We start from the raw sequence: 57,671 nt of genomic DNA, 5'->3' as shown, positions 1-57,671 counted from the left end.
AAGACGGTACGTTCCGCGCGTTCAGTGATTACAACGGCAAGTCTCGTGAAGAGATCTACATTCTTGATTATGTGCCGGGTAAAACCTTTGTCGGCCACTTCGATAACTTCATGTCTTACACTGAGTTCAACCTGAACCTAAATCCAAATGGATTCTCAGAGGGCAGCTACCAATTGATTGGTAACGTGCGCTGGCCAACCACAGGTGAAGTGATTGCGAGTAGCGATATCGAAGGCAGTGTAATCCCTGAGCCTAATGGTGGTTATCCTGCAGAGCTTACCGACAAAGAAAAAGAGTTGATTCTGGGTGGTGAGATTACGATATGGCTTGAGAATAAAGACAGTCTTACGGTAGAAAACTACCTATGGCCTCGTAGCTACGCGATCGCGGAACGTTTCTGGTCGGAGGCTGAACTGACTGACGAACGCAGCATGTATAAGCGTATGAAAGCGATGGACACATGGTCTGAAGTTTCGGTTGGTCTGCGTCACCATGCGGATGCAGACATGTTGCTAAAGCGTATTGCTAGAGGTCAAGATATCCAAGATCTTCGTATCCTTTCAAAGTACACCGAGCCAGCACAATACTATGCTCGTAACTGGGAGAAGTGGAACTCTACTGAGCCTAAAGGCACTTTGTACAGTCAATACGAGCGCTTAAACCGCTTTGTTGATGCGTTGCCAGTAGAAAGCTACGCGGTGTATGAGATGCAAGATTTAGTTAACGAAGTCGCGACAGGTAATCAACAGGCATTGGAGCAACTTACAGATCATTATCAGCAAGCGAAATCGGCAGCTCTCGCCGCAGAGACTGTCTTCGCTGGTAACGTATCTTCGGTCGAGACGGTGGTTGTTGCAGAGAAAACGGCGGAAGTTGCAGACTTGGCGCTCACCTTGATTGCTAAAGCGAAAGCGGGTGAGCAAGTTCGAGAAGCAGACGCGAATGCCTATCAAGCTATCCTATCTGATGCTGCGAAGATCTACGACGAATCGATCATTGCGATTGTTCGTCCAACGGAGTTACTGCTTAAGCAGTTGAGTAAGTAAGCATGAGATAACAAGTCGCACGCCAATAAATTCTTCAAACCGCCCTCTATGGGCGGTTTTTTTGTTCCTGAATTCAAATAGAGTATGTGTCTAAAGCATGATGTAAGCAATTACTCACTATCGGCACTCTTAAGCGTTAGCGTGAAGGTCATTCCTTGTTCTGGGTTGTTCTTGGCAATCAAATAGCCTTGCATATCGCGTACATTGTTGGCGGTGATGGCGAGCCCGAGTCCGAGGCCTTCACCCATTTTTTTGTTGGTGTGGAAGGGTTCGAAAATGGTTTCTAGCTGGTCTTCGGATACGCCACAACCGTTATCTTGAACTTTGATGATGACACGCTCTTGCTCGGTATGAGCACTGATAACAATGGTTGCTGGTTTTTGATTTTGTGTAGCATCGATGGCATTGCTTAAGAGATTACCAAGTACTTGTCTAAGTCGTGCTTCTTCTCCCATCACCATTGAAATATTAGAGGCGACACGAACACGAATATCGATACGTTCTAACTCGGCTTGGTGAATGCGTAGGGTTTCTTGAAGTGCGTCTGTCAGTGACACCGGATAAGGTTTTTCCAATCTTTGAAAGGCGAAGGACTTCAGTTGGCTAGTCATGTTGGCCATTCTGTCGATGAGACTCATCACCAGGTCCATGTTCGCTTTCAACATCTTAGTCTCGCCTCTTTCCATCAGTAACTGGTTACTTGAAAGCAGGGTTTTTAGGCCAGTAAGCGGTTGATTGAGCTCATGAGTAATCGCACTCGACATACGGCCCAATGCGGCTAGCTTGCTTGATTCGACTAACTCTTGCTGCGCATCTTTTAGATCTTGAGTTCGCTCTTCGACGCGCAGTTGAAGTGTTTTATTGGCTTCCTGTACCGCGATCTCTGCTTTCTTACGTTTACTGATATCAATAACAGTACACAGGTAATAGGTTGTGGCATGCCAAGGAAAAGGACTAATGGAGAACAACACCGGGAAGTAGCTGCCGTCGCTGCGTCTTGCCATAGTTTCTACGCTGGTGATCTCGGCCAGCTCTTGGTGTTGCTCTAGATTTTTTAATAGCTGTAGCGTAGTTGAGTTCGGGTTACCGGCTTCAAAAAGTTGCCACGCTTTTATATTGCTGATCATCGAATCGGATAGGCAGAAGTAGTTTTTCGCCATCAGATTAATGTCGTGGATGTGACCGTGTTTATCGATCAGCACAAGTCCTACGTGTGTCTTGTTGATCATTCCAGACAATCGTTTTTCAGACTCTTCAATCAGCTTTTGGATTCGTAGGTTGCTGAGTTTTTTCTGGCGTCTTTGGTAGAGAATTATCAGCAATAGCATGATGAAAAGACAGCCCACCGCGACGCTCCAACTTATCCAATTAGTGGTTTGATAGAGGCTAGTTAAGGGGGTGAGGTAGGTTAAACGCCAATTAAGATCATCTAATTTGATTGACTGAATCAGGTAATCCTTGCCTTGCAGTCGCCAAACGCGAATATGGGTTTGGTCGTATAATTCGCGTTTGGTGGCAGTAGGCTGAGAATTGAAGGTGTCGTTAAACCAATCCGCACTGAGCTTGTGGTCGCTTGAGAGAAAAAATTGTTCGCGAGGATTCTGAAACAGGACTGCTTCTCCATCGGCAAACCATTGATCGGTCAGCAGTGATAGGTCTATTTGAACCGCAACAATGCCAACCACATCAGAGGCTCGATAAACTGGCGCGGCAATAAAGTAGTCTGGGGTGACGCCTTTGTTTTTGGTTACCACCGAAATCGCCCCTCCTTGCTGGTGGATCTTAGACACAATCGTGTTGGCGTTCTTTTTACTCAGCTTGCTCCTCTCAACACTAGAAACCAGTAAATCGCCCGTATCGGAGAGTAAATACCAGCCTTTGGTATTCGCCGCTTTGTCCAATTGAATGAGCTGCTTTTTGATGCGTTTTTCAAGGCGGCCTTCACCATCGATAAAGCGAACCGTGGTTTCGTCGTTGGTGACTAGGTAGGGCAGATAATAGAAACGTTTTAGTGTTCGCCTTGCTTCAGCGATGTAGCCAAGGAAGCGCTGCTCAGCATAACGTTGCGCTTGTTCAAGTTTCCACTGGCTGATTCCGTTTTTGGTCGTGACCTGCACTAAGCCAATAATTAAACAGGCAAATAGAAATAACCAATATCGATTTTTATTCATTATTCTTGATTAAATCCCTTTAAATTAGTGGTTTAAGGCTGTGTTGTGTTTGCTTTTTGAGCAGGTGGTGAATGAAACAAGTTGAAGCTAACAAACATCATAAAACTGTTAAAGAGGTGTTACTCAAAGTGGGAGCTAGCTCCTTTTCGTCTGCTCGGTTTTTGAATACCGTGGGCGGCATATTTGGTTCAAGTGTTAGGAACAGACCATGCAACGTATAGCTTTGATTGAAGATGATGCGATTGTGCGTCAAGCAACCAGCCAATGGTTACAGTTAGCCGGCTTTGATGTCACTGCGTTTGAGGTTGGGCAAGATGCGTTAAGTGCAGTAAAACAAGGCGATTTTCACACCATCATTAGTGATGTGCGTTTACCCGATATAGATGGGGTAGAGCTGCTTGGACGTTTTAAAAGTTTGGTGCCAGAAGTCCCTGTTATTTTGATCACCGGGCATGGTGATGTTGATATGGCGGTAAAGGCTTTACATCAAGGCGCCTATGATTTCATCGAGAAGCCATTTGATCCTGAACGCCTTTCCCAAACTGTCTCTGAAGCGGTCGAGAAGTATCAAAGCAGCCAAGACAGAGTTAACCGCCAAAGCTACTTAAATAACCTAAAAGGCATTGAGCAGGTTCTGATTGGTCGCAGCAAGGTGATGTGCGAACTGCGCGAACAGATACAGAAGGTGGCTTCTATAGATACTAATGTGATCATCTACGGTGAAACTGGCTGTGGCAAAGAGTTGGTCGCTTCTTGCTTGCATGAGTTTAGTGAGCGTAAAAGATACCCTTTTGTGCCGCTCAATTGTGGTGCCATTCCAGAGAACTTGTTTGAAAGCGAACTATTTGGGCATGAGGCTGGAGCGTTTACCGGGGCTGCCAAGCGGCGCATTGGTAAGCTTGAATTTGCTGATAAAGGCACGGTATTTCTTGATGAAATCGAGAGCATGCCCCTGTCTATGCAGGTCAAAGTGTTACGCACCTTACAAGATAATGTGGTTGAGCGTGTGGGTGGCAACCAGCAGCAACACGTTGATTTGAGGGTAGTATCTGCCTCTAAATGTGACTTATTGAACCACCCTGACTTTCGCCAAGATCTGTTCTATCGCTTGAACGTTGCCCAGCTGCACTTGCCACCGCTTAGTGAGCGTGAAGATGACGCACTCATTCTTTTTGAACACTTTACCCAAGAAGCGAACAGCGAAACTCGAGTGGCCAGTGAAGCGGATCGCCATGCGTTATTGTCGTATGCGTGGCCGGGTAATGTGCGTGAGCTGCGCAATGTTGCGATTCGTTTTGCGCTGGATGAAAGTTTAACGGTGGGAGACATATTGGCGTGTCGTCCTAACTCAGTAACGGAATCTGCGACAGCGGGTATTCCTCTGGCGGTTCAGGTGCAGAGCTTTGAGCGAAAAGTCATTCATGATGCGTTAGTGCGTTATCAAGGGCGCATTAATGACGTGATGCAAGATTTGGATTTACCTCGTCGAACACTGAACCAAAAAATGGTGCGCTATGGGCTGAATCGAAGTGATTATGTCGATTCTTAGTGATCAATCTGACTGTAATGCTTATTGAAGATTAGTAAGCAATAAATGGCTCACTCTGTATTTGTGATTTTATGAATACCGGTCACATTTGATAACTAAAGTGTGATGTGACTGGCTTTATATAGATGTTAATGCCCATTTTGAATGAGCAAAAAATGGCTCATGATATCTGCATCGAATAAGCAATAATCCGCCTATTATTATTGTTATTTTTATTTAAATTTAATTAAATCAATAACTTAATTTTTGGCATTGTGCTTGCTATCTAGCAGTTGTTGTTAACAAAACTATAACGTGAATAACTCTACATGGAGAGTAACAATGAAATACAACAAGCTAGTTAAAACTTTAGCAATCGCAATGGCATCTATTGGCCTTATCAGCAACGCCTCCGCTCAAGAAGAGCGCAGCTACATCTTAGCAACAGCTTCAACTGGGGGGACTTACTACCCAGTAGGCGTAGCGTTGGCGACATTGAGTAAAGTTAAGCTTGCGCCGAAGCAGCACTTTTCTTTGGCGGCTATCAGCTCTGCCGGGTCGGGTGAGAACGTCAAACTATTGAATGAGAACGAAGCCCAGTTTGCTATCTTGCAAGGTTTGTACGGTGCATGGGCTTGGCAAGGTTTAGGGCCATACGAGAAGTCGGGCAGTCAAACCCAACTGCGTTCAGTCTCTATGCTGTGGCAAAACGTAGAGCACTTTATTGTTCGCTCAGACTTGACTGAAACAGGCACCATGAGCGATTTAGAAAACCTCAACGGCAAGAAGTTTTCGATTGGTAAGAAAAACTCAGGTACAGAAAATTCAGGTCGTCAGATCATGCAGGGCCTGTCGGTGAACCCAGAACAATTTAAACTTGCCTTTATGGGTTACGGCGGTAGCGCGAGTGCATTACAAAACGGCACCATTGACGGCATGAACACCCCAGCGGGTGTGCCTGTGGGCGCGGTAACTCAAGCGTTTGCAGCGCTGGGTGAAGACATTCAAATTCTGTCGTTTACCGATGAACAGATCAAACAAGCGAATGGCGATTACAACATCTGGACCAAGTACGAGATCCCTGCCAACACCTACCCAGGTGTTGATAAGCCGATCACCACAATCGCTCAACCTAACTTCCTAGCGGTTCGTGAAGATATCTCAGAAGAAGATGTCTACCAGCTAACCAAAGCTATCTATGAAAACCTACCTTTCTTACAAGGTATCCACAAAGCAACCAAAGCCATGGCGCTTGAGAAAGGGATTGCAGGTCTTCCTGTTCCACTTCATCCGGGCGCAGCACGTTATTACAAAGAAGTGGGCATCGAGCTTCCTTCTGAGCTGATCGTCAACTAATAGCTTTCGTCGGCTAACTGTTTTAGTCGACCCCCCATCTTTAATGGCTTAACCGCTAGGTGCACGTTCACGTTGTGAATGGGTTCGTGCACCTGCTTATTTTATGGATTTTCTCTGCGCATTTTGTTGTGGAGAGCAGGAGTTTTCTATGAGCGATTCGCTGCAGCAGGAACTGAAAAAATTTGAATTGCCGACCCGAACGGATTTTCCTTGGGTGGGTAAAGCGATAACAACTATGGGAGTGATCCTCTCCCTATTACATATTTGGTTTAATACCTTATCTACCTTGCCTGAGCTTTGGATTTCAGCGACTCACTTTGCTGGTTTCGCGATCATTTGTGCGCTTTGGTATCCCGCTCATATCTCGCTGAAAAAGAGTAAAGTAGCTCTTGCTGTCGATATCGGGATTGCATTGGCAGCATTGGCTTGCCTTATCTACATTCCCTTTGCAGAAGATGCCCTTTATGAACGAGGCGTGAAGTTCATCGCCAGTGACTGGTTCTTCTCTATCTTGGCGATTGCCATCGTTATTGAGCTGATTCGCCGTACCATGGGTTGGTTTATTCCAGTACTCATTCTAGTGTGTTTGAGCTACGTGGTGCTTTGGGGGCAATGGACCAGTGGTATCTTCCACTTTCCTGGTTTGAGCCTTGAGACACTGCTTTACCGAAGCTTTTATTCATCGGAAGGGATGTTCGGTTCTATCTCTAGAATCAGCTGGACCTTCGTGTTCATGTTTATCCTATTTGGTGCTTTCTTAGTACGCTCGGGCGTCGGTGACTACATTATTGATGTGTCTCGTGCGGCGGCGGGCAAAGTGATTGGTGGCCCAGGCTTTATTGCGGTGATTGGTTCTGGTTTGATGGGCTCGGTGTCTGGTTCTAGCGTAGCCAATACGGTGTCGACGGGCGTTATCAGTATTCCTCTGATGCAAAAAGCGGGTTTCCCTTCACGCTTTGCTGCTGGTGTGGAAGCGGCTGCATCAACGGGCGGTCAGTTGATGCCACCAGTGATGGGTGCAGGTGCTTTTATCATGGCGTCTTACACGCAGATCCCTTATGTCGACATCATTGCGGTTTCTTTCTTGCCAGCGCTTATCTACTTCTTATCAGTGGCGTTTTTCGTGCGTATTGAAGCGAAGCGTAGCGGTGTACAAAAAGTCTCTTCGGGTTGTGAGCCTCTATTAAAAGTACTCTTGTCCGGTTGGCATAACCTTATCCCACTGGCGGTTCTGGTGACTCTTTTGGTACAAGGCTTTACGCCAACATACGCTGCGGGTATCTCAATCATCTCAGTCGTTGTCGCTTCGTGGTTCTCTAAAAATCATAAAATGGGACCAAAGGCGATCATCGAAGCGCTTTCTCAAGGCGCAAAAAACATGGCGACCACTGCGGTATTGTTAGTGGGCATTGGCCTCGTTATCAACGTGATCAGCACCACGGGCATTGGTAACACCTTCTCATTGATGATCAACAGCTGGGCCAATGGCGACTTGTTGGTGATGATAGCCTTAATCGCACTGGCATCTTTGATTCTCGGTATGGGCCTGCCAGTAACCGCGGCTTACATTGTGTTGGGTACTCTGTCCGCTCCAGCCTTGTACAAGTTGATTGCTGAAAGTCAGTTGCTTGACCTGTTGGTTTCGGGTCAGTTACCTGAACAGGCGAAAGCGATTTTCATGTTGGCAGCGCCAGAAAAACTGGAACTACTGAATGCGCCAATGGCTCTTGAAACAGCCAAAGAGCTAATAGCGTTAGTGCCGGCTGATTTTGTGGAAACGCTGCTTGAGCAAAGCTTAGGCTTGGAAGCGATCAGCCTTGCTCTGCTCTCTGCACACTTGATTATTTTCTGGCTATCGCAAGACAGCAACGTGACGCCACCGGTTTGTTTAACCGCATTTGCAGCCGCGACCATTGCTAAAACGCCGCCAATGAGAACGGGCTTAATGGCATGGAAGATCGCTAAAGGCCTGTACTTGGTGCCACTACTTATCGCTTACACCAACTTGGTAAGTTGGGATGTGACCTCGGTTTTAGTGACTGGCGGCTTTGCTATTATTGGCACTTATGCGTTTGTTGCAGCGATTGAAGGTTATCTAGAGAGCGAAATCAATCTTGTGCTGCGCGCGGTATTGATTGCCTTAGGTGTGGCTTTGGTTTGGCCTGATGTGTCAATCGTGATTCGTTTGGTAGGTGTGGCACTGTTTGTTGTTATCTTCATCTACAGCGGTCGTAAGTACGATATCAATCAAGTGAAAAAGCAGTCGGATGAAGAGCAAAAGTCTTTGTCTCAAACCGAGCCTGACACTGTCGCTTCTTCCCTATAATTTAAAGGACTGAATGTAGGAACATTATGAACTCAATATACGACTATATTATCGTTGGTGGTGGCATTGTTGGCGTGTCGACAGCATGGCAATTGCAACAAGCTCACCCTGATAAAAGTATCCTTTTAGTCGAAAAGGAGCATGGCTTTGCGCAGCATCAAACGGGTCACAACAGTGGCGTGATTCACGCTGGTGTTTACTATGCTCCGGGTAGTTTAAAGGCGGATTTCTGTAAGCGTGGCGTTGAGCGCACTATCGCCTTTTGTCGCCAACATGATATCCCCGTTGAAAATTGTGGCAAGTTATTGGTTGCGACCAATGAACAAGAAGTCGAGCGCATGAACGCGCTCTATCAGCGTTGCCACGATAACTATATTGATGTCGATTTGTTGGACCAAGCGCAGCTCAAACTTGCCGAGCCAAACATCACAGGTTTAGGGGCGATTTACGTCAAAACCACCAGTATCGTCGACTATAAAAAAGTCACCGAAGTGATGGCTCAAGAGTTTGTGGAGGCTGGTGGTAAGCTCAGCTTAGGCACAGAAGTGATCATGGCGGATGAGCAAGAGGATGAGGTGCAATTGACCTGTAAAGTAGACGGTCAGACCTTGCAACTCAACAGTCGATTCTTGATCACTTGTTCGGGTTTGATGGCTGATAGAATGACCAAGATGCTTGGTATTGAAACCGACTTCCAAATCGTCCCTTATCGCGGTGAATACTATCAGCTTGATCCTAAACATAACCAAGTGGTGAACCACCTGATCTATCCGATCCCTGACCCTGAACTGCCTTTCCTCGGCGTCCATTTAACACGCATGATTGATGGCTCGGTAACGGTAGGACCTAACGCGGTTCAAGGGTGGAAGCGAGAAGGTTACGGTAAGCTTAATTTTAGCGTTAAGGATACCTTGCAGATGCTGAGCTTTACTGGTTTTTGGAAGGTGACGGCTAAGCACCTAAAAACCGGTTTGGTTGAGTTTAAAAACTCGTGGTGGAAGCCGGGGTATCTAAAGTTGGTTAATAAGTACTGCCCAAGTATCACTGTGTCTGACTTCAAGCCATACCCTGCAGGTATTCGTGCTCAAGCGGTACTCAAAGATGGTACCTTGGTTCATGACTTCCTGTTTGCGGAGAGCCCAAGAAGCTTGCATGTGTGCAATGCACCATCGCCAGCGGCGACCTCAGCGATGCCTATTGGCGAATACATTTGTGGCAAGATAATGCGTAAAACAGCCAGTTAAATAGCCCTAGCCTCAGTAATAAAAAAAGACCATCTTGATGATGGTCTTTTTTATCAGCCGCCTACAAAATCGTGCGCACGATACACTACAGGCAATAGAGTGAGCTACGACTTCGAAGTGCTACTTCTTCACCGCTGTAACTGTCATAGATGTGGATATCAGGCTCCGCTTTTAGGTATCGAGCAGGGTTCTTTACTTCTCGCATCTTGATGTAGTTTTTGTTTGGTGAGACTCGCTCAATCGCTTCGACTCGAAAGTAGGTGTTTGGCTTCGCGAGTATTTCTGCTTCATCTGGTTTGAACGTATACGCGTTAATGGCGCGACCTGCCGACTTGAGTTCAATTTTGAATTGAGCAGCAGAAGCACCTTCATAAACACCGGCTGAAGAAAAGTTCTTGGCGACACTTGGTAGAGTCGATGTCGACAAAAATGCTTTCTCATGCAGAATATCACCCACGTTGAGTTTATCGAGTAGGGCGTTCTTGATGGATGAGCCACGATAAACCGTACCTTTGTAGTTAGGCAGTTTATTCATGACATTTCGCATGTGGAATACGCGTGATTTCAATGTACGGCCAAACATTTCGGATAAGTAGCCTTCAGGCTCTCCCGCTCTCATGTATTCATTCACCACATCATGGTCAACTCGGCCGTAATTCTTAATGGCAGAGTACTCTTCACTGATCATCTTTTTTTCAGCTTTTACATGGTGTGTCGTTGCCCAATCCATCAGGTCATCCGCAATTTGTTGTTGCGCCTGATAGGAGAGTGAACGCCCTTTAAACTCTGGAAACTCCTCACTTTGTGCCGAAAAACTTGTCAATAAAGAGAGGCAAAGCCCCCAAATAAATTTTTTCATTGCTTGATCCTTAGCTTATGTACAAACGAGAGAGTGCCAAAATGACGCTTCTACCTCTTCGCCTGAATAGAGGTTATATTTCTGAGTATTTTTGACGGCAGGTGCCTTCACCGTTTCCACGCCGATGTAGGTATGGGTAGAGGTTCGCTCTATCTGGGTGATTCGAAAGTGTGCATTTGGCGCAAACAGAACCTCTGCTTCTTTGCTGTATTCCGAAAGCCCTGCAATGGTGTGACCCCCTTGATTGATCTTGACTTCAAACAGGACTCGCTTGAGCCTTTGCGGGGAGTTGGGATGCACTACCGAAAAGCGCTTAGCGACTTCTGGGAGAGTAGAAGTTGAGGTAAACGCTGGCTCGACCAACACGTCCCCTTCTTCGAGCTTATTAAGTAAAGATTGTTTTACCCAAGTCCCTCTATAGGCGGTCCCTTTGTATTTTGGCAGCTTGTTGAGGGCTGATTTAACCGTGCGAATGTAATGCCTCGCATCTGCTCCCGCGACACCCCATGTTGAGGTGTCAGTCGCCCTTAGGTAGTCATTAGCGGTCTGATAGCCAGAAATTGAAAAGTCTTCCACCGCTTCCTTTTCATTGGCAGTTATGAAGGAGTAGCGCCAACCATTGGAAGCCTTTGACCAGTCTTTGAAGTCTTCTGCTAGCTGGGTCACCTCTTCCTCTGAACGGTTTGGCTGTTTGAGCACATCAAACGGTTGAGAGAAGGCAGTAAAACTCAGACAACAGAGCAGTAATAAAAAATGAGAATTCATAGTGTCCGCCCTTTATTGGTATTGATAGCTGTTAGGGCTTAAATCACATGGAATGCCGAAAGTGTTCTGATTGATGACGGCATACTTCAGAGCCCCAAACATATTGAGCTGTTGGCGAGTGACGGCGTCGTACCATTCTGAGATAGGCGAAATCCAATACAGGTCATCATCAGCCGCAACATCAAGCAGTGCGCTCTTAAGGTATGGGTAGTAAATCATGCAGCTACGGCCCGGTTTATCGGTAAAGTTTTCGTTTGTATTGCTTAACTTATCGAGCTTTTGATTGAGTTCAGACGTTGGGTTAAAGATGGCATCGATAGAGCGCTCAATACGCGCATCGTAGCTATCAGGGATGATGTCTGAAATCAGGTAGCGCATAAGGTGAGCAGGCAGCATCTCTGAAAACAGAGCGGTGACTTCACCTTCCCCAGAGGCGTAGTGCCCAGTAGAGATATGCTGAGAATGGATGATCGATGTATAGCGCTGGAATTGGCCCACTTGTGAATGTAGCCACTCAACTCCGTTGCTGTCGGAGACACTGATCGCTTCAGCAAGACGAGTTTTTACGATCCCTTTCGCGAGTTGCAGCGTGTTGCCTTCCAGATGAGCAAGATCCAGTGAGGACGATTTCAGTGCGGAATAAATCAGTGGTGCATTTTTTTGAAGATCAATGCTTCCTGGGTAAGTGAAGCTATAAAATTCGACAGCTCTCTTAGCTTGCCACTCGCTCTCTAGCGCAGCAGTAATCAAGCCACCAAGCTTTTGATAGCGCTTCGAGTGCACATAGGCGCCTTTGCCTGAGTAGTTTGCGTGCCAATTGTTGATGTAATGCAGCGACGCTTGTCGTGAAAGGTTCTCTCTTTGAAGGTAAGACAAGCTCCACCCAGCACATGCGCTACCGCCACCACATTCACCTTCAAGCATTGCGCTTGAGTCCAGTAACCAGTGATAAACCTGTTGTTTGTCGAATTCGGCTTGCTGTTTTAGACGTTGCTGCGTAGAAAAGTCCAACAGCTGTTGCTCCAACCAACGCTCCTCAGCTTCGGCATTCCAGCCATGATCAATTAGGTTACTGAGTGAATCGAAAAGCACGCGTTTTACTGCTTCTTTGCTTGGCACGGAGATCTGAGCAATCACGGTATCTTCAGATGGAATAAATGGGCGAGTTTCTGCCGGCACCCAAGCGTACTCAACACACCCCCTAAAGTTTGGATCGCCTCCTAGAATGCCAATACGAACGCATTTCTCGTAGCCACTTTGAAGGACGATCTCTTTGTTGCGTATTTCTTGTGTTGTTGCTGGGCGCCCCAGAATACTGCGTGTCATCTCGTCAATGGCGCTGCGCTCTGCTTGTCCCTTGAAGAAATTATGCATGGTGTCGACCGAGCCTGAACGGAATAGTCGCTCTATGGCGATATCACCTTGTGTGAACATATCTCTTTGCAGCTTACTCATCAGCAGATTGGTATGGTTATCTGCCGTTTCAATGATCTGTGTTTTGGCTGCAAGTGTGCGAGCATACAGCTGTTGAACTGCAGCTTGATCAAGCCCTTCAATTTGACCTGTTCGTAACTCATTCAGTTTGGCAATGGCTTGATCTAGCAGGTTCTGCTGACAGTGCTGAAGTTTGGCCAGAGCGCGGTTTGCTTGGCGTTTGGAAGGTAATGCTGGTGGCAGGGAATTACTCTCTTCAATATCATGATCAGGATAAAGGTCTGCCAGTACTCGAGTTTCCTCGTTACAGCTAGCGGCAATGTCCGATGCAAACAGTCGAGAGTCTTTATGGTCGAGAACCAGTTGGCTAAAGACGGCCTTGCGGAGCTCGTGATCGACCGCGGTGATCAGCTCTTCCGCCATAATGGTCTGAGCCTTTACCACTTCTTGATAATGTTGTTGGTATTTGAGGGCAAGATCGGTGGCAAAGCCGCGTGCAACGGCGTTCAACATCGCTTGCTGATCTGAGGCGAGTTCTGCCCAATAAATTTTGTCTCTTAAATCTTGCTGGGTGACGAGATCCTCATGAACGTGATAACTGTAATGGTTACCTGCTGCAATTCTATCCCAGCGACTACTCAAAATTTGGCGGTCGATCTCTCTCGCGGGCAGCTTTAAAACGCCAAACCAATCGACGAGTCCCATTACAGTGGCAAATCGATCGTAAGAGGTACGTGATTCATCTTGGAAGCTAGTTGCGACCTCATTTGCCCAAAGTCCAACGGCAACCGCGTCGCCAATCGGTCCCAGAGCTTCTAATGCACCTTGCGCTAGCCCTGTCGTTGAACGGCCCAAGGTGTCCATCAGCCTTGCTGCTTCCTCCGGTGCTAGCGTAACAGCTGAGGCGGGTCCTGTTTCTAGCAAGGTAGCAGTTTCAGGGAAAACATCACTGGCTTCAGAGAGAGAGGGTTTTAAGTCGACAATGTGCTCTGGCGCTGATGGAAAAAGGTTTTCAGGCGTAATACCTTCACCGAAGGCATCATAGTTTTTCTGTCGGATCTGATGAAAGCTTTCGCTGTCCAAGACGTTATATTCGTCGCCGATGTTACAGACCTGAAAGGCATTAACGTTGGATGAAATCATAGCAGTAATAAGTGCTAATCTTTTTAACTTCATAGGTTTATCCTTATTGTTAGTGAAGTTATATGCTTAATTTAGAAAGCAAAAAGCCTCTCCTTGCCGAGATGGAAAAGAGACAGCTAGAGGTTGTGTGTAGGGGTACTTCGAGAAATCGTTTACTCAAATCACCCGGGCAGTGAGATGAGGTTTTCGCTTTGGCGTTGTGATTAGGGGAATTGCCTCCCCCTAATCAGTTTTTATCAAATGCTGTTGAGGTTAACGGTTTAGCTTAAAGGTACTGACTGCTTGCGTGAGCTTTTCAGACAGCGCTATCAGTTCCGAGGCTTTCTCTTGGTTTGATGCCGACAAGTTGTGTGTTTCGCGGGCTTTGTCATTGACGTCAACGATACTCTGATTGATTTCGCCAGCGACAAGAGTTTGCTCTTCAGTCGCTGTGGCTATCTGTGTATTCATGTCTTCAATGACGGTAATAGAGCTCGAGATTTCATTGAGTGAAGCCTGCGCTCTTTTCGCATTTTCCATGGTGACATTTGATGCTTCTCGGTTCGTCTGCATCATGTCCATAGAGCTATTGGCTTCATGTTGAAGTGAAGTAATCACCTCTTGGATCTCGTTGGTGCTCTGTTGAGTTCGGTTAGCTAGGTTACGAACCTCGTCAGCAACAACTGCGAAACCTCGGCCTTGCTCACCTGCTCGCGCAGCTTCAATGGCAGCGTTAAGAGCAAGCAGGTTGGTTTGATCTGCAATGTCCTTGATCACGTCCAGCACGGTGCCAATGCTTGAGGTTTTCTCACCCACGGTATTGATCACATCAGACACTTCCTGAATACCTTGAGAGAGGCTCACAATACTGTGATTCACGGTATCAAATGTTTGATTGCCAGACTGTGCTTCTTGCGCTGCTTGCATCGCTGCTTCTGAAGCTCGGTGGGCGTTTTGCGCAACCTCATCTACAGCGACCGACATTTCGTTCATTGCCGTCGAAGTCTGCTCTAACTGTTCCATTTGCGAAGCGGAACTTGCGTTTACACTATCGGCTGCGTTGGTTATGCCTTCGGCAAAGGTAAACAGGTCGTTCGATGAGTTACGGATGGTCTCAATTGTGGTGCTCAGCTCATTGACCATATCGTTAACCGCAGCATTGATACCAATCGCTTTGCCCTGTTGTTGTTTGATTGCGGTAAAGTCACCAGAGGCCACTTTAGCTACGGTTGCTTCTATTTCGCTTGGCTCTCCACCGAGTGGGCGGTAAACCAAAACTTCAACAACGTAGTACACGCAACCCGCGCAAATAAGCAGTAGCGTCAAAGAGGTGATCAGAGTTTGAGTCAGGTTATCTTTTGAGTCCTGATTAACATTGGTCTCTTTATCCCACGCCCATACACTCCAACCAAGATCGTTGATTTTAGCGCCTGCTGCCAAGAACTCTGTATTCTGATAAACGTACTCGAAGCTCTCTTCTCGCGTGGTGTCTCTGTTCGCAAAAGCTGGGATCTCGTTGAAGATATTTCTACCTATCAAAGACGCGTTTTGTGCGGCTAAGATAAAGCCATCTTCACGAGTGACGAAGATTTTATTATTTGTGGTGAGTTGCTCGGTGAATCTGGTCAGGTCTTCAACCAGGATGTTTAGAGCAACAACGCCGACAATCTTGCCTTGTTTGTAGATAGGCGTTGCTAGAGACATTACTTGGTCACCGGTTGACGCCAGGTAAGGACGAGTAATGATTTTGTCCTCGCCACTCATTGCTTTCAAAAACCATTCGCGTTGTTTGGTTTTGGCATTAAAGTTTTCGATGATGCCATTGGTTTTTGACGAGTAGGAAGTGCCATCCGCTAGAGAAAAGTAGATGTTAGTAACCTTGGTTGAGCTCATGGCACTATGGAGCGTTGTGATTGCCCGTGATGTGTCGACTTGACCACGCTCATCGAAAGACAGCCCATTGCTCACTACTTTCAAAATATCAAAGTAGCGATTAATTTTTTGTCCGATAGTATCTGCGATAAGTTGAGATTTATATCCCAACTGTTTTTTATAACTTACGGTCGACGAAGTCTCGAAATTCTTCCAGCTTAAAAAGCTTGTCGTCATGATTAACATGACTGTTAGCCCCATAATAGAAAGCATTATTTTTAGTTTAGCACTCATAACTTGTTCCAATATAAGCAGTGTTGATTATTTTTAAGATTTCTTATAATTCAGACGAATGTCCGAACTTTAAATAATATAACACTTATAAAATTCACGTATAAGCTTGGTTTATTTGTGAATAATATACATCTAATTAATATATGCAATATTTATTAAATGCATTGATTACTTATTTATTTGGTGTATCGAGTGTTTGTTTTTATTGAACCAATATCCCAGAATCAAACTGGTCTTACTTGCTGATTTTATTGGTTATGCCTTGGTGTGTATGGGGTTGCTCGTTGATTGTTGCCCTTAATTAAAATAAGGTTATGGCATTTGTTTACTTTAAATAAATCATAAAATGAAAGTTTGTTTAATTTTATTTAAACTTTCTTACTGGTCTGAGTTGTTGATTCCCATAATAGAGAGGAGAGAATAGAATTAATAAAGGATTATCTAATTAAGATTTTTCTATTTTAGCTTTTCTTTAAGTTAATATGTGAGAGTGGTTTTCACTGATTCAAATAAGCGTAATATATTTATGCTCATTATTAGGTGAAACGAATTTCTCTATTTACACTTAAATTAACTCATTTTCGTAAAATAGTATTGGCTCTCAAGTTCCTCAGTCTCTCTAACAAAAAACGCAGCCAGGTCGGCTGCGTTTGTTTTGGTTATTTTGGCAGTAAGCCGTGTCATGCTTGAGTTTAGCTAGTCAGCCCTAGAGAAGTTCAGGAATAAAGTTAGCGATGATAGACACATCGCTGAAGTTGCGATAGCCGCGCACCATGATGCTGAATTCGCCCGCAGGTTTGTTTAATACACATTGTTCGTTGCTGCTGTTCTGGTATGGGCGGCAGTCAAAGTTTGATTTTGATGCCACACCGTTATATTTGACGTATAAGTCGGCATCGCCACTGCGAGGGCCAGTCAAAGTTACCGTTAACTGACCAGCTTGCTGAGTTGTAAAGTTGAAGAATTGCTCTTCACCATAGCCAGCAGATAGGTCGCCAACAGGGACACCAGGCTCTAGCTCTGTTGGCCCAGTAACGGGTGAATCAAGGCTGGTTTCAACGAGGTAAGCAATCGCCAGTTTCGCGAACTTCGAGGCGTGGGTTGCCGTCGGATCTGAGTTTTCTATCGTATCATGCTGCGTGTGGATGCTCGGGTTGTAATCGTTGAACATGCTCTCGAACGGCATAGCTGCAGGGTAGCCAACGTTGTGCCATGAGGCGTGATCGGAACAGGCATAACCACAACGGTCAAAACTGTAACTGATGTCGCTAGCGTAGGTATCAATCAACTCGCTCAGGTAAGCCGTTAGGTTGCTGTCGGTGTAGTCGGTGATGAAGGTAATATCGTGCGCGGAACCGTTGTAGTTAGTCATGTCCAACTGAAGTACAGAGATAACATTCGCTTGTTCGTCTCTCAGAGCATTAGCAACATCTTGTGAACCACGCAGTCCCACTTCTTCAGCCGCATAGCCATAGAACTTGATGGTTTTGTCTGGCTGAATACCACTAGCTATCATCAAACGCAGCGATTCTGTGACGGTAGCAATACCAGAAGCATCGTCATCAGCCCCCGGAGAAATAGTGCCTTCACTTGTCCAAGACCCTACGGTTGAATCAAGGTGTCCGCCAACGACAACGATCTCTTCTGGATACTTCGCACCAAGTAAGGTGACTTCTACGGATTTTTGCGGATACTCTGCGTGCGTGATTTGGCGTGCTGAGGCGTATGGCACATCTTTGATTTCCCTTTTCCAACGCTCTAGCAGCCAATCTGAAGCAGCAACACCCGTAGAAGTGGTATAAAAACGGTTGGTGAAGTTGGTTAGATTTTCGATGGTCGTAACCATATTGCTTGGCTCAACCTGAGCGAGTAAATCATTCACTGTATCTTGGTGGCTGATCGTCGGCTTTTCGAAGGTGCTCATTGTCAGCGGCATTGCGGCAGCTTTTAATGCGCTAGCCTTGTTTTCATGCACCATGTAGCCACCACAGCGGTGGGTTTCTTCGTGCATGTGGCTAGAAAGTTTAGCCAACTGTTTTGCGTTGATTTTTGCAACGATGGAGTGTTTGTTTCCATTCACAGCTGGGTATACCGTTGCGCCGTGTTCCACTATCAGGTGCTGAGCGTCAGCATCGGTGGTGATCCAAACTTCTGAGCTTGTTGGCGGTGTGATTCCTAAAGATGCATAAGCCGTAGCGCTGCCAAACAGAGCCATAGCGAGGATACTTTTTTGAATAGCCATTTGATGTCCTTTTTATCGTTATGTTTTTGTTTTTTTTTTTATTGTTTTAGCTATGAGGATTTTCGTTACCCACATAGTCAAAGGGCCCCTTTCGGAGCCCTGAATTAACTATCGATTATTGTGTTTTGATGAAACGGTAGTGCTTGGTTTCTGAACAAACATCACTTGAGGTACATACTTGGTACTCCACATCTACTGTACCGTTGTGACGGAACTTATCGACGTATGAGTTGAAGTCTGTTGCACCAACACTCTTGCCGTTACGTTTAATCACAAAGTAGTCGTTTGTGTCGTAATCCCATGCGAGTTTAACGCGAGCTTTGCCATTCGGATTCTTATTACCGAACTTCAGTTTTAGTGGGAAACCTTCCGCAGAGTCGCCTTCAATCGTGAGCGATTTACTTGTTGATGTTGCAACGCCAGCATCGTCAGTGACGGTCAGTGTTACCACGTAGTCACCCGCTTCAGCGTAGGTGTAGCGAGTTACTTCACCCGTTTGCGTGTTGCCATCGCCGAGGTTCCATTGGTAAGAGACGATCTGGCCGTCGCTATCTGAGCTTGTGCTGCGAAGTTCGACTTCTTTGCCAACCACAGTGTGTTCGAACGAAGATACCGGTGGTACGTTAGTGCTGCCAGCTTCGTATGACGCTTTCAGGTTGGCACCTGTGTAATCTGAGTAGCCCAGAATGTTAACGGTGTAGCGACCAGCTGTTGGGTTATCGATAACACAGACTTCATCGGTCACGCTTTCACTTTTACAGATGTTCTCTTGTGGGCTTGGTGCATAATCGAGACCGACATACATATCTGGATCACCTGTAGAGACAGCCAGATCAATCGTCAGTTTGTTTTGGCCTTCTGGTACTTCGATATCAAAGTAAGTCTTGGAACCTGTTTCACCAGCCACTGGTGCTTCAACACCATTTTCTAGGCGCTGATATTCAGGCTCTGGCGGTAGTGGTGGCTCATCACATGGTGTTACACCAACCAGTGCGAACGCGGAAACCACATCTTCGGTACTGTAACCAAGGTCAGTGGCTGAGTTTTTCACGCCACACGCACCCTGCCAAAAATCACTGTTTTCCTGCCAGTAGATTTGGTTTGCTAAAACGAAAAGTTCGAACGCTTTCTTGGTATCCCAACCTTGTGTCGTTGCTAGGTGGTAAAACGCCTTATTGAACACGCCTGAGCTGTAGTGCACGTTTAAGCCGTCGTAGTATTCCGATGCGTTGTTGATGGAAGAACCGTCACGCGATGGGTCATCCATGTAACGCAAAGCGCCGTCACCTTTAAAGATGTTACGACCCACCATCCAGTCGTTGGTGCCTTTCATGTAGTATTCTGCTGCTTCTCCGGCCATATCAGAGAATGCTTCGTTCATACCACCAGATTGGTTTGCGTAGATCAGACCTGAGTTTTGCTCTGTGAAACCGTGACTCACCTCGTGGGCAGACACGTCTAAGCTTACAAGTGGGTAGAAGAAGCTTTCACCATCACCAAAGGTCATCGCTTTGCCGTCCCAGAAGGCGTTTTCGTAGTTCGAGCCGTAGTGGACACGCATCATGAGTTTGAAAGAGAGTGGTGCTGTATCGAACCAGTTTTTATACATGTCGAAAACGATGTTACCGAAGTAATGAGCATCGTTCAGAGGAGAGTAAGCTCCGTTCACTTCTTTATGTTCGTTGCGAGGGCATTCGTAGCTGTAAACAGTATCACCGTCTGTTGCGCCATTTAGGTCAACCGTGACAACGTTTTCCGATTCCATCACACACTCAGTGCCATTCTCTTGAACATCAAGGTAGTGGTAGTCGGTACCGTATTCGTACATGCCAGTCTTCTCGTTACCGCCTGGGCCTGTCCCTATTTGAGCGTGAGCAATACCTTCCCAGCGGTCGATGATTTCACCCGTATGAGCGTCGAGCATAGTGAATGGGCGTGAAGGCTTTTCGCTACCTTTCACAAGGTAAGAAACCACGTACACGAGGCGTGTCTTATCTGCCCCTTGTGCTCCAACACCTTGCTTCGACGCGCCTTGGTAGATAAACAGCTCATGTTGTACGTTGTCTAGTGATTTGCTAGCTACGCTCTGGGCTTTTAGGTCTTTACTCGCTAGTTCAACAGCTTGAGCACTGTTGATGGATGGCTTAACGAAAGATCGCTCCAGAGTGGTGGTTTTTAAGTAGCGACCTTGAACGGACTTAAGCGCGCCACCTTGAACACTTTGGGTTGCGTTTAGGTAGTGTCCCCAAACCGGCGTCCCCCAAATGTTTTGTTGGATCTTAACTTTGTAGATACCGCGCTTTTTCAGGTTAACTTCCTTAACCATCTTGAAGCTAGAGGCATTACTGACGCCTAGCTGAGTATTTAACCCAGAGAAGCTAGTAAAGTTGATCGGTTGATTAATGCTAACGGATTCACCCGCGTGTACGGATAAAGACATAGCACTCGCTATAGCAACGGCAACTAAACGCTTTTTCATTTTCATTGTTATTTTCTCTTTCCATGTAAAATCCATGAAAACGTAACAAAAATATCACATTGAATTTACATTATTCGATCGAATTAATTAGTAGCATGGCAGGGCTCTCTTTTATTCATGAAATCTATATTTCTCGTATTTACAGATGGTTATGATTTATGTTTATTTTTCGATGTGCTTATATTTTTTATTTATAAAATCATGACACTTTTATTAACTGATACTTTTTTATGCGAAATAAGATCTTCACGTGAATTGATCTGTGCCTCAATTAATCGAGCTTAAATTGATAGAAGGGTAAATGGTTGGGAGGAGTACGTTACGCGTTTCGGCTATTAGCTGATTTTAAGAACAGTTTTGACGAAGTTTTTATCTTTTAGAGGGTTATTGCCTAATTTGTCATTTATTTTGCATTGCGCTTTTTGAGGAATTCTTTGGCACAGAGCTCAAAACGCCAGGAATAAAAAAACCAGCGACGAATGCCACTGGTTTGAAGATTCTTGCTTGGGTTCGCTAGCGTTTAAAGTTACGCAAGCTCTGGCAACTTACTGTTTCTTACCGCCAACTTGTACGTAGTCGATACCGATAATACGGTTGATGATACCAAGGGCGGAGCTTGTGTCAGAGTTTGTTGAACGGATGGTATCAACACTTGCACCTTCAGGAACCAGTTCCATTGCACGATCTTGTGTGTTACCAGGAATTTGGAAGCCTACGATGTTGAAGCTTTCGGCGTGCGCTGTGTACACTTCATCGTTGTGGCTAATACCTGAACAGCCTGCAAGAGAGACAATGCCCAAAACAACTAATAACTTTTTCATAAACATACCTTTAGAATAATTGGGATCTAGAGGGTTACCCTTTGGCACTCATGACTCATAAAGAACGTCGGAGCGGTTCTTCGCCGCACTCAAGTGACAAGCCATCAATAGTGGTACCAAGGTTATCTAGATCGAATAAATGGATAGGGAGACAGTGTCTCCCAACCGATGTGAGCATTATTTCAGAGGTGTTTTGTCGTTACTGTATGGCTTTGTCAGCTGCTTCGTTACACAGTGGAAAAGTGATGGTGAAGACCGCACCTTTCAAACTTGGGCTTTGAGCAATTTGGACGGTTGCATGGTGTTGGGCGCAGATTTTATGGACGATAGATAACCCTAAGCCATGACCACTCTTCGCTTTGTTACGTGCTTTGTCGCCAACATAAAAGGGATCGAATAGGTGTGCTCGGTGTTCTTCTGCAACGCCATCACCATCGTCGTGTACCGCGATTTGCAGCTGCTCTTGGTGTTTAGTTACTTCAATTGAAATCTGTGTGCGTGCAAATTTCATTGCGTTACGTACGAGGTTATCCAATGCACGATTGAGCAGGGTTTCGTCAGCCACTATCGATTGCTCGTGTTCTGGTAAGTAAAGGTCAATACTGAGCGCGGTCTCTTTGCTCCAGCGCGTCGTCGCGTGCTTGAGAAAGTCTTTTATTTCCAATGGCTGCTGTAGGCTTTCGAGTTCAGTGCTATCGAGCTTGGCATAATACAAGAGCTCATCAACCATCTTCTCCATCTCTTCCGTGTCTTCAACGATGCTCTCAATGGTTTTCTCTTGTTCTTCGCTCAACGGCGTGTCTTTCAGCATTTCAGCTTGCCACTGAATACGAAATATTGGCGTGCGCAGTTCATGAGCGACAGCATTAGTGAGTGAGCGATTGCTTTCAATTAAGCGATGAATTCGGTCGGCCATTAGGTTGAAGGATTTGTTCAGTGAACCGATCGCAATGCCACTTGAAGTCTCAGCTCGTGAGGAGAGATCCCCTTCTGCAAAACTCAGAGTGGCTGATTCCAGTTTTTTTACTCGGCGGAAGATGATCAGTACATGGCATAAGCCATATAAGATAAAGCTTCCTAAAAAGAACAACCAAATAAGATCATCCTCTAACTCTATCTTTTGCCTAACAAACGCTTCGCTGTTGGGGAGGTAGTGGTAAGTGTTGTCACTACTTGCTAAGCGAAACCACAGGTCACGCTCGTCATCATGAAAGATAAAGGTGTCTGGATGAGCAATGAAGAACTGTGAAACGGGGCCTGGTATTTCATCTTGTGGGCTGAGGATCACCAGTTTATTTCGTGTGGTTTCGACAAACTGGTTTATCGCTTGATGAGCAGCTTCAAGCCCTTGATTCTTAGCGATGTTTTCTATCAGCTGTTGATGGGCTGCCGCTTCATAATCTTGCAGTACATATTCGTAGTCAGTATTGAGCTGATAGACACTGATTTCATAGGCGATAATACCTGCCATAAAACAAACTAACAGCCCTATTAGGGACTCCAAATAGATACGTCGCATAATTGTTCTCTTTCATTACGCTCGTACTGAGCGAGGTTAATGCCAAGCGGTGGAAACAAATAAGTAACCTTTACCGCGAATGGTCTGAATTTTTTCTGCTGGCGCATGGTCGTCACCCAGTATTTTTCTCAGGCGTACGACCTTGTTATCAATGGTTCTATCAATCCCGTCATACTCAATGCCGCGCAACGTTTGTGTTAAATAGTCACGAGATAGTGGTGTATCTGGGTTACTCGCTAATAGCCAGAGTAGGTCAAATTCACTGTCGGTAAGTGACAAAACCTCACCCGCTAGTTCGCATTTCTTATAGGTGTTTTTCAACAACAGTTGATCGAACTGTAGGCTGTCCGAGTCATCGGCTGAAGCGGTGTTAGCGTCTTGGCGGCGTAATAATGAACGAACTCTTGCAAGCAGAACTCTTGGTTTGATTGGCTTGGTGACATAGTCATCAGCCCCTGTCTCTAAGCCTGCGACATGATCAAAGTCGTCATCGCTAGCAGTGAGCATCAGGATTTTACCTTTGTAATGTGTACGCGTCTGTCGGCAGATTGTAAGTCCGTCGCTTACAGGAAGCATCAGATCCAGTAAGACAATGTCTGGCTGTTCAGCGAGGATAGTCTGTGCAGCACTGCCGCCATCATCGAGTACCGAGACGTCAAAGTCTTGTGCGATAAAGTAGTCTTGCAACATTCTTTGAAGCTTCAAATCATCTTCCACGATGATCATTCTAGGTTTTGTCATTCCATTATCAGCCTTATCGTGTGTTTAACTTATGAGATTTCGTGAGTGCAATTATCTTACCAGGATAATCATAGTTGCATATTCGGTTCGAATGCTTCACGAAAAATACCTGATGCAAATGATTAAACACTTTATAAGTTAGTTCAATGCTGAATTGGCATTTATAACAAAAATAAAAAACATTGTTCAAATGTAAGACTGGCCGCCACCAAACCCAATTTTCGAATGGGTTTAATGGTGAGGTTCTATTTCAAGAGACTAGATGTAAGGCGGTAGGTGCACTAAGCCTACCCAATGGGATACTTGGAACTCTCGGGTGACTTTCAATAAGCTTGGAGGCAGTCCCGTTTTTTCGAGTATCAGTCGCTGTACATTCTATTACATTCCCACGACAGATAGTTTGAAGTCTAAATAATAGAATTTCCCCATCTTACGTTTGGGGAATCATTGCATGAAGTACTATCGAAACGCGTTGTTGGCATTACCATTAATCCTGTTAGCTGGATGCCAGTCTGGCTCTAACACAATGAAGAAACAATTACCTCAACCTAAAGCCGATTACGTGTTCTCATCGGCCAAGCTAGGAGAGTTGTATCAAGAGCGAGAAGAGATCCAAGAAGCCTTCAGACTGACTTACGATGGGGTGAAGTACGAGAAAGTGATGTTTGCCGAGGATATAAGTGAGCAGCAGAAAGTTATCAGGCTTGTCGACCGGCTAGGACAAACTATTGATGTGTATCTTCCCGATGCTGGAGTCGATACCTGTGGCATTTACAAGGAAGGCAACTTCTATGATGCGTTTGAGTGCAATGCTGCACAGCGCTCAGTGTCGAATGAAACCACGTTAATCCAAACGACAACTAGTGACAGAAAACGGCCTATTGAATTTGAGTTCTATACCGAAGCGTTAGATTACGTGACAACGCTAGGCTCTACGGTGCTAACCCGCTCTCTACAAGATAACAAAGTCACGATTACTACCTCGTTCGCTTTTCAAGCCTTTTACCGAGATAGATTTAATAAGCCCGGTGTTGGTGAGCGTATTGACTCAACGTTAGGCGCATCAACCTATTCTCAGCTGTTTGATATTGTGAAGTTATCTCAAGGCCGAGATATGACATTAAAGTTCGATAATCATATTGGCGGGAGTGCCGATGATGAAATCAACATGTACACCGGACGCATGATCCATAGCAATAAGATGACAACCATCGTGACTCCAAGAGGGTCGGTTTTCTCGGGTGGTACGGACTTATTCGCAGCGGGTTACCCACGTATTTTAGAACGTGCAGACACCAGTAAAGCCATTGAACAGAATAAGCAGGTTGGTGTGCATAGTTGGGCTGAGGGAGATAAAACCGCGAAAGAATTTCCTTACACTAATGAGAGCCATCGCAGCCAAGCGACTTACTTTAAGAAGGTGATGGGAGACAAAGGGATCGCTTTTTATATGTTTACCCTAAATTCGGCTCCTGCGTCTGGTGAGCATTGGATGACGAAAGCGGACTCTGATAAATACAGTTTCATTACCCGTATTGAGTAAGTTTGGGGACGACAACTGATCGTTCTCCACCGATTGCTAAAGGTTGATAGTGGCTTTGTCATTATCAACTTTTTTTGTGGTTTTTGTTTCCATTTCAACTTCATTCTCAAATTGAGAAAAATGAATAGCTCGAATATAAATCTTTGTTATGAAAGACTTTATCTTTCGGCACTATACTTGCTCCTCTCCTCTTTACACGTTTCAGGCTAGTGAAAGAGGGAACAGAATGAGAAATTGGAATTCAGTCATACTGCCGAGTTGCTTGGTGCCATGTGTCGCGATGGCGTTGACCACGGCGGATCTAACGTTTGAATCTGGCGCGGATGCGTCCAACTATTCAGAAAAAGGTAAACCTAATAATACGTATTCGGTGTCAGCATCACTGCCCCAAGACGTGCTAACCAACGTCTATTCGATGTTGCCTGAAGGTACCACCGTCAACAGCGCTTTTATTGCCCCTGAGCGCTACTCGAGCATCGACATTGATGATGAGTTGGACGGTGCAGAGTACGCCACAGCCACAATCACTTTTTTGAACGAAGGGGCGGGTTACCGTAACACTCTTGGTTACTTCGTTTTTGATACCAATAACCCTCCAGTTACTAAAGACGATATCAACACACACGTCGTGGTGTTTCCTAATACGTCCATTGCTGATGTTGGGGAAATGCAAGAAGGGGACTCCATCGATCTCAGTGTCCAGCTTACGGCAGGTCAAACATTAGGCTTTTTTATCATCTCGAATGGTTGGGGCTGGGAAGGATCTTATAACAACATCCCGTGGCTTGGTGGCTGGGGCACACCTTTTTACAGCTATCCAGCGCTTAACCCTGAGGCGTCAGCTGACAATAGAAGACATAATGTTGCTTTCCTGGATACAGAGAATGAGTTTTTGGTACTTGGCTTTGAGGATATTTATCGTCCAACTGGAGACAACGATTTTAATGATTTGATCTTTACTGTTGAAGTTACGCCATTTATTGCTGTTGATGGGGTTAACGAAGATGGCACAACAGACTCAAAATATGAGGTGCTTGTCCAAGAGAACAATGAAGATGTGACAGTGACAACCGTCTACCCAAGTTCGAACAGCTACGCAACGATCGCCTTTGAGGATAACTGGCCACTAAAAGGTGACTACGACTTCAATGATGTGGTTTGGCGCTACAAAGTGACGGAGCAGCTCAATGGTCAACGAGAACTTAAAAACTTGACTGTAGATTACACACTTCAAGCGATGGGGGCAGGCTACTCGAATGGTTATGCAGTGAAACTACCGAATGTTTTACCTGCGAACGTAGCATCTACCACACTCACTCGTAATGGCGTTGCCGTTGGTCACACGATTTTACAAGCGGGAGACAGTGAGACGATATTGATGGTGTCAGAAAATCTAAGAGAGGATCTGGAAAACTTAGGTGAACTAACAGAGAGCTGTGTTTTCTACCGAACCCAAAGTGCATGTTCTGGGGTACAAAACGCTGACGTCCTCAACTACCAACTGTACGTGGAATTTACTACACCAGTATCACGTGATGATATAGGTTACCCACCTTATGACTCGTTTATCTTTGGAGCTGATGGTACTTATCACGGTGACTTCGTTGCGACCCCACCGGGTATGACGTGGCAAACTCACTTAAAAGAGTTTTCAGGTACAAGTGATATGAATGACACCTTGTTCAACAGTCATGATGATAGCTCTTCAGGCTCTGAGTCGTTCAAAACCAGCAATAACATGCCATGGGTTATTAATATTCGAGACGAATGGGATCACCCTGTAGAACTGGTTGATATCAGTGATGCCTATACGTCATTCCCTACATGGGTAACCAGCAGCGGTGAAACTGATGGTGAATGGTATAAAGCACCGACCACTAACAAAGTTATATCAGCGACGGATGAGTAGGAGAGCAGCATGAATAAGATCAGCAAATTAATCACCATGACATCCTTCTCACTCATAGTCAGTGCTTGTGGCGGCGGTGGAGGAGGTGGCGGTGGTAACACGAGTGCATCACCTGCACAGACTCCAGATGCGACACCGTCTCCAACGCCTGCTCAACTGCCTGCGTCAGCAATCCAACCAGCCGCGATCAGTACGTCTGACATTGTGGCGCCTGTTGGTTTCTCATTTGATATTGGGGAGAAGATCAGCTTGTCAATGGATTACACGGGAACGACGGCAGGGGCTCTTCATTTGTACTCTGAGTCAGCATTTGTCATGAGTAATGGTGATGTTGTTGCGGAGCCTACTTCTCGAATCACAACCGTTTATCCAACACACACCGATGTCGTAGAGTTAGAAGTCAATGGCAACTGGGAGCAGATCTATGCTCGTTGGGTGCCAATGAGTAGTAAGGAGCAAGAACAGAGCTGGGTGATCACACTTGATCAGTCGAGCAATAGTTACCATTTGGCTTTCTAGTAACGTGTCGCTCCTCGACAAAATATCGAGCGATAGTATCTCCAACGTAAAGTACCCAAATATTTGGGTACTTTTATTTTTCACCTGCTTTCCCTTCCTTTATTCCAAAGAAAAATAGAGCTGAAAAGAGGGCTCTCTCATTTAGTAAGCCCACCTCCTCTTCTGCTTAAAACTTAGGCGTTTTAATCAATATCTGTTGAGCCATAACCATCATAGTTCAAACTTTTAATGAATTTGATTAGTGCTCTAAATTGATGTTAAGTAGTTGTTTTTATTGTGATTGCTGTTTAGGTGGTGTTGTTTTGTTAACGGTTTGTTTTAAATAATCATTTGAACCCTAACTAAATTTCTGTCATTTTATATTTAACTGAACGTTCAATAAAAAATAAAAGGACTGAGAAATGCCGAAGGTTGGGATGCCTGACATACGTAAACCACAGCTTGTTCAAGCGACCATGACGGTGATTGATCGAGTCGGTTTGCATGCCGCAAGTATTGCGTTGATCAGCAAAGAAGCGGGAGTCTCTACCGGTATTATCAATCACTATTTTGGCGGCAAACATGGCCTGCTTGAAGAAACCATGCGCGAAATTCTTCGCCAACTCTCCAATACCATCACCACCTCATTAAAAGCCCTCCCTGTTGATGCTCACCAACAGAGGATCAATGCGATCATCGATGGCAACTTCGAAGGCTATCAAGCCGAGAATAAGGTCGCGAAGGCGTGGTTGGCGTTTTGGTCTTACTCCATGCATGACGAACAGTTAAAACGATTACAGCGCGTGAATGAAAGACGTTTGCTCTCACATTTACGCCTTGAATTGAAAGGTATTTTGGAGCATGAACAAGCGGATCTCGTTGCTCATGGGATCGCTTCTCTGATTGACGGTTTATGGCTGAGAGGCACGTTAAACCCTGATGGTATTGATGCTAAGAAAGCCAAAGCCATCATCAATGATTACCTTGATAAACAACTAACGTTCTACTCGTGTCATACCAAGTAGACCACAGTTTAGTCATAGAACAGCACTAGAACGACCAATACTTACAGCTAACATTCAAACAAGACCAGCAGAGTCTAATAACAACAATTAAGTCAGAATCTCAAATGGAAATGAACTCGTTATACATTGACGGCGCAGCAGTGAAAGCTACGTCTGGTGAAACCTTTGATAGCATCAATCCTGCAAACGGCGAACCTATTGCCAAGCTGGGACAAGCCTCTACGGCGGATGTAGATAGCGCTATCGAATCAGCAAAACGTGGCTTCGCAGTGTGGTCTGCAATGACAGCAGTCGAGCGCAGTCGCATTCTTTTGAAGGCAGTAGAAATACTTAGAGCTCGAAATGATGACCTTGCAAAACTTGAGGTTGTTGATACGGGCAAGCCACTACAAGAAGCGATTGAAGTGGATGTTGCCTCTGGCGCGGATGTTATTGAATACTTTGCTGGCCTGGCTCCAACTCTACAAGGTGACCAACAACCGCTGAGCGAATCTCAATTTTTCTACACACGCCGTGAACCACTGGGCATCTGTGCGGGCATTGGCGCGTGGAACTACCCAATTCAAATCGCGATGTGGAAATCAGCTCCGGCGCTGGCGGCGGGCAACGCGATGATCTTCAAACCGTCTGAAGAGACTCCTCTCACAGCTCTAAAGCTTGCCGAGATCTTTACCGAAGCAGGACTGCCTGATGGCGTATTCAATGTGGTTCAGGGTGACTACCGTGTGGGCCAGATGCTAACGGCGCACCCAGATATCGCGAAAGTCTCGTTTACGGGTGAAACCGGTACGGGCAAAGCGGTTATGGCTGATAGCGCTAAGACGCTGAAATCTGTGACGATGGAGCTTGGCGGAAAATCACCAATGATCGTGTTTGATGACGCGAAATTGGATGATGCGGTTGCGGCTTCGATGGTCGCAAACTTCTACACCCAAGGCGAAGTGTGCACTAACGGTACTCGCGTTTACGTTCACGAAAATATCTACAACGATTTCATCGACCAACTTAAAACACGCACTGAGAAGCTGATCATTGGTAACCCAATGGAGATGGAGACTCAGATCGGTGCGTTGATCTCTAAAGAGCATCTTTCGAAAGTTCTTGGCGCGATTGAGCTGGCGAAGCAGTCTGGCGCAACTTTGTTGACGGGCGGTTATCAAGTGACAGACAACGGTCTTGAAAACGGCAACTTTGTTATTCCAACCGTGTTTGTCGATTGTGATGATTCTATGCCACACGTTCAGCAAGAGATCTTTGGCCCAGTTATGTCGGTGATGAAGTTTACCGACGAAGACGATGTAATTCGCCGCGCCAACGATACCAAATATGGTCTGGCTGCAGGGGTATTCACACAGAATCTTTCTCGCGCACACCGTGTTATTCACCAAATGCAGGCGGGTATTTGTTGGGTAAACACGTGGGGCGATTCACCGGCAGAAATGCCTGTTGGTGGCTACAAACTTTCGGGTATTGGTCGTGAAAACGGACCAGAGACTCTACTTCACTATACGCAGACTAAGAGCATTCTTATCGAACTTGGCGATTACGCCAGCCCTTATGCCTAACGCGTAACACTCGATTTAACGGGCTAGCGTGATAGAGCTAGCCAAACTGACTCATCTCAGGGATATAGATAACATGGAACAACGCTACGATTATATTATCGTCGGCGCGGGTTCGGCCGGCTGTGTGTTAGCGGATAGGCTAACGGAAAGCGGTGAACATAGCGTTTTATTACTGGAAGCTGGTGGTACGGATAAGAGCATTTTTATCCAGATGCCAACTGCGCTTTCTTACCCAATGAATACTGAAAAGTACGCTTGGCAATTTGAAACCGAGCAGGAACCGGGCCTTGATGGACGTGAACTGCACTGTCCACGTGGCAAGGTGTTAGGTGGTAGCTCGTCAATCAATGGCATGGTTTACGTGCGTGGCCACGCATGCGACTTCGACCAGTGGGAAGAAGAGGGCGCTGCCGGCTGGAATTACCAAGCGTGTTTGCCTTATTTCCGCCGTGCTGAATCGTGGAATAAAGGCGGTGACGAATACCGTGGTGACAATGGTCCTGTCGGCACATGTAACGGTAACGATATGGCGCTTAACCCACTTTACCAAGCCTTCATCGACGCGGGAAAAGACGCCGGTTACCCAGAAACACAAGACTACAACGGCTACCAGCAAGAAGGCTTTGGCACCATGCATATGACAGTAGACAAGGGGGTTAGAGCCTCAACCTCTAACGCTTATCTGCGTCGCGCATTGAAGCGCCCCAACCTTACGTTGAAAAAAGGCATCGTGGCACGCAAGTTTCTGATCGAGGCTCAATCGGATCAAATCAAGAAAGCAGTCGGTGTTGAGTTCGAAAAGTCTGGTCACGTTCAAACCGCGATGGCGAACAAAGAAGTGATCTCTTCTGCGGGCTCTATCGGTTCTGTTCAACTACTGCAACTGTCAGGTATAGGCCCGAAAGCGGTACTTGAAAAGGCAGGCGTGGAAGTTAAACACGAGTTGAATGGTGTGGGTGAAAACCTTCAAGACCACCTAGAAGTGTACTTTCAATACCACTGTAATGAACCTATCACGCTTAACAGTAAGCTTGGTTTAGTGAGTAAAGGAATGATAGGTGCAGAGTGGATTCTTACTCGCAAAGGCTTAGGTGCAACCAATCACTTTGAATCGTGCGCCTTCATTCGATCTCGTAAAGGATTGAAGTGGCCAAATATTCAATACCACTTCCTACCAGCGGCAATGCGTTACGACGGCCAAGCCGCTTTTGATGGTCATGGCTTCCAAGTACACGTTGGACCTAACAAGCCAGAAAGCCGCGGCACGGTAGCTATCACTTCGGCCGATCCGCATGCTAAGCCAGAGATCATTTTCAACTACATCTCGACCGAGCAAGACCGTCAAGATTGGCGTGATTGTATTCGCCTAACGCGCGAAATTTTGTCGCAACCTGCGATGGATATTTACCGTGGCGAAGAGATTCAGCCGGGCTCGGATGTGACCTCCGATGAAGCGATTGACGAGTGGGTTAAGCAGAATGTTGAAAGTGCTTATCACCCTTCCTGTGGCTGCAAAATGGGTTCAGATAACGACCCAATGGCGGTGCTTGATGAAGAGTGTCGTGTTCGCGGCGTTGATAATCTGCGTGTCGTTGACTCGTCTGTCTTCCCAACCATTCCAAACGGAAACTTAAACGCGCCAACCATCATGGTTGCTGAGCGCGCTTCCGATTTGATTTTGGGGAAACCAATGCTCAAAGAACAAGACGTGCCAGTGTGGATTGCGCCGGAATGGCAAGAAAAGCAAAGAATCAACAAACCAGTCAGGGAAGCGTAACCCCCTATGACTAAGTGAAAAACAGCAATAAAAAGAATTAGTTAAAAGTCAGCAAAACTGCCTCTACTGTTTGAGAAGAGGCAGAAAAAAGGAAAGATTAAAAGGAACCATTATGACGACTCTAAACATGCACAACGTGACCACAAAAACGTTAGCCACATTTGCGATTAGCTCATTTGCATTTGCAGCTAACGCTTCCGTTGAACCACAACAATGTGAAAACGTCCGTTTTGCCGATGTCGGTTGGACTGACATTACTGCCACCACAGCTGTCACTACTGAGCTTTTAAAAGGCCTAGGTTACACCACCAAAACCGACCTACTTTCAGTACCTGTAACTTACTCTTCAATGGCTAATGGTGACATCGATGTGTTCCTAGGAAACTGGATGCCGACTATGGAAGGTGACATTGCTAAATACCGCGAAGCGGGCACTGTGGAAACGGTTCGTGCCAACCTTGAAGGTGCGAAATACACACTAGCGGTACCTAAATACGTGTACGACGCGGGGGTTAAAAGCTTCGCAGATCTTGCAAAGCACGCTGACAAGTTCAAAGACCGTATCTACGGCATTGAACCAGGTAATGATGGTAACCGTCTAATCCAATCGATGATCGACTCAGACGCATTCGGTCTAAAAGATTTTAGCCTAGTTGAGTCAAGCGAAGCGGGTATGGTATCGCAAGTATCACGCGCAGCACGCCGTAGCCAATGGATTGTTTACCTTGGTTGGGCACCGCACCCGATGAACAGTAACGTTGAGATGGAATACCTTTCTGGCGGTGATGACTTCTTTGGCCCGAATTACGGTGGCGCGAATGTTTACACCAATGTTCGTTCAAACTACCTATCTGAATGTTCAAACGTCGGTCAGCTTCTGCAAAACCTAGAGTTCACATTAGAGATGGAAAACCAGTTGATGGAAGCGATTTTGAACCAAAATGTGAAGCCAGAGAAAGCGGCTCAGCAATGGTTAAACAGCAATCCACAGCAAGTGGAAGCTTGGTTAGACAACGTCAAAACTCATAAAGGTGAATCAGCAACTCAAGCGGTTACTGAATACCTAAAGCAAGTAAAAGCATAGTTCTACCTATCTGTTTACCAAAGCTACATAAAGAATAAAGGTGGGCTTCGGCCCGCCAATAATGAAAGGCAATATTGTGAATTTTATTACGGAAAACAAAATCCCTGTCGGACAATGGATGGAAGCTGGTGTTGACTGGTTAACTATCAACGCAGCGGGCTTTTTTGATGCTATTTCTATCTTTTTAGAAACCGTTATTCTGTTTTTAGTCGATGTATTTAAATGGATGCCGCCTGCGCTCCCTATCGTGATTACTGCTGCGATCGCTTGGTATTTACACCGTAAATTGTCGTTGGTGATCTTCGTTGTCGCGGCGCTTCTGACCATTCTCAACCTTGGCTATTGGCAAGAAATGCTGGAAACCTTTGTTCTCGTCTTTGCGGCGACAACGATTTCCGTATTAATTGGCGTACCGGTTGGCATCATGGCAGCGCACCGCCCTTGGTTATATACCTTACTACGCCCCATTCTTGATTTAATGCAGACGGTACCAACGTTTGTCTACCTTATCCCAACTTTGGTTCTATTCGGTTTAGGCATCGTTCCTGGCTTAATCTCAACCATAATTTTTGCTATCGCAGCGCCAATACGTCTGACCTACTTGGGTGTGACTAAGGTGCCAGAAGAGCTGATTGAAGCGGGTAAAGCGTTTGGCGCTAGCCGTATGAAGTTACTCCTCAAAGTGGAATTGCCGGCAGCATTACCAAGCATCATGGCAGGTGTCACTCAGTGCATCATGTTATCGCTTTCTATGGTCGTGATTGCGGCGCTTGTTGGTGCTGACGGGCTTGGTAAACCAGTGGTTCGTGCCTTGAACACAGTGAACATCTCACAAGGTTTTGAAGCGGGACTTGCGATTGTACTCGTTGCTATCATTCTGGATCGCTTGTGCAAAACACCTAACCAGAAGGAGGCTTAATCATGTCTATTTCTCAGGAACAAAAGACAGTGGACGCAATTACGATTAAAAACCTCGATGTCGTTTTTGGTGATAAATCGAAGCAAGCGCTTGAGTTGCTCGACCAAGGCAAAACTCGTCAAGAGATCATTGATGAGACAGGCCAAGTCGTCGGCGTAGACAATGTATCTCTCACGGTTAAAGAGGGCGAAATCTGCGTGCTGATGGGCTTATCGGGCTCAGGGAAATCTTCGTTACTTCGAGCTGTAAACGGCTTGAATGAGATCAGCCGCGGCTCGCTGGCGATTAAAGATGGCGATAAGCAGGTCGATTTAGGTGAACAGTGCGATGAAGCGACACTTCGTCACCTGCGTACCCACCGAGTTTCGATGGTGTTCCAAAAGTTTGCATTGATGCCTTGGTTAACCGTGTTGGATAACGTTGCCTTTGGCCTTGAAATGCAAGGTGTCGCCAAAGATGTTCGTCGTGCTAAGGCGCGTGAACAGCTTGAAATGGTTGGCTTAGCGGAATGGGAAACGAAATTCCCGCATGAGCTTTCTGGTGGTATGCAGCAACGTGTCGGTTTGGCACGAGCGTTTGCCATGGACACTGACATTCTATTGATGGACGAACCGTTCTCAGCGCTTGACCCATTGATTCGTGCACAGCTTCAAGATGAGTTGATCACGTTACAGAACAAGCTAAACAAAACGATTCTGTTCGTCAGCCATGACTTAGACGAAGCGCTGAAGATTGGTAACAACATCGCGATCATGGAATCAGGCAAACTGATTCAACACGGTAAACCTGAAGAGATCGTACTCACACCAAAAACCGAGTACGTGAAGGACTTCGTGGCTCACACCAACCCATTGAATGTACTTAAAGGTCGCTCATTGATGCAGCCTCTTGAATCACTGACTCAAGATAACGACAGCTGGCAGATCTGTGATTCTAAAGACCTATGGGTTGAGCATAGCGAAGGGGAGCTGTCTGTAAAAGGTGAATCGGATTTGGCACTTGTCGAGTGGAATGAGTCTGATGATTTAACCGAGATAAGCGGTTCGAGTGTTGTTGTGGTAAGCCCAGAGATTGGCATGCGCGACGCAATTAAGCTCAAGCAGATCAGTAACCATCCGATTTTGCTAGTTGAAGATAATCAATTGGTCGGAATCTTGGATAACAGTGAGTTTTACAACGCGCTGACAGGTAATTTTCAACTAAACAGTGCTGCTTGATCTTTTGAACTAAAATAGTCAGATGTCGAAACATTAAATAGGTAGTGAGGCCATCACAATCTCTCTACCTGTTTGACCGCTCTGCTTTTTTATTTGTTAACGACTTCTGGCTTTTTGTTACCTTGTTAGCCGATATAAGAGCGAAAATCGTGACTCATTGAGCAAAAGTGTTGCCCTGCGCAAATTCAGAGGCATAGAAAAGATTGAGAATAGTATGAACATCAGTACAATGCGGAAAAATTAATGAAGTAATTTATCAATTTACAGTGTAATTCCTGAGCACCTTTAGCTCTATTAATTGGAATTCTAATCGCTTAAGCACTGTGAAAACATTCACCGTATATTAGTACAAAGGTCTGAATCTTGGACAAACATGACGAAATCCTGGTCGCTATTCGCCAAATTATTCGCGCTATCGATTTACATTCGAAGAAGCTGAGTAAAGAGTATGGTTTGACTGGCCCTCAATTAATCTTAATGAGAGCAATCCAAGAAATGGGTAACGTGACGATCAAAGAATTGTCTAACCACACCAATGTAAGCCAAGCGACCACCACTACGATCATTGATCGTCTAGAGGTGAATGGCTATGTACAACGTATCCGTAGTGTTGCTGACCGTCGTAAAGTACATGCAAACTTGACCGAAAAAGGTCAAGAGCTGCTAAACAATGCGCCACCACCACTGCAAGATAGCTTCGTTAACAAATTTCAAAACCTTGAGCCGTGGGAGCAAAGTCTGCTGCTTTCTTCGATGCAACGTGTGTCATCTATGATGAACGCGGAAGACATTGACGCGGCTCCAGTTCTTCAGCTTGAAGGCATAGCTAATATCGCTAAAAGCTAATTTTTCATTTAAAACAATGAATTAAAATCGCAACAAATGGTCGCTTAGAGCGGCCATTTTTGATCGTACCATCTCAATTATGGCCTTTCGGCTTTTCACTTTTTCTGCGCGTACTCTCCTAGTCCACTTAATATTTATGCATTGATTACCTATAGCATTAACGATTCTCTGACAAAAAACATCTAGACCGACCGGTTTGTTCTGTACTATTGTGTGCATCTCCCAACGATGAGGTGACGTATGAAACATGAATTGACGGCAACACAAATGACAGCGACGTTGAAGAAAATGCAGGAAGCTTTTGCAAATGATCCGATGCCGACGGTACCGGTGAGAATTGAACAGTTATTAGCTCTGAAATCTGCACTTATTGATTACACCGACCGTTTGTGTGCAGCGGTCAGTGAAGACTACGGTCACCGAAGCAGACAAGACACCTTGATGGCCGACATTCTTCCTTGTCTGGGAAACATCGACCATAGCATTGAGTGTTTGCCTCATTGGTCGACTTCATCGATTCGCCACTCCGGCCCTTTACTTTCAACTTCTCGTGTTGAAGTGGTTTATCAACCAAAAGGTGTGGTGGGAATTATTACTCCGTGGAATTTCCCTATCATGTTGTCTGTTGGGCCGCTGATCTCAGCGTTGGCTGCGGGCAATCGCGCGATGATTAAGATGAGTGAATTTACTCCCGCAACCAATCAAGTACTGAAAGCCTTGTTGGATGAGGTATTCCACTCTGATGAAGTTTGCCTTGTTGAAGGAGAAGTTGAAGTTGCTGCGGCTTTCTCTGCGCTGCCGTTCGACCACCTTTTGTTTACGGGTTCAACTCAAGTAGGGCGTCAGGTGATGAAGTCTGCGGCTGACACGTTAACCCCTGTCACGCTTGAATTGGGTGGTAAGTCGCCAGTGATTGTGGCCGAAGACACGCCAGTTGATCTTGCTGTTGAGCGAATCATTTATGGCAAGAGCCTTAATAACGGCCAAGTATGCGTTGCTCCGGATTACGTATTACTTCCCGAAGATAAGCTCGAGGCCTTTATTCTTGAGTACAAAAAACAGTACCAACTGCTGTTTGATGAAGGGATCTATTCCGAGAATTTGACCTCTTTGATTAACCCCCGCCAATGTGACCGTATTGTCGGCCTATTGAATGACGAACAGCAAGCAGGGACACGAATTGTTGTGTGCCATGACGATGCTATGGACTTAGATACTCATCGATTAGTGACGCATTTGATCGTTGAACCCAGCTTGTCTTCTAAGGTGATGAACGAAGAGATTTTTGGCCCGTTACTGCCGTTGATCACTTATCGAAACATTGATGAAGCATTCCAGATCATCAATAGCAAACCAAGACCTTTAGCTCTGTACTTGATGAGCTTTAACTCTAGCCTCCAGTCTCAAGTGAAGCAGCAAGTGCATTCGGGAGGTATGTGTATCAATGACTGTGTCTTTCATTTGGCGGTCGACGATGCGCCGTTTGGTGGCATTGGCGAATCAGGGCAGGGCAATTATCACGGCAAAGAAGGGTTTATCACCTTCTCTCACGCTAAAACAGTATTGGAAACCGGCTTAGATCATCGCGTTAAGCATCTGTTTTCAAGAGAAGACAACGAATTAAAGACGGCTGTGATGAACATGCTAGGCAAGTAAATCGCACCTGACATTCCGCTATTCATTTTAGAAATTATTTAAGAGGTTACTTATGTTAGAACGTTTTTTTGAAAGAACCATGAAGTCGTATTTGATGATTACGGGATTGTTGACTGCGACTGCTTTTTCTACCTTTCTGGCACCGGATTGGAGTATGCAGACGCTGTTCTCCTACAACGAGGCGATGATGGAAAACAAAGAGTACCTGTTGGGTACTTATCAGCACTGGGGGGTGATGGTTGGTTGTATTGGCGTGCTGTTGATGTTCTCTGCCAAGTACAAGTCACTACGTACTTCGACCATGATTTACAGCGCGTTTGAGAAGTCGATGTTTGTTGGCATTTTCTTATACAACGTTTGTATTAATGACTATGAATGGTTCTACGGTTGGAGTGGTGTGTTTGCGCTTGACGCGTTTGTAACCATCTACTCTTTGGTTTATCTCTACTACTACCTCAATCGAGATAAAACCAAGGTGCCCGCTCATTTGCGTTAGCCTCGGTTGTTTAACTCATTGAATCAAAGATTTCTAAGCCCGCATTTGCGGGTTTTTTTGTATGTGCGAAATGATCTTCAAGGATCTTAATTGACATATCTTTGACATTTACACTCTAGACCGACCGGTTTGTATTGGTTATTGTCTAGTCATCAACTAGAAATGAGGTAACCACCATGACAGCCAATAATTTTAATTTTCAACTGAAAACCATTGTTCACGCTCAGGAGAACGGTATCGAAAATATTCCGTCTCTGTTTGCTCGATTGGGTGCGAAGCGAGTCGTGCTTTTTTCTGATAAGGGCTTGGAATCGTTGGGCTTTGTTGAGCAATTCTCGGCACTGTTTGTTAATCCGGAAGCTAGCCAAGATGCTGCGCAACTCGTCGGCGTGTATACCGACATTGCTCCGGATGCGACGTGCGACAACATTAACTCTGCAATTGAGTTTGCGAATAACTTGAATGCAGACGCTATTTTGTCAGTCGGTGGCGGTAGTGTGATTGATGCTTCGAAAGGCGTGAAATACGCACTTCATAAACAGATTGATGATATCCGCACTGTGATTGCCGGCGGTGGCTTTATGGAAGTGTGGCCAAATAACGAAGACATTCGAGTGCCTCACATTGCGGTACCAACAACAGCAGGCACGGGCGCAGAAGCTTCTCCGATTGCTGTTTTTTACAACGAGCATGAAAACATTAAGGCAAGTTTGGTGGCGTCTGGTTTAGAAGCTGACATTGCGATTCTTGATCCAACGGTTACGACCAAGTTACCCGCGCACCTTACTCGCTCCACTGCGATGGATGCACTTACACATGCGGTTGAAGCGATTGTTTCGCCAATGAGTAATTCTTTTACCGATGCTTACGGTATCCAAGCGGCAAAATTGATTGTTGAAAACTTACCTGTGGCACTTGAGGAACCTGAAAATCTCACGGCACGCGGCAATCTTCTTCAAGCGAGTACGATGGCGATCTCTGCGTTCTACTCTTCATTGGGCGGTATCCCGATCCACAACTGTGCTCATGCATTTGGTGCGATTAGCCATATCCCTCATGGCGATGCCAACACGGTATTGATGCCGGTTGTGATTGAAGCTCTGCCTGAATTCTATATGCCAAATGCATTCAAATTGGCTCAAGCGTTCTCGATTGATTGCACGGGTACCGACGAGATGATTTATCAGAGAGTGTTGGGCTTTTTAAATGATTTCCAAACCCGTGTCGGAGCGATGAAACGCTTTAGTCATTGGGAGTTTGACGCGCAAGAGAAGAGCAATATTGCCCAAGCGATTGAAAAAGATATCTGCTTCCAGTTTTACCCAATTTCAAAGCAAGTGATTGAGCAGATTATAGAAAAATCCATCTAGTTAGTTGCTGAGAATATTTAGTCATTAATTGTACTCCGAGGACTCACCATGAAGATTGAAAACGTATTGCTGGCTAGTTTGTGCATCATCGCGCCATTCCTACTTTTCACCTAAATAATTCAACAGGGACGTTGTGACCTTTATTCCCGAGGAGGAAATAAATGATCAATAAACGTTTAACTACCGTGATTCTGACCGGTGTTTTGGCTGCTGTGTTTTTTGCCAAAGCAAGTGTTGGAAGCGAAAGCTCTAAGAACCAGGCCACTATGGTTCAATCGCAGCAGCATCAAGATGTCGTGCAACTGTTGGATCAAGCTTACCAAGGGCAATTGGATGCCCAGCTCTCTGTCGCTTATTTATACCTGAGCGGAGAGGGCGTCGAGCAGAACGATGATAAAGCGGCGGAGTGGTTCGAGACCGCCGCGAGTAAAGGTAGCCCTGAAGCTCAAACTCAGCTTGGCCTGATGTATTTCTCTGGTAGTGGCGTTGAAGTGAGCCAAGCGGAAGCTGTCACCTGGATTGGTATGGCAGCCGCTCAAGATTATGACCCTGCGCTCGACTTATTACATTGGATGTCCCAAGCCGCGCACTAATTCAAATCCTAACTCAGGTTAATCACAAAAAGGTTAATCACAGAAAAAGTTAATCATAGAAATTGGAGAACGTCTTATGCAGACATTCAAGAAATCCGTGCTGTTCACCGCAATGGCAGCAGCAAGCAGTGCAGCCTTTGCTGCCGAATCTGAAAAACCGAATATTGTGGTTATTGTTGGTGATGATGTGGGCTTTGCAGATACCCAGCCTTATGGCTCAGAAGTCGATACACCTAACTTGATGGCGTTGGCCGAAGAGGGGGTGAAATTCACTAACTTTCACGCTTCACCAACCTCATCAGTAACGCGTTCAATGATGCTTACCGGTGCCAATAGTCACGAGGTTGGTTTAGGCACCTTTGATTACGCTGTGTACCCTGGGGCTATTGGTAAGCCAGGCTATGAAGGTTACCTCACCAAGAAGGGCGTAACGGTGGCAACGTTACTTAAAGACAATGGCTATAACACCTACTTATCGGGCAAATGGCACTTAGGTCATGAAGATGGCTTCTTACCTGATGACCGAGGTTTCTCTGAAAGTTATGGCATTTTAGCTGGCGGATCGAATCATTTTAATCGAGATATGATGTTCCCTGCTAAAAATGCAGCGACAGCCGATGCACTTCAAAAAGGTGAAATTCCAGGCGTTGAAGTTGAGCCAACTTACCGAAATGGTGAAGTCGTCGCAGATAAATATAGAGGCGAATACTCAGATCAGGTTTACACCAACGAAATCATCAAGATGATCGACAACAAAAAAGACGACGGTAAGCCTTTCTTTGCTTATGTCCCATTCACCGGTATTCACCTGCCACTGCAAGCGCCAGAGTCTGCCTATCAAGATAAAGTCGATTACTACGTTGAACATGGTTGGGATTCGGTTCGAGAAGATCGTTTCCAACGTATGCAAGAGATGGGCGTAATTCCTAAAGATGCGGATATTTCAGGTCGTAATTCATTAAGCCGTCCTTGGGATTCGCTCTCTGAGAAAGAGCAAAAGTGGTACGGCAAGAAAATGGCTGTCGCGATGGGCATGATGGAAATGCAAGACCAGCAAGTTGGTCAGATTGTCGATTACCTAAAAGAGATCGGGGAATACGACAATACTTACATCATGTATCTCGCAGATAACGGCCCAGAAGCTGCAGATATTACCGGTGAAAATATCAGTGATCTGATTCGAACATGGACGGCGCATCACTTTGATAACTCGACTGAAAACTTAGGCAAAGCAAACTCTAGTGTGTCACTTGGTCCTGAGTGGGCGAGTGCGTCCACCGGTGGTTTGTCTTGGTACAAAGCCTATACCGCGGAAGGTGGTATCCGAGTTCCGTTCATTGTTAAACCTGCGAAAGCCGTCTTAGAGGGGGAGCAAGCATTAGAGTCGGGAACTCAAACCGATGACTTGTCACAAGTTAAAGACATCGCAGCCACCATTCTAGAAATTGCCGATGTAGAGCATCCGGGAACGGAATATCAAGGTAGAGAAGTGGCACCGATGAGTGGTGTGAGTTTAGTGCCTTACTTCAAAGGAGAGACACCAAAGGTTCACAGCTCAGATAACTCGATTCCGTTCGAACTGTTTGGCAGCGGAATTCTACTTAAAGGTGATTATAAGATTATTCGAATCTCTACCGGCATGGGGGGTGATAGCGAGTGGCATCTATACAACACCAAGAAAGATCCTGCCGAGCAGCACGACTTAAGAGAGCAATTGCCTGATCTGTTCCATGAGATGATCGCTGAGTATCAAGAGTACGAAAAAGCACAAAATATTGTGCCGGTTGATGAAGCGTGGAACCCGTTTGAGAACGTGAAATAGAGGAAATGAATCAGTTGGCCAGCTTAGCGTGGTAAAGCTGAGTTGGCCGCTAGATACCGTGTAAAGGAACTACGGACTGTTTTAGCCAATACAAAAACTTTTACATCGAGGTACTTTTCATGACGACATTATCACTATCAAATCTAAGCACTATTCCTCAATTTAACGGTAAAGCACACAGTAAACTTCAGGCATTGGCCAAACCGATTGGGGCGGTATGCAATATCAGCTGCACCTACTGTTATTACTTGGAAAAGCAACAGCTGCTTGAATACCCTAAGGGCACTCAATATGTGATGGATGAGGAACTGCTAGAGCGGTATATCAAGCAGTACATCGAAGGCCAAAACACTCCAGAAATTATCTTCTCTTGGCATGGTGGCGAGCCTACCTTACTGGGGATTGAGTACTTTAGAAAGGTGGTGGAACTGCAAAACAAGTATTGTCCGAGCTACAGTAAAATTAGTAATGACCTGCAAACTAACGGCACTTTACTCAATGACGAGTGGTGTGATTTTTTTAAGAAGAACCACTTCATTATTGGTGTGAGCATTGATGGCCCCGAGCATTTGCATAATCACTATCGCACCAACCGAGCAGGCAAGGGGACCTTCTCTCAAACCATGCGAGGGATTGGTTTTCTAAAGAAGCATGACGTTGAGTTTGCAACTTTAACTTGTGTCAACGATGTAACGGGCCAAAACCCGTTAGAAGTTTATCGTTTTTTACGCGATGAAGTGGGTTCGAAGCAGCTTCAGTTCATCCCTGTCGTGGATAAACGAGAAGCTCACACCAACAACCAATGGCTTTCCCATCAGCAAGCGATCATTCCGGTTTCGGGAGAGGTCGAATCTTGGAGTGTCGGTTCTGCACAGTGGGGAGAGTTTCTTAAAGCCGTTTTTGATGAGTGGTTCGAACATGATTTTGGTCGAGTACTTATTCCTTACTTTGAAAACTTTGTCGGTGTATGGATGGGAAGAGACAGTACCATGTGTACCTTGAGTGAAATTTGTGGAAAGGGACTGGCGGTCGAACCTAATGGCGATGTGTATTCATGCGACCACTATGTTTACCCAGAATTTAAGTTGGGTAATATCCACGATAAGCCATTGTCAAAATTAGCGTTTTCACCAGACCAACAAACCTTTGGATTTGCTAAGCAAAAGTCACTACCTAAACAATGCCAAACTTGTGAGTTTAAGTTTGCTTGTCATGGCGAGTGTCCTAAAAACCGAATCATCACCAGTCGTGACGGTGAGGCTGGGTTAAATTACTTGTGTGAAGGTTGGCTCAAGTTTTTCAAACATATCGACCCTACACTTAATGCCCTTTTGCAAGCCAATGGGATGCCGCAGCGTGCAAGGTAAAGTTATCTTACTGGTGACAAGTAAAAGTCGAAGTAGACAATCATTGAGCTTGAAAACAAAAAAGCTCGCTAAATATGCGAGCCTTTGAGCATTGTCGTTGATTAGTCTTTTGAACTCAAAGCGAGTAAGGTTTCTTCCATCGCATTGCTTAGAATCGAACGATTTCTTTGCATCGCAGCCATTAACGTAGATCCTAGCCAAAGACCGTAAAGCGTTCGAGATAGCGATTCTGGCTCTGCGATAGTGAAATCACCAGCCTCATTGCCTTCTTCAAACAGTTTTGCCATACGTAGGATTATCTTCTCAGCACCTTCTGCCATGGTTGATTGCAATGGGTTAGCAGAGCCAGATACTTCTCCCGCCAGTTTTACGACAAGACATTGGATATTGAAGTCCTCAGTCAGTTTTGATGCGCACCAAAACTCGAAATAGGCTTTAACGCGATCACGACGAGAAAGCGACTCATCACTTAAAAAGTCATCCAGCTTAGCGAGATGCTCATCAAAGTAGTTGGTAAGAAGGATCTCACCAAAGTGCTCTTTAGATTTAAAGTAATGGTAAAAAGAACCCTTCGTGCCTTCAGCTTGGTTGATGATTTTCATTAAACCAACGCCTGCAAATCCGTGTTCATTAATAAGACTAAACCCTGCATCGAGCATAGCTTGTCGCATGTCTTTCATTGGTCTTACTCTTTATGCTGAGAATGAGGAATAGTGTAACTAGCAACATACCAACCGTCCAGTCTAGTACGTTAGGAGGCTGTCAATAATGACTTGTTTCGCCAAAGTGATTTTGTCTCTTATTGGCACCTACAAGCGATAAAACTTTTTTTAAGATAAGCGCGTACTATAAAACGAAAATAACCCTCTTAAAATGCTATTTTGGCACCTTAGAATGGCTAATTTGAGGTGTCTTAAGTTGCTGTTTTTGTTGGTTTTTAATTTGGTGTTTTCTGAAGATCTCAGTGGTAGTCTTAGCTTAATTTCTTTAGGGGGCTAAATGGACACTAATAACAGTACTTATCATCACCACAATTTCGCTCAACAAGATTTGTCCGATATGACTTTCACAGCATGTACCTTCATTCGCTGTGACTTTAGGCGTTGTAACCTACGTGACACAACCTTTATCAATTGTAAGTTCATTGAGCAAGGTGATATCGAAGGGTGTCACTTTGGTATTGCCGACTTACGAGATGCAAGCTTCCAGAATTGTCAGTTGGCAATGGCGAATTTTAGTAACGCGAATTGTTATGGTATTGAGCTACGTGAATGCGACCTGAAAGGGGCGAACTTTACTCGTGCTAACTTTGCCAACCAAGTGAGCAACCGCATGTACTTTTGCTCGGCGTATATCACAGGCTGTAACTTGTCCTATGCTAACTTTGAACAGGCTTGTTTAGAAAAATGTGAGCTGTTTGAGAACCGTTGGATAGGGACTTACCTTACAGGAGCGTCATTAAAGGAGTCGGACCTGAGCCGCGGTGTATTCTCTGAAGATGTATGGGGACAGTTCAGTATGCAGGGAGCAAACTTGTGTCACGCTGAATTAGAAGGGTTAGATCCTCGAAAGGTGGACACATCGGGCATCAAAATTGTCGCTTGGCAACAAGAGCAACTGCTTGAAACTATGGGTATTGTGGTAATGCCTGATTAATAGGGTTAGCGAAATCTTTGATTAACCGAGAAAAGACGGTTGTTTTGCTTTTCTAACCACTGCTAGACTACGGTTTCGCGGCTGCACATGTTTATATTCAGTTCAATCTAGAGAAAATTATGACTATAGAAAATGTGCTTCCTGAAGATTATGCAGAAATGCTTAAGGTTTGGGAAAATTCAGTCCGAGCAACTCATGACTTTATTACAGAAGAAGATATTGAGTTTTTTAAACCCATCATCATGGAACATGCGTTCCCTGCGGTTTCTTTGAAATGCGTTAAAAATGAAAGTGGTTCGATTGTTGGCTTCGTGGGTGTTCATGATGCAAAAGTCGAGATGCTATTTGTTTTGAATGAAGTTCGAGGACAAGGAGTAGGTACGGTGTTGTTGCAACATGCGATTAAGCAGTTAGCAGCCACCAAAGTTGACGTCAATGAGCAAAACCCGCAAGCGGTAGGTTTCTATCAGCACATGGGGTTCAAAATTGAATCACGCTCACCACTTGATGACATGGGGAAACCATTTCCAATTCTGCATATGACGCTGTAAGACTCGGTTGTCGTATCACTCGGTTGTAATCAACCACAGTCGCTAGAAGAAAAGCCCAAAGCTAATAACTTTGGGCTTTTCCGTATTTGAACCAATGATAACCAAACTATCCATTTGAGGCAGACTTGAATTGGTGCGTGAACGAGATGTCACTTACTTACAAGTGGGTTGTGCTTGTATTTCATACGGGATCTTGGTCACTGATTTAAGCGCGTCAAACCATTAAAACGACCAAATTAAATGTAATCATTATCACAATTAATGCGTGGTCAATATGCGTAAATAGATCTTTATCACGTTCGTGATATTTAACTTTAATTCTTAATCTGATTGCTCTATCAAGTTTACAGTATTGACTTGTTGTTAATAATAAATTTGTAATTAAATTTCATGATAAATATGAGAGGTAGAGAATAACTAATCATTTGACAGTAAAGTTTAAGTGATGGAAGTCTCATTTTGTTGCCATTTCTCTATTCCTCAACTTCCATTGATAATAATCCCAACAACTACGAACAAAGAATAACTGGGATATATTATGCTTTATGACCTTATTGACCACGACTTAATTGATGTTATTAACCACTCTGAATATAAGTGGGAAGATGCTGTTAAGGAAACAACTCGTTACCTGCAAGACAAGGGGTACGTTACCGATAACTACGCAGACGCGATCATTCAGTCAACGCATGATAATGGACCTTATTACGTTCTTTGTCCAGGTATTGCTATGCCTCATGCCCGTCCAGAAGCAGGTGTACTAAAGACAGGTCTTGGTATTCATGTCTTTTCTAACCCGGTGGATTTTGGGTCTGATATGGGGCCTGCCAATGTCTTATTAACATTAGCTGCAAAGGATTCAGATACACACATAGAGGTTATTCAAGCGCTGAGCGAAATGCTGGTTGATGAAGAAAACATTGCCAAGCTGGCTGCTTCTTCTTCAAAAGCTGAAGTGCTTGAAATTATTAAAAGTTACTAATAATAACCTTTGAAAATAAGGAATATAACGTGTCTACAAATATAAGAGCCAAAGTGCAAGCTTTTGGTGGTCATCTGACTGCCATGGTATTGCCAAATATCGGAGCCTTCATTGCTTGGGGCTTTATTACTGCATTATTTATCCCAACAGGTTGGATGCCGAACGAGTATTTCGGTGAGCTTGTTGGTCCGATGATTACCTATTTATTACCGTTACTTATTGGTTATACCGGTGGCCAAATTGTCGGTGACAAGCGTGGTGCTGTAGCGGGTGCCATCGGTACTATGGGTGTTATCGCTGGTGCGGAAATCCCAATGTTTGTTGGTGCAATGATCATGGGTCCATTGAGTGGCTGGGTGATTGTCCAAATCGATAAACGCCTACAAGACAAGATCCCTTCTGGTTTCGAGATGGTGGTAAACAACTTCTCGCTAGGTATCTTCGGCATGCTGATGTGTCTATTTGCCTATGCGATTGTTGGCCCTGCTGTGACTGCAGCGAACCTTTTCGTTAAATCAGGCATCGAAGCGTTGGTTGCGACTGGCTTCCTACCGTTACTTGCGATTATTAACGAGCCAGCAAAAGTCTTGTTCCTTAACAACGCTATCGACCAAGGGATCTACTACCCACTAGGTCTACAAGCGGCGGCGGAAACGGGTAAATCTATCTTCTTTATGGTGGCGTCTAACCCTGGTCCTGGTTTAGGTATGCTTTTGGCTTACGCTAAGTTTGGTCAAGGTCTAAGTAAGAAATCAGCACCAAGTGCCATCATCATCCACTTCTTCGGTGGTATTCATGAGCTGTACTTCCCATACGTGCTAATGAAGCCAATCATGATTCTCGCGATGATTGCAGGTGCAGCGACAGGTATTGCAACGTTCAACCTACTTGATGGTGGTCTAGTTGCAGGCCCAAGCCCAGGCTCAATCTTCTCTTACCTAGCATTAACACCAAAAGGCAGCTTCTTCGCAACTATCGCCGGTGTAATAACAGCAACGATTGTGTCTTTCCTAGTGGCAAGTGCAATCCTGAAAGTTAGCAAGAAGACAGAATCTGAAGATGAGTTCGAGCAATCTGTGACTGACATGAAAGACATGAAAGCAGAAGGCGTAGTGGCTAAAGCTCCAACAGCAGCGGTAAAAGCAGAAGCTAAAGACATCAAATTCGTCGCCTTTGCATGTGATGCAGGCATGGGTTCAAGCGCGATGGGGGCATCAACCTTCAAGCGCAAACTCGAAAAAGCCGGCTTTAATGTTGAAGTGAAGAACTTCGCAATCGAAAAAGTGCCAAGCAACGCGGACGTGGTGGTGACCCACGAGAGCCTTGAGAGTCGCGCAATCAAAGCAACAGGTCTTCCTGTGGTGACTATCAAGAACTTCCTACATGACCCAGCATTAGACAACCTAATGGACACCATCGGTCAGCAAGCTTAATTAATATTCTGGGGTCAGGTATTGGCCCCACTTTTCGGAGATAAAATCATGGTTCAAACAACTGCAGCGGTAATTTGTGGTGAGAAAGACGTTCAACTAAGAACCTTCGATCTACCAAAGATTTCAGATGATGAACTGCTGGTTAAAAACGTTTCAAACAGCATCTGTCTATCGACTTACAAAGCGGCGCTCCTCGGCAGTAACCACAAACGTGTGCCTGAAAATATTGCTGAAGTACCTGTAATGACAGGCCATGAATACGCAGGTGTGATTGTAGAAGTGGGCGCTAACTTACAAGACCGTTTCAAACCAGGTGAACCATTTGTACTGCAGCCAGCAATGGGCTTGCCAACAGGCTACTCAGCAGGCTACAGCTACGAGACATTTGGTGGTAATGCAACCTACTCAATTATCCCTAAAGTTGCGATTGATTTAGACTGTGTGCTGCCATACAAGAGCTCTTACTACGCAAACGCATCACTTGCCGAGCCAATGTCTTGCATCATCGGTGCGTTTCACGCTAGCTATCACACCACGCCTTACGTGTATGAACACCAAATGGGTATTAAAGAAGGTGGCGCGCTAGCACTTCTAGCGTGTGCAGGCCCTATGGGTATTGGTGCGATTGATTACGCGATTAATGGCCCTGTGAAGCCAAGCCGTATTGTGGTGACTGATATCGATGAAGCTCGTCTCGCACGCGCAGAAAGCCTTATCCCGGTATCAAAAGCGACCGAGAATGGTATTGAACTCCATTACGTAAACACAGCGAAAATTGATGATCCTGTTACGTACTTAAAAGAACTCAATGACGGTAATGGCTATGACGATGTCATGGTATATGCGGCGGTTGCACAGGTGCTTGAGCAAGCTGATGAGCTATTAGGTAACGATGGCTGTCTGAACTTCTTTGCGGGTCCAACGGACAAGCAATTTAAAGTACCGTTCAACTTTTACAATGTGCATTATGAATCTACGCATATTGTAGGAACCTCTGGCGGTTCAACAGGGGATATGGTTGAATCCATTGAACTTTCGGAAGCGGGTAAGATCAACCCATCATTTATGCTAACTCACGTTGGTGGCTTACAGGCGGCACCTCACACTATCCTAAATCAACTGGATATTCCTGGTGGTAAAAAGCTAATCTACCCGCATATTGACCTGCCACTGACGGCAATTGATGAATTCCACAAGCTAGCAGAACAAGACCCGTTCTTCGGCGAACTAGACCGAATTTTGAAAGACAACAACTACGTTTGGAACGAACTGGCAGAGAAAGCACTGCTTGAGTTCTACGGCGTTAGCCTAACGGCGTAATCGATGATTTCGTGGCAGCTACACTGCTGCCACGACCAATAAGGAACATGTTATTACGGTGCAAGACGAATTATTAGATGCCTTAGAAGAGTGTGAAACCGCCACTTGTTTTATCCAAGCATCTCATAAGCTGATTAGCGTTAAGTTAAAGCATTTGTTACCAAGGGTATTTGTTCAAGATCCTTTGGTGATTGAGTATGCCGTGACCCCTCTACTCAAAGAGGATGGTCCTTTGGTCGAGATTGATGTGGTATCAAAGCTGATGTTTGCGATGGGTAAGATCTCACTAGAGAGTTACGCAGATATTAACTTGTTTGACCAAATGCACGGTTTTGTCGCGCAGCAACAAGAGCCAATTTCGTTTAGTGATGATGTCATTTACGACTTCATCACTAATCAAGCGACGCTCTCGAAGAGCGACGGCAGCATCTATCTTGATTCGATTAACCAGTTAAAATTTTCATCATTCGACTCCTTTTCTCAAGCTCGCTATGAGTCACTGGTCAAAACCGTGTTGAAACTCGCTTGCGAAGGTTTGTTAGAAACCGTGGAGAACGAAATCTTAGATTAAGGCTTTTCATATGAAAGTTTCCCTAAATGTCAGTGGCTTTGAGACTGAAGCTGTATTCCCAGATAACAATATCGAACAAATTCATAAGCCATTGGTTGAAAAGTTTTCTCGCCTTTACCAAGAAAAAAACGAACGAACGGTGATATTCCTGGCTGCGCCTCCCGGCAGCGGGAAATCGACCTTAGCGGCATTTTGGGAGCATCTATCCCAAACCATTCCTAATGTCGTGCCATTACAGGTGCTGCCTTTTGATGGTTTCCACTACCCAAATGAGATTCTTGATTCGAATTACACCATGCGCGGTGAAGAGAAGATAAAGCTGCGTAGTATTAAAGGCGCACACGAGACCTTTAACCTCACATCCCTGATAGACAAGCTAAAAAAGCTCAAAGTCCAAGACCCGAAATGGCCATACTATGACCGTAACCTACATGATCCGGTTGATGATGCTATCACTGTTGAAAAAGAGATTGTGGTGATTGAGGGGAATTGGCTTCTGCTCGATGAACCAGTATGGAGTGGGTTGAATGAGCTGGCTGATTTCACCATCTTCATCGATACCGATCCTAAGTTTTTAGAAGAGCGTTTAGTGAACCGTAAGATTCGTGGTGGCTCAACGCCTGAAGAGGCCCTCGCTTTTTATCAAAGTTCAGATTCTAAGAATGTAGACATGGTTTTAAATCATTCTGTAAAAGCGGACCTGACTCTATATATGAACCAAGATGGTTCTTTTGATATCAATTAATTCTAGGAGGTCGCTATGAAGATCGTCGTCGACAGCCATACTCATACTCTTGCCAGCGGCCATGCTTACAGCACTATTATTGAGAACGCTAAAGCAGCACAGGGTAAGGGGCTAAAACTTCTTTGTACAACGGATCATGCTCCTGAAATGCCGGGTGCCCCCCACTACTGGTTTTTCAACAATCAAAGAATTTTGCCCCGCTTTCTTCACGATGTTGGAATCCTTCGTGGAGTGGAAGCAAATATCACCAACATTGAAGGAGACTTAGATCTCGCCCCTTCAACCTATCAGCACCTTGACTGGACCATTGCGAGCTTCCACGAGCCCGTATTCCCTCCATCCACAGAAGAGATACATACTCGAGCCCTCATTAATGCAATTGAGGGGGGAAAGGTTGATGTACTTGGGCACCTTGGTAACCCAAATTACCCGTTTGATATTCGAGCCGTGCTTGAGTGTGCTAAACAGCACAATGTGGCGATTGAGGTGAACAATACCTCTTTGACTGGAAAAAGCCGCAAGGGAAGTGATGTACGCTGCTCTAAAATCGTCGAAATCGGTAAGGGAGTGGGCGTGTATTTTTCAACAGGCTCAGATGCTCACTTCTGTGAAGAGATTGCGCATTTAGATCTCGCAATTACGCTCTTGGACAAGCATGAAGTACCTGAAGAGAAAGTAATCTCGACTTCCACATCGCGCTTTCTTAACTTTTTGTTATTAAGAGGAAAGAATCGGATTGAAGAGTTTGCAGATCTTTATTGAGAGTGGGTTATAAAGTGATTCGCTTCTGAAGTAAAAACGCCCAAAGTGGATAACTTTGGGCGTTTTCTTTCTATCATTCTAGGTGCTTAAGAGTGACCTGGATATTTGATTAGTGCATACCCGAACGCATTTTGTCGGCAAGGGCAAAGAATACAAACAGCACAAAACACACCAAAGCAACGCATAATGAAATTAATATCGTTGTGGCATCTTTTGTCATTAATGGAACCACGATAGAAGCTAATGCTATCAAGATAACAAGGATATGAACGATTCGTCCGGGGATAGGATTTTTATGACAGAATGAAGCCCATAGGTAACGCATTATTAACACCAGTACAAGATTATTGAGTCTATTTTATTTATTTAATGAGTATTTTGTAAATAACTTTTCTTTACGGGTGACTGTAAATATGATCTAAGTCGACATGGTATAAAACTAGTTAAATAACAGTGGTTTATCTATAGAAAAGAGAGTGCTTATTATTTTTATAAGAAAACATAGTATTCGGTATTTTGTTGGATATTAAGCTAAAATTCGCTCCGTTTTGATTTCTGGGCTTAAGATCTCACTTATTGAGTATTTTGTTAAGATACCGTTTGCGTATTGATTTCCGCCCTGTACATGTCAATTAGGCTGGTATCTATTTAGGGGCTGGAATTCGTTTAATGTCATTTATCAAAGAGAGTGTTCGAATTGAGAGCGCGGTAATCTTGTCTTAGATTCAGTTTGGTATACTCAAGGTTCAATCTACGAAGATGATGGAGATGATATGTCGAAAACCGCGAAGATCATGAATGAAGATAAGCTGGTTAAGAAGGCTCTAGAAGTCGGTTTTAAAATGGCAAAGTTGCAAGGTTTCGATTTGCCGAACTCATCTCAACCAATCAAGGTTAAGGCTGTTTATCTATTTCTTGTTGAAGTTAATCAAATCACTCCGTTACCAGACAGTAAGTTGGATGGTGCAAATATTAAGAAGCGCCTAGCGTTATGGATACACAACGCTTTGCCTGATAATGATCCTCTGAAGTAAGCAGAGACTAACTCGTTTTTATGTGTAAAACCTAGCGATCACTCGCTAGGTTTTTTGGCTTTATGGTGATCAATTCAAGTTCGAGATGCTTCAATAAAGTAGTATCAAACCTTGGTAGCCAGCGATCTGTATTTCATCGACATATTCTCCTACTATTCCGTTAGCACTCACGGGCTTCATTGGTGGGTCTAATCGAATCGAGATTTTTCCTGCAGCATAAAAGTCAGCATTTTTCCCATAAAAATCGGTGCGATAGAGAACTCGTCCATGCTCAAACTCTCTGGCTATCACCATGTCTTCTGGACCGCCTTCTACAACCTGTTTATCTGATTGATAAAGGAAATAGGTGTGAGTCGGTAGCAGTGAAACCTTGCCATTAGGTAAGTCTTGATGAGTGACCTGGGATTGCGGAGTGTTGCCAACAATCGTGTAATCCTCAGATTGTGGAGTACGAGTTGAGAGCATCAATGAGATAGGTTCAAACCCCGAAGGAATCACACCTGAAGGTTTTCCAAGAGTGATATCGAGCAATGCTGTGGGCTTATAAGCCATGTTTTTGGGTACGCCCGGTTTCCAGAAGTTATCTGTTGTGGTGTTGTTGCTCCCATACACGTAACTGTTGTTCCATTGATTGAAATAGCTGTGTTCAGGGTGGTAGTTGAGGTAATAGACAGCGAGAGTTGAGTACTGGTCTTGTTGCCAATTCTCTTGGTTGTTTCCAAAGAACTGCACTCGTCCATAGCGCGTAGTGGCTTGTTGAATAACCTTCGCCCCTGAATAGCCGAGTGCTGAGTTATCCCAAAACTTCGATAGCCCGCCATAGCCGCTAAAGCCCGTTGACGGAAATATATAGTGCTCCCTGAAATACAGGTTTCCTGCATCGATAAGGTGCGCTTGCCCATTTCGACCATAGAGGTTAGCCGTTCCAATGTTGAGCCCGATTAATGGTTTGTCATTAACGGCAGTCAATCGTTTGAGAAAGGCGGTGAACTGTTGTTTATAGCGTTCATCCGCTTCAGTTGAGCCTGCGATAGCATCAAGCTCAGCGATGTTTCCCCCAGAGTAAATATCAAATTGATTGCTACCTAAGAGCTTATTGGTGTCATCGTTGTAGGCGCCACGGAGCCCTAGTTTTGTCCAGTGTTGACCATAATAACTGCCCATTGCCATCAATAGCCCGGGATTAGCCAGATTGGTTAGCGACCATGACGAATTTTGGTCCCACATTCGACCAAAAGGAATAACACGGGACTGCCAACGAAATCGAGCTGTGGCAGATTTGTTGCTTCGGTTTTGGTATTCAGCAGGAGATAAATAGTTGTCGTCGTTGAGATCGGCCGATTGGTCGAAACCACGAATTTTTCTCCAATGCGTTGTTTTATCGGGAGAGCGGTTATTTACTGCTGCTGATGACAAGTATTTTGGAGCGACTTTCGGAAAGTTATCTCCGAGTTGAACACGGTTTAAACGAGGTCGAATATGATTTGCGTGGCCTTGCCAGCGCACTCTAACAACGTATAAACGCCCACCATCACGGACAAAAGATGAGCCAAAAAATTGGCCGCCACCATAACTTTGGCCACTCCCATCATGAGTGCTTGCTCGTACCCAATCTGCGGGTAATAGCCAGTTTACCGCTTGGTTCTGAGTCATGTTCTTGGTGCCATCTTCCGTTATTTCGATTTGAGACCAATCGGTCACATGATTCTCAGCATTCATCAAAGATGGATATTCAATCCGAAATTTTCCTCCTTGTGCAAAGCGTGAAAATTCAAATTCTAAATGGTCAAACTTTTCAGAGTGATAAATGTAGAGCGCCCCCCCTTGTTGGAAATGTTCAAAGACATCGGTATCCCAAGGTGTGGGTTGATAAAGGGCAAAACCTGCGTGCATTTCGTCTGCGGTATAACCAACGAGCATAGGCTTGCGGTTTAATAGAGTGTTCTCACCATGAGTCGGGTCAGGCTCTGCAAGGATGGTGTCTTCTGAAAAGTGTAGAAAAAAGTCTTCGTAATCGATGTCGTATCGTTCAGCGATGTCTCTAATCTCGTTTTCGAATGGGCCTGAATTTAACTCTAACTTTTGGTTGTACATGTAGCCTACGGCCTGGACTTTGGTGTTGAGGCTCGGTTCCGCATTCGCTCCAAACATCAAATCACTATTGTTGAGCTCCCAATCAACCACATCGTGGGCTGATATTTCATTGCCTTGCAAGTCGATCCCTTGCTGATGTTGACTGGGTAGAACGATCGTGTAGTTGGCCCAAATGATATTGGGAAAGGTAAGGCCGGTAAGAAAAATGGCTGAGACTAATCGTGTTGTTTTCATTATGTTTCCTAGCCATTCACTCTTTAAGTGTTATCCCTGTCTCGTAAGTGTAGCCAATCGTAATATCTATGTTCTGTTTCCGGTTATGTCTAATGCTGAGCGGTGCTCACTTTGCTTATATCGGCGTGTTACTTGCATCTTTGGGTAGGGAAAGCACTCTGTTAGTAACAGTAACTTGACAGGTTAGAGCTTGCTAACAAGTATTAAGTTGATGATTTTAAATCCGTAATCCATAGGTTTTCCGAAATTGAATGATTGAGGGCGTAGGTGTGGATATTCATTTTGACGTTCAATATGACTGGACTTGATAAATAGCGAGGGAATACCTCTTATGATGTCTTTACTGTTTCTACTATTACTCGTGGCGATGTTATGCGCTTTTTTCGAGAAGAAGACCGCGGCTTATGGCTTTTTTGCGGGCTCTGTGATCCTTGGGTTGTATTGGTTCAATCACCATGCGACTGATTCATTACCCATCTTATTGTAAGGAGCTAACATGAATCGAAATCAGTTAACGCTCCTAAATACGCTTGGCCTACTCGGCATGACCGCAGTGCTGTTGATAGGCTTTATCCTTCAATTTGTGCTTCATGAGTTGCCTTGCCCGCTGTGTTTGTTGCAACGTATCGGTTTCGTGATGGTTGCGTTTGGCTTCATGTTGAATGTGGTTTATGGGCCCCAACCTCGTCACTATGGCATTGTTTTGATCGGGGCCTTGTATGGTGTCGCCACCTCACTACGGCAGGTATCGCTGCATGTGATTCCAGGCACGCCTGGCTATGGTAGTCCTATCTTTGGGATGCACTATTACACTTGGGCTTTCGTGTTATTTGCTGCGACCATATTAGCGGTTGCTGTCATTCTAATATTGACTAATAAAGAGCCATCGCAGGAAGCGTATAAGATGAGTAATTTGGGGCGTGTGGCGTGCTTATTAGCCATCGTCGTGGTTGCACTCAATGCCATCGCTACCTTTGTTGAGTGTGGTCCTTATCAGTGTCCAGATAACCCAGTGAGCTATTGGTTACTCAACTAACTCACATGGTAGTTATCAGCAAAAAGAGAAAGCCACAGCGCTTTGCTGTGGCTTTGTTATTTTGGTGTCTTTTAGATATCAATTAGTTCGATTGATGCAAACCGTTCCAAACTATATCGCGGTAGCGTGCTTGGTTCGTGTCGCCTTCTGTACTAAAGACCATGATGGTTGCATCTCGGTTTAAACCTAGCTGATCACGTACTGCTTGGTCTGCACCTTCACGACAAAGTTGGTACAACAGACCTAACGTAATTGCACCTGACTCACCACTGACAATTTGGCTATCGCCGTGTAATGGGTTTCCTAAAACTCTCATACCATTCGCTGAAACACTGTCTTCAACCGATACAAAATGGTTGCTGCAATCGCGGAGTACTGGCCAAGTCACGGGATTTGGCTCACCGCAAGCAAGGCCTGCCATAATCGAATTCAATTCACCCGATACATTGACCATTTCGCCTTTCACACCTGAGCGGAAGATACAGTCTGCTGCAGCTGGCTCAGCAATAATGGTTTCGAAAGTGCCCGCACCTAGCTTATCAACTAAGTAGCCCAATACACCGCCAGCCATTGCGCCAACACCTGCTTGTAAAAAGACGTGAGTGGGTGACCCAAACTCTGATGCCTGAACTTGTTCAACGGCTTCATCTGCCATTGTCATGTAGCCTTGTGAAATCCATGTTGGGATTTCTTCATAGCTGTCCCAAGCGGTGTCTTGAACAAGCATCCAACCATTGTCTTGCGCAGTTTGGTTCGCCATACGTACCGTGTCGTCATAGTTAACTTCTGTCACGATACACTCGGCACCTAGGCCTTGGATACGGTTTACACTCGCTTGAGATGAGCCTTTTGGCATATAAACTACGGCTTTTTGTCCCATTTCACGAGCTGCCCACGCTACGCCCGTACCGTGGTTACCCGCAGTCGCTGTGGTAAATACCAATGGTTTATCTAATTTTGAAGCCACCGTTTTAAGGTTGATCTCAGAGATATCAATACCTAGGTGTTTAGCTAATTGACGACCAAGTGCGTAAGAGCCACCCAGCACTTTAAAGGCATTTAAACCAAAGCGTTTTGATTCGTCTTTCACCAAGATGGCTTTGACGCCCAATTGTTTTGCCAAGTTAGGAAGAGAGACAAGTGGTGTAGGTTGGTAACCTTCGATCTGGCGGTGAAACTCACGCGCTTGTTGGGCTTGAGAAGCGGTGAATAGTTCGCAGACTTGACCAGTATAGAATGAATTTTTTGATAGTTTTAACATAGGGCACACTTAGATACAGACAGATGAATTAAAGGTCATTAAGCGATGGTCAATGACCTTGTTTAGTCGTTCATAGCGACAGGTAGTATTGCGAAAAATGCTACGCGATTACTTGATGTAAGCGATCGCTTCCACTTCAACTAATGCGTCTTTTGGTAGACGAGCCGCTTCAACACAAGAGCGTGCTGGTGCATTCTCAGTCCCGAATACTTCTGTGTATACCTCGTTAAATGCGACGAAGTTTTCCATATCAGATAGGAAACATGTGGTCTTAATAACAGTGTCCAGTGAACCACCGCTTTGCTCTAGTACAGCTTTCAAATTTTCTAGTGACATACGAGCTTGCTCTTTAATGCCACCTTCAACAAACGCCATTGTTTTTGCATCAAGAGGCAGCTGACCAGAAGTGAAAATAAGGTCTTTGAATGCCATGCCTTGAGAGTATGGGCCGATTGCTGCAGGTGCTAGATCTGTATGGATTTTTGT

General features: G+C 45.1%; 47 protein-coding genes (2 of these 47 cut by a window edge). 32 read left to right on the top strand and 15 right to left on the bottom strand.

Translation table 11 applies throughout. The features are described 5' to 3' along the window. A protein-coding gene (locus F0232_RS02990) for a family 20 glycosylhydrolase (protein WP_105058574.1) crosses the window boundary here: on the top strand, positions 1 to 1,046 show its 3' end. It extends 1,405 nt beyond the left edge of the window; the window shows 1,046 of its 2,451 coding nt (coding positions 1,406-2,451); its start codon lies beyond the left edge, outside the window; it ends in the stop codon at positions 1,044 to 1,046. 110 nt (positions 1,047 to 1,156) lie between these two features. On the opposite strand, the gene F0232_RS02985 is transcribed toward F0232_RS02990, so the two are convergent. Then, positions 1,157 to 3,220, bottom strand: a complete 2,064-nt coding sequence (locus F0232_RS02985) for an ATP-binding protein (RefSeq protein WP_105058573.1) — start codon at positions 3,218 to 3,220, stop codon at positions 1,157 to 1,159. A gap of 205 nt (positions 3,221 to 3,425) precedes the next feature. Between F0232_RS02985 and F0232_RS02980 the strand changes: the two genes are divergently transcribed. From F0232_RS02980 to lhgO, 4 genes are all read left to right on the top strand, one after another. Further along, positions 3,426 to 4,766 (top strand): sigma-54 dependent transcriptional regulator, encoded by a 1,341-nt coding sequence (locus F0232_RS02980; RefSeq protein ID WP_105058572.1) that lies wholly within the window; start codon positions 3,426 to 3,428, stop codon positions 4,764 to 4,766. 321 nt (positions 4,767 to 5,087) lie between these two features. After that, positions 5,088 to 6,101, top strand: coding sequence for a TAXI family TRAP transporter solute-binding subunit (locus tag F0232_RS02975; RefSeq protein WP_008216106.1), 1,014 nt, complete (start codon positions 5,088 to 5,090; stop codon positions 6,099 to 6,101). Between the two features lie 148 nt (positions 6,102 to 6,249). Next, complete coding sequence (locus F0232_RS02970; protein ID WP_105058571.1) at positions 6,250 to 8,427, top strand: TRAP transporter permease; 2,178 nt, start codon at positions 6,250 to 6,252, stop codon at positions 8,425 to 8,427. Positions 8,428 to 8,453: 26 nt separating this feature from the next. Continuing rightward, positions 8,454 to 9,671: an L-2-hydroxyglutarate oxidase gene (lhgO, locus tag F0232_RS02965; protein ID WP_105058570.1), complete on the top strand. Its 1,218-nt coding sequence runs from the start codon at positions 8,454 to 8,456 to the stop codon at positions 9,669 to 9,671. Between the two features lie 85 nt (positions 9,672 to 9,756). Here the strand turns inward: lhgO and F0232_RS02960 are convergent, their stop codons facing one another. From F0232_RS02960 to F0232_RS02920, 9 genes are all read right to left on the bottom strand, one after another. Continuing rightward, positions 9,757 to 10,530, bottom strand: a complete 774-nt coding sequence (locus F0232_RS02960) for an ADP-ribosyltransferase (protein ID WP_105058569.1) — start codon at positions 10,528 to 10,530, stop codon at positions 9,757 to 9,759. 15 nt (positions 10,531 to 10,545) lie between these two features. Further along, the gene (locus tag F0232_RS02955; RefSeq protein WP_105058568.1) at positions 10,546 to 11,295 is read right to left on the bottom strand and encodes an ADP-ribosyltransferase; all 750 of its coding nucleotides are present in this window, start codon (positions 11,293 to 11,295) and stop codon (positions 10,546 to 10,548) included. 12 nt (positions 11,296 to 11,307) lie between these two features. Next, a complete protein-coding gene (locus F0232_RS02950) occupies positions 11,308 to 13,905 on the bottom strand; it encodes a hypothetical protein (protein ID WP_105058567.1) in 2,598 nt (865 codons plus the stop codon). Between the two features lie 219 nt (positions 13,906 to 14,124). Further along, the gene (locus tag F0232_RS02945; RefSeq protein ID WP_061031985.1) at positions 14,125 to 16,017 is read right to left on the bottom strand and encodes a methyl-accepting chemotaxis protein; all 1,893 of its coding nucleotides are present in this window, start codon (positions 16,015 to 16,017) and stop codon (positions 14,125 to 14,127) included. Between the two features lie 706 nt (positions 16,018 to 16,723). Then, a complete protein-coding gene (locus F0232_RS02940) occupies positions 16,724 to 18,259 on the bottom strand; it encodes a M28 family metallopeptidase (protein WP_061031986.1) in 1,536 nt (511 codons plus the stop codon). A 115-nt stretch (positions 18,260 to 18,374) separates the two neighbouring features. Next, positions 18,375 to 20,744, bottom strand: coding sequence for a M4 family metallopeptidase (locus tag F0232_RS02935; RefSeq protein WP_061031987.1), 2,370 nt, complete (start codon positions 20,742 to 20,744; stop codon positions 18,375 to 18,377). Positions 20,745 to 21,283: 539 nt separating this feature from the next. Further along, the gene (locus F0232_RS02930; protein WP_061031988.1) at positions 21,284 to 21,559 is read right to left on the bottom strand and encodes a hypothetical protein; all 276 of its coding nucleotides are present in this window, start codon (positions 21,557 to 21,559) and stop codon (positions 21,284 to 21,286) included. A gap of 199 nt (positions 21,560 to 21,758) precedes the next feature. Next, positions 21,759 to 23,078 carry an ATP-binding protein gene (locus F0232_RS02925; RefSeq protein WP_105058566.1) on the bottom strand — a complete coding sequence of 440 codons (1,320 nt, stop codon included), beginning with the start codon at positions 23,076 to 23,078 and terminating at the stop codon, positions 21,759 to 21,761. Positions 23,079 to 23,114: 36 nt separating this feature from the next. Beyond that, the gene (locus F0232_RS02920) at positions 23,115 to 23,819 is read right to left on the bottom strand and encodes a response regulator (protein ID WP_105058565.1); all 705 of its coding nucleotides are present in this window, start codon (positions 23,817 to 23,819) and stop codon (positions 23,115 to 23,117) included. Between the two features lie 451 nt (positions 23,820 to 24,270). Between F0232_RS02920 and F0232_RS02915 the strand changes: the two genes are divergently transcribed. The 16 genes from F0232_RS02915 to F0232_RS02840 all read left to right on the top strand — a co-directional run bounded on the left by F0232_RS02915 (position 24,271) and on the right by F0232_RS02840 (position 43,506). After that, positions 24,271 to 25,362: an alpha/beta hydrolase gene (locus tag F0232_RS02915; protein WP_105058564.1), complete on the top strand. Its 1,092-nt coding sequence runs from the start codon at positions 24,271 to 24,273 to the stop codon at positions 25,360 to 25,362. A 226-nt stretch (positions 25,363 to 25,588) separates the two neighbouring features. Next, positions 25,589 to 27,271 (top strand): LruC domain-containing protein, encoded by a 1,683-nt coding sequence (locus tag F0232_RS02910; protein ID WP_105058563.1) that lies wholly within the window; start codon positions 25,589 to 25,591, stop codon positions 27,269 to 27,271. A 9-nt stretch (positions 27,272 to 27,280) separates the two neighbouring features. Then, positions 27,281 to 27,790 carry a hypothetical protein gene (locus F0232_RS02905; RefSeq protein WP_102425773.1) on the top strand — a complete coding sequence of 170 codons (510 nt, stop codon included), beginning with the start codon at positions 27,281 to 27,283 and terminating at the stop codon, positions 27,788 to 27,790. A gap of 401 nt (positions 27,791 to 28,191) precedes the next feature. Further along, positions 28,192 to 28,794 (top strand): transcriptional regulator BetI, encoded by a 603-nt coding sequence (gene betI / locus F0232_RS02900; RefSeq protein WP_105058562.1) that lies wholly within the window; start codon positions 28,192 to 28,194, stop codon positions 28,792 to 28,794. 104 nt (positions 28,795 to 28,898) lie between these two features. Further along, positions 28,899 to 30,359: a betaine-aldehyde dehydrogenase gene (betB, locus tag F0232_RS02895; protein WP_105058561.1), complete on the top strand. Its 1,461-nt coding sequence runs from the start codon at positions 28,899 to 28,901 to the stop codon at positions 30,357 to 30,359. A gap of 73 nt (positions 30,360 to 30,432) precedes the next feature. Next, the gene (gene betA / locus F0232_RS02890) at positions 30,433 to 32,136 is read left to right on the top strand and encodes a choline dehydrogenase (protein WP_105058560.1); all 1,704 of its coding nucleotides are present in this window, start codon (positions 30,433 to 30,435) and stop codon (positions 32,134 to 32,136) included. 112 nt (positions 32,137 to 32,248) lie between these two features. After that, entirely contained in the window at positions 32,249 to 33,220 is a 972-nt protein-coding gene (locus F0232_RS02885) for a choline ABC transporter substrate-binding protein (RefSeq protein ID WP_061031997.1), read from the top strand. Positions 33,221 to 33,296: 76 nt separating this feature from the next. Beyond that, positions 33,297 to 34,139 (top strand): choline ABC transporter permease subunit, encoded by an 843-nt coding sequence (choW, locus tag F0232_RS02880; protein WP_004736863.1) that lies wholly within the window; start codon positions 33,297 to 33,299, stop codon positions 34,137 to 34,139. Positions 34,140 to 34,141: 2 nt separating this feature from the next. Then, the gene (gene choV / locus F0232_RS02875; protein WP_105058559.1) at positions 34,142 to 35,356 is read left to right on the top strand and encodes a choline ABC transporter ATP-binding protein; all 1,215 of its coding nucleotides are present in this window, start codon (positions 34,142 to 34,144) and stop codon (positions 35,354 to 35,356) included. A gap of 363 nt (positions 35,357 to 35,719) precedes the next feature. Further along, entirely contained in the window at positions 35,720 to 36,202 is a 483-nt protein-coding gene (locus tag F0232_RS02870) for a MarR family winged helix-turn-helix transcriptional regulator (protein WP_004736861.1), read from the top strand. Positions 36,203 to 36,442: 240 nt separating this feature from the next. Further along, positions 36,443 to 37,858 carry a coniferyl aldehyde dehydrogenase gene (locus F0232_RS02865; protein ID WP_105058558.1) on the top strand — a complete coding sequence of 472 codons (1,416 nt, stop codon included), beginning with the start codon at positions 36,443 to 36,445 and terminating at the stop codon, positions 37,856 to 37,858. A gap of 52 nt (positions 37,859 to 37,910) precedes the next feature. Continuing rightward, positions 37,911 to 38,354, top strand: coding sequence for a hypothetical protein (locus F0232_RS02860; RefSeq protein WP_019824532.1), 444 nt, complete (start codon positions 37,911 to 37,913; stop codon positions 38,352 to 38,354). A 176-nt stretch (positions 38,355 to 38,530) separates the two neighbouring features. After that, complete coding sequence (locus F0232_RS02855; protein ID WP_105058557.1) at positions 38,531 to 39,724, top strand: iron-containing alcohol dehydrogenase; 1,194 nt, start codon at positions 38,531 to 38,533, stop codon at positions 39,722 to 39,724. A 161-nt stretch (positions 39,725 to 39,885) separates the two neighbouring features. Further along, positions 39,886 to 40,317 carry a tetratricopeptide repeat protein gene (locus F0232_RS02850; RefSeq protein WP_105058556.1) on the top strand — a complete coding sequence of 144 codons (432 nt, stop codon included), beginning with the start codon at positions 39,886 to 39,888 and terminating at the stop codon, positions 40,315 to 40,317. Positions 40,318 to 40,393: 76 nt separating this feature from the next. After that, the gene (locus tag F0232_RS02845; protein ID WP_105058555.1) at positions 40,394 to 42,139 is read left to right on the top strand and encodes an arylsulfatase; all 1,746 of its coding nucleotides are present in this window, start codon (positions 40,394 to 40,396) and stop codon (positions 42,137 to 42,139) included. Positions 42,140 to 42,258: 119 nt separating this feature from the next. Then, entirely contained in the window at positions 42,259 to 43,506 is a 1,248-nt protein-coding gene (locus tag F0232_RS02840; protein WP_105058554.1) for an anaerobic sulfatase maturase, read from the top strand. A 101-nt stretch (positions 43,507 to 43,607) separates the two neighbouring features. Here the strand turns inward: F0232_RS02840 and F0232_RS02835 are convergent, their stop codons facing one another. Beyond that, positions 43,608 to 44,186: a TetR/AcrR family transcriptional regulator gene (locus F0232_RS02835; RefSeq protein WP_105058553.1), complete on the bottom strand. Its 579-nt coding sequence runs from the start codon at positions 44,184 to 44,186 to the stop codon at positions 43,608 to 43,610. Positions 44,187 to 44,505: 319 nt separating this feature from the next. Here F0232_RS02835 and F0232_RS02830 point away from each other — a divergent pair, with 319 nt between their 5' ends. The 8 genes from F0232_RS02830 (at position 44,506) to F0232_RS02795 (ending at position 51,526) form a co-directional block, all read left to right on the top strand. Further along, positions 44,506 to 45,162: a Qnr family pentapeptide repeat protein gene (locus F0232_RS02830; RefSeq protein WP_105058552.1), complete on the top strand. Its 657-nt coding sequence runs from the start codon at positions 44,506 to 44,508 to the stop codon at positions 45,160 to 45,162. Between the two features lie 119 nt (positions 45,163 to 45,281). Then, complete coding sequence (locus F0232_RS02825) at positions 45,282 to 45,713, top strand: GNAT family N-acetyltransferase (protein WP_105058551.1); 432 nt, start codon at positions 45,282 to 45,284, stop codon at positions 45,711 to 45,713. Between the two features lie 538 nt (positions 45,714 to 46,251). Further along, positions 46,252 to 46,695 carry a PTS sugar transporter subunit IIA gene (locus tag F0232_RS02820; protein WP_017065190.1) on the top strand — a complete coding sequence of 148 codons (444 nt, stop codon included), beginning with the start codon at positions 46,252 to 46,254 and terminating at the stop codon, positions 46,693 to 46,695. A gap of 29 nt (positions 46,696 to 46,724) precedes the next feature. Continuing rightward, positions 46,725 to 48,128: a PTS mannitol transporter subunit IICB gene (locus F0232_RS02815; protein WP_061032009.1), complete on the top strand. Its 1,404-nt coding sequence runs from the start codon at positions 46,725 to 46,727 to the stop codon at positions 48,126 to 48,128. A 48-nt stretch (positions 48,129 to 48,176) separates the two neighbouring features. Beyond that, entirely contained in the window at positions 48,177 to 49,448 is a 1,272-nt protein-coding gene (locus F0232_RS02810; RefSeq protein ID WP_061032010.1) for a zinc-binding dehydrogenase, read from the top strand. 52 nt (positions 49,449 to 49,500) lie between these two features. Continuing rightward, complete coding sequence (locus F0232_RS02805; protein ID WP_048609996.1) at positions 49,501 to 50,019, top strand: MltR family transcriptional regulator; 519 nt, start codon at positions 49,501 to 49,503, stop codon at positions 50,017 to 50,019. A gap of 10 nt (positions 50,020 to 50,029) precedes the next feature. Next, positions 50,030 to 50,764, top strand: a complete 735-nt coding sequence (locus F0232_RS02800) for a nucleoside/nucleotide kinase family protein (protein WP_105058548.1) — start codon at positions 50,030 to 50,032, stop codon at positions 50,762 to 50,764. Between the two features lie 15 nt (positions 50,765 to 50,779). Further along, positions 50,780 to 51,526 carry a phosphatase gene (locus F0232_RS02795; protein ID WP_105058547.1) on the top strand — a complete coding sequence of 249 codons (747 nt, stop codon included), beginning with the start codon at positions 50,780 to 50,782 and terminating at the stop codon, positions 51,524 to 51,526. A gap of 109 nt (positions 51,527 to 51,635) precedes the next feature. Here F0232_RS02795 and F0232_RS02790 read toward each other — a convergent pair whose 3' ends face one another. Next, on the bottom strand, positions 51,636 to 51,851 hold the full coding sequence (locus F0232_RS02790; RefSeq protein WP_102424727.1) for a hypothetical protein: 216 nt from the start codon (positions 51,849 to 51,851) through the stop codon (positions 51,636 to 51,638). 448 nt (positions 51,852 to 52,299) lie between these two features. Here F0232_RS02790 and F0232_RS02785 point away from each other — a divergent pair, with 448 nt between their 5' ends. Continuing rightward, positions 52,300 to 52,560 (top strand): DUF5062 family protein, encoded by a 261-nt coding sequence (locus tag F0232_RS02785; RefSeq protein ID WP_017072477.1) that lies wholly within the window; start codon positions 52,300 to 52,302, stop codon positions 52,558 to 52,560. A 90-nt stretch (positions 52,561 to 52,650) separates the two neighbouring features. Here the strand turns inward: F0232_RS02785 and F0232_RS02780 are convergent, their stop codons facing one another. After that, complete coding sequence (locus tag F0232_RS02780; RefSeq protein ID WP_105058546.1) at positions 52,651 to 54,888, bottom strand: hypothetical protein; 2,238 nt, start codon at positions 54,886 to 54,888, stop codon at positions 52,651 to 52,653. A 331-nt stretch (positions 54,889 to 55,219) separates the two neighbouring features. On the opposite strand from F0232_RS02780, the gene F0232_RS24985 reads away from it, so the two are divergent. Both F0232_RS24985 and F0232_RS02775 read left to right on the top strand, forming a co-directional pair. Continuing rightward, the gene (locus F0232_RS24985) at positions 55,220 to 55,375 is read left to right on the top strand and encodes a DUF5993 family protein (protein ID WP_162884309.1); all 156 of its coding nucleotides are present in this window, start codon (positions 55,220 to 55,222) and stop codon (positions 55,373 to 55,375) included. Positions 55,376 to 55,384: 9 nt separating this feature from the next. Beyond that, on the top strand, positions 55,385 to 55,924 hold the full coding sequence (locus F0232_RS02775) for a disulfide bond formation protein B (RefSeq protein ID WP_061032015.1): 540 nt from the start codon (positions 55,385 to 55,387) through the stop codon (positions 55,922 to 55,924). Positions 55,925 to 56,006: 82 nt separating this feature from the next. On the opposite strand, the gene dpaL is transcribed toward F0232_RS02775, so the two are convergent. Together dpaL and F0232_RS02765 are read right to left on the bottom strand one after the other, a co-directional pair. After that, the gene (gene dpaL / locus F0232_RS02770; RefSeq protein WP_105058545.1) at positions 56,007 to 57,185 is read right to left on the bottom strand and encodes a diaminopropionate ammonia-lyase; all 1,179 of its coding nucleotides are present in this window, start codon (positions 57,183 to 57,185) and stop codon (positions 56,007 to 56,009) included. Between the two features lie 108 nt (positions 57,186 to 57,293). Further along, positions 57,294 to 57,671, bottom strand: partial view of a RidA family protein gene (locus F0232_RS02765; protein ID WP_004732389.1) — the 3' portion only. It continues 6 nt past the right edge of the window; only the last 378 of its 384 coding nucleotides appear in the window; the start codon falls outside the window, past its right edge; it ends in the stop codon at positions 57,294 to 57,296.

It is taken from the genome of Vibrio sp. T3Y01, assembly GCF_013114525.1.
Taxonomy (GTDB): Bacteria; Pseudomonadota; Gammaproteobacteria; order Enterobacterales; family Vibrionaceae; genus Vibrio; species Vibrio chagasii_B.
Note: the sequence above shows the minus strand (reverse complement) of the source record. Positions and strands in the feature narration are given on the sequence as shown.

What these genes read in the sequence shown, in the direction of transcription:
- F0232_RS02790 (WP_102424727.1), bottom strand. Translation starts at nt 51,851, where the DNA reads ATGCGTTACCTATGGGCTTCATTCTGTCATAAAAATCCTATCCCCGGA.
- F0232_RS02780 (WP_105058546.1), bottom strand. Translation starts at nt 54,888, where the DNA reads ATGAAAACAACACGATTAGTCTCAGCCATTTTTCTTACCGGCCTTACC.
- F0232_RS02845 (WP_105058555.1), top strand. Translation starts at nt 40,394, where the DNA reads ATGCAGACATTCAAGAAATCCGTGCTGTTCACCGCAATGGCAGCAGCA.
- F0232_RS02795 (WP_105058547.1), top strand. Translation starts at nt 50,780, where the DNA reads ATGAAGATCGTCGTCGACAGCCATACTCATACTCTTGCCAGCGGCCAT.
- lhgO (WP_105058570.1), top strand. Translation starts at nt 8,454, where the DNA reads ATGAACTCAATATACGACTATATTATCGTTGGTGGTGGCATTGTTGGC.
- F0232_RS02865 (WP_105058558.1), top strand. Translation starts at nt 36,443, where the DNA reads ATGAAACATGAATTGACGGCAACACAAATGACAGCGACGTTGAAGAAA.
- F0232_RS02930 (WP_061031988.1), bottom strand. Translation starts at nt 21,559, where the DNA reads ATGAAAAAGTTATTAGTTGTTTTGGGCATTGTCTCTCTTGCAGGCTGT.
- F0232_RS02855 (WP_105058557.1), top strand. Translation starts at nt 38,531, where the DNA reads ATGACAGCCAATAATTTTAATTTTCAACTGAAAACCATTGTTCACGCT.
- F0232_RS02835 (WP_105058553.1), bottom strand. Translation starts at nt 44,186, where the DNA reads ATGAAAGACATGCGACAAGCTATGCTCGATGCAGGGTTTAGTCTTATT.
- F0232_RS02850 (WP_105058556.1), top strand. Translation starts at nt 39,886, where the DNA reads ATGATCAATAAACGTTTAACTACCGTGATTCTGACCGGTGTTTTGGCT.
- F0232_RS02970 (WP_105058571.1), top strand. Translation starts at nt 6,250, where the DNA reads ATGAGCGATTCGCTGCAGCAGGAACTGAAAAAATTTGAATTGCCGACC.
- dpaL (WP_105058545.1), bottom strand. Translation starts at nt 57,185, where the DNA reads ATGTTAAAACTATCAAAAAATTCATTCTATACTGGTCAAGTCTGCGAA.
- F0232_RS02785 (WP_017072477.1), top strand. Translation starts at nt 52,300, where the DNA reads ATGTCGAAAACCGCGAAGATCATGAATGAAGATAAGCTGGTTAAGAAG.
- betB (WP_105058561.1), top strand. Translation starts at nt 28,899, where the DNA reads ATGGAAATGAACTCGTTATACATTGACGGCGCAGCAGTGAAAGCTACG.
- F0232_RS02915 (WP_105058564.1), top strand. Translation starts at nt 24,271, where the DNA reads ATGAAGTACTATCGAAACGCGTTGTTGGCATTACCATTAATCCTGTTA.
- F0232_RS02950 (WP_105058567.1), bottom strand. Translation starts at nt 13,905, where the DNA reads ATGAAGTTAAAAAGATTAGCACTTATTACTGCTATGATTTCATCCAAC.
- F0232_RS02955 (WP_105058568.1), bottom strand. Translation starts at nt 11,295, where the DNA reads ATGAATTCTCATTTTTTATTACTGCTCTGTTGTCTGAGTTTTACTGCC.
- F0232_RS02920 (WP_105058565.1), bottom strand. Translation starts at nt 23,819, where the DNA reads ATGACAAAACCTAGAATGATCATCGTGGAAGATGATTTGAAGCTTCAA.
- F0232_RS02885 (WP_061031997.1), top strand. Translation starts at nt 32,249, where the DNA reads ATGACGACTCTAAACATGCACAACGTGACCACAAAAACGTTAGCCACA.
- F0232_RS02830 (WP_105058552.1), top strand. Translation starts at nt 44,506, where the DNA reads ATGGACACTAATAACAGTACTTATCATCACCACAATTTCGCTCAACAA.
- F0232_RS02860 (WP_019824532.1), top strand. Translation starts at nt 37,911, where the DNA reads ATGTTAGAACGTTTTTTTGAAAGAACCATGAAGTCGTATTTGATGATT.
- F0232_RS02840 (WP_105058554.1), top strand. Translation starts at nt 42,259, where the DNA reads ATGACGACATTATCACTATCAAATCTAAGCACTATTCCTCAATTTAAC.
- F0232_RS02980 (WP_105058572.1), top strand. Translation starts at nt 3,426, where the DNA reads ATGCAACGTATAGCTTTGATTGAAGATGATGCGATTGTGCGTCAAGCA.
- F0232_RS02925 (WP_105058566.1), bottom strand. Translation starts at nt 23,078, where the DNA reads ATGCGACGTATCTATTTGGAGTCCCTAATAGGGCTGTTAGTTTGTTTT.
- choV (WP_105058559.1), top strand. Translation starts at nt 34,142, where the DNA reads ATGTCTATTTCTCAGGAACAAAAGACAGTGGACGCAATTACGATTAAA.
- F0232_RS02905 (WP_102425773.1), top strand. Translation starts at nt 27,281, where the DNA reads ATGAATAAGATCAGCAAATTAATCACCATGACATCCTTCTCACTCATA.
- F0232_RS02975 (WP_008216106.1), top strand. Translation starts at nt 5,088, where the DNA reads ATGAAATACAACAAGCTAGTTAAAACTTTAGCAATCGCAATGGCATCT.
- betA (WP_105058560.1), top strand. Translation starts at nt 30,433, where the DNA reads ATGGAACAACGCTACGATTATATTATCGTCGGCGCGGGTTCGGCCGGC.
- F0232_RS02820 (WP_017065190.1), top strand. Translation starts at nt 46,252, where the DNA reads ATGCTTTATGACCTTATTGACCACGACTTAATTGATGTTATTAACCAC.
- F0232_RS02825 (WP_105058551.1), top strand. Translation starts at nt 45,282, where the DNA reads ATGACTATAGAAAATGTGCTTCCTGAAGATTATGCAGAAATGCTTAAG.
- F0232_RS02775 (WP_061032015.1), top strand. Translation starts at nt 55,385, where the DNA reads ATGAATCGAAATCAGTTAACGCTCCTAAATACGCTTGGCCTACTCGGC.
- F0232_RS02810 (WP_061032010.1), top strand. Translation starts at nt 48,177, where the DNA reads ATGGTTCAAACAACTGCAGCGGTAATTTGTGGTGAGAAAGACGTTCAA.
- F0232_RS02960 (WP_105058569.1), bottom strand. Translation starts at nt 10,530, where the DNA reads ATGAAAAAATTTATTTGGGGGCTTTGCCTCTCTTTATTGACAAGTTTT.
- F0232_RS02945 (WP_061031985.1), bottom strand. Translation starts at nt 16,017, where the DNA reads ATGAGTGCTAAACTAAAAATAATGCTTTCTATTATGGGGCTAACAGTC.
- betI (WP_105058562.1), top strand. Translation starts at nt 28,192, where the DNA reads ATGCCGAAGGTTGGGATGCCTGACATACGTAAACCACAGCTTGTTCAA.
- F0232_RS24985 (WP_162884309.1), top strand. Translation starts at nt 55,220, where the DNA reads ATGATGTCTTTACTGTTTCTACTATTACTCGTGGCGATGTTATGCGCT.
- F0232_RS02940 (WP_061031986.1), bottom strand. Translation starts at nt 18,259, where the DNA reads ATGGCTATTCAAAAAAGTATCCTCGCTATGGCTCTGTTTGGCAGCGCT.
- F0232_RS02935 (WP_061031987.1), bottom strand. Translation starts at nt 20,744, where the DNA reads ATGAAAATGAAAAAGCGTTTAGTTGCCGTTGCTATAGCGAGTGCTATG.
- F0232_RS02910 (WP_105058563.1), top strand. Translation starts at nt 25,589, where the DNA reads ATGAGAAATTGGAATTCAGTCATACTGCCGAGTTGCTTGGTGCCATGT.
- F0232_RS02800 (WP_105058548.1), top strand. Translation starts at nt 50,030, where the DNA reads ATGAAAGTTTCCCTAAATGTCAGTGGCTTTGAGACTGAAGCTGTATTC.